The sequence below is a fragment of the Burkholderia sp. YIM B11467 genome (assembly GCF_052952715.1).
Map to the genome: position 1 here is coordinate 156,762 of NZ_JBQVSQ010000009.1, position 56,646 is coordinate 213,407.

A 56,646-nucleotide genomic window follows, 5' to 3' on the forward strand; every position below is an offset into this window, starting at 1 on the left:
GGCGACGTGCGCCGCCGCGACGCAACGTTCAGTCGTACAGCACCGCCGCGATCTTCGGATCGTCGATATTGGTCTTGTCATACCAGTAGAAACCGGTATCGATGACCTTCGGCAGCTTCTCGCCCTTGATGGCCTTCACGGCCGCCTCGACCGTCTTGTAGCCGATCCCGATCGGGTTCTGCGTGATCGCGCCGGCCATCAGCCCGCTGCGGATCGCATCCTTCTGCTGCTTGCCCGAATCGTAGCCGACGATCACGACCTTGCGCTTCATTTCGCGCACGCCGTTGACCACGCCGATCGCCGAGCCTTCGTTGGTGCCGAACAGCCCCTTGAGCTTCGGATACGCCTGCAGGATCGACTTCGTCACCTCGGTCGACTTCAGCTGGTCGCCTTCGCCGTACTGCACGGTCACGACCTGCACCTTCGGGTGCGCCGACTTCATCCGTTCGAGAAAACCGTCGCGGCGGTCGATGCCCGTGCGGCTCGTCTGGTCGTGCGCGACCACGGCCACCTCGCCTTCGTCGCCGATCAGCGCGGCGAGCTTGTCGGCGGCGAGCGATGCGGCGGCCTTGTTGTTGGTCGCGGCGGTCGTCACCGGGATGTCGCTGTCGACACCCGAGTCGAATGCGATCACCGGGATCTTCTCGGCCTGCGCCTTCTTCAGCAGCGGCAGCGCGGCCTTGCTGTCAAGCGCCGCGAAGCCGAGCGCGGCCGGTTTCTTCGCGATCGCGGCCGACAGCATGTCGATCTGCTTGTCGACCATCGCCTCGGTTTCGGGCCCCTCGAACGTCACCTTCACCTTGTAGTCCTTCGCGGCCTGCAGCGCGCCCGATTTCACGGCCTGCCAGAACTGATGCTGGAAGCCCTTCGAGATCAGCGGGATATAGGCTTCCTGCGCGTGCGCGCCGGCCGTGACACCCACGGCGAACGTCAGCCCGACGATCGCGTTCAACACCTTGCTCCTGATCACTTCGCGTCTCCTTTTTTCGTATCGAATGGAACGCCGGCCGAAACCGGCGGTGAAGCGCATTCCTGCATCGGTCGCGTCGTTCAGCGGCGGCGCCGGCGCAGGATGTCGACGTAGACGGCGAGAATGATGATCACGCCCGTCACGACCGTCTGCCATTCCTGCGCGACCGACATGATGCGCAGGCCGTTGGTCAGCACGCTCATGATGAACGCGCCGATGATGGTGCCGACGATGCTGCCCGCGCCGCCCGACAGCGACGTGCCGCCGATCACGACGGCCGCGATCGCATCGAGCTCGTAGCCCTGCCCGAGCGCGGGCTGCGCGGAATTCAGCCGCGACGCGATCAACAGCCCGGCGATCCCGCACACCGCGCCGCTGAACGTGTAGACCGCGATCTTCCATGCGTCGACGTTCACACCCGACAACCGCAGCGCTTCCTCGTTGCTGCCGAGCGCGAACGTGTAGCGGCCGAAGATCGTCCGGTTCAGCACGATCGACGCGCCGATCGCGACGAGGAACAGGATCAGCACCGCGTTCGGAATCGGCAGCGCGGGAATCAGGTTGCCGATCAGCGAATCCTGCGCGATCGACGTGAAGCCCGGCGTATCGTTGAAGTAGATCGGCCGCGTGCCCGAGATCACGAGCGACAGCCCCTTGAGCAGCATCATCATGCCGAGCGTCGCGATGAACGGCGGCACCTTCATCTTCGCGATCACGAAGCCCGACACGCTGCCCGACAGCGCGCCGAACAACAGCGCGGCCAGGATCCCGAGCGGCAGCGGCATCCCCCATTTCGTGAGAACGACGCCGGCCATCACCGCGCAGAACGTCATCAGCGTGCCGACCGACAGGTCGATGCCCGACGTGATGATCACGTAGGTACAGGCGACGGCCAGCACGCCGTTCACGGCGGTGGCCTGCAGGATCGTGACGAGGTTGTCGACTTCGAGGAAGTTCGGCGATGCGATGCTGAAGAACACGATCAGCAGCACGAGGCTCGCGAACGCGAGCAGCTTCTGGCGCGCGGCCGGGTTGAAGAAACGGGCGCGGAAGCCGGGGGTGCCGGCCTGCGAATCGCCGGAAGCCAGGGGCGGAACGGGATGCGTATCGTTGGGCATGATCGGGTAAGCGTCTGAATCAGGACAATACGGTCGACTCGCGCTGCGTCGCGAGCTGCATGATCTTTTCCTGCGTGGCGTCGGCCGCGCGCAATTCACCGGTGACGCGGCCTTCGCACATCACGAGAATCCGGTGGCTCATGCGCAGCACCTCGGGCAATTCCGACGAGATCATCACGATCGCCTTGCCGTCGGCGGCAAGCGCGTCGAGCAGCTTGTAGATCTCGCTTTTCGCGCCGACGTCGATGCCGCGCGTCGGCTCGTCGAAGAACAGGATGTCGCAGTCGCGCAGCAGCCACTTCGCGATCACGATCTTCTGCTGGTTGCCGCCCGACAGCAGCCGCGTGGGCTGCGCGACCGACGGCGTGCGGATCGCGAGCTGCCGCACGTAGGCCTGCGCGGTGTCGCGCATCTCGCGCGCGTCGAGGAACACGCCGCGGCGCACGAAGCGGTGCATGCTCGACAGCGCGATGTTGTTCTGCACGTCCATCCCGACCGCGAGCCCGAAGTGCTTGCGATCCTCGGACAGGTAGCCGATCCCGTGCGCGACCGCGTCGGCCGGCGTGCGGATCGTCACGGTCTTGCCGTGCACGCGGATCTCGCCCGCGTCGACCGGATCCGCACCGAACACCGCGCGCGCGACCTCGGTGCGGCCCGCGCCCATCAGCCCGGCGAAGCCGAGGATCTCGCCGCGCCGCAGCGTGAAGCCGACATCGCGGATCGCACGGCCGCGCGACAGCCCGCGCACTTCGAGCGCGACGTCGTTGGCGGACGTGTCGGGCGGCGTGCGGTATTCGGTATCGAGCTGGCGGCCGACCATCATCGCGATGATCGCGTCCATCGACGTGCCGGCCATCGGCACGGTCGCGACGTACTTGCCGTCGCGCATCACGGTCACGCGATCGGCGATCTGACGCAGCTCGTCCATCTTGTGCGAGATGTAGACGATGCCGACGCCGTGCGCGCGCAGGTCGCCGATGATGCGGAACAGCTCGGCGATTTCCGCGTTGTTGAGCGCGGCGGTCGGCTCGTCCATGATCAGCACGCGCGAGTCGAACGACAGCGCCTTCGCGATCTCGACCATCTGCTGCTTCGCGACCGTCAGCCGGCCGACCGGCGTGCGCGGGTCGAGATCGAGCCGCATCCGCGCAAAGATCGCGGCCGCGTCGCGGTTCAGTTTGTCCTCGTCGACGAACACGCCGAAACGGCCGCGCGGCTCGCGACCGATGAAGATGTTCTGCGCGACGCTCAGGTGGTTCATCAGGTTCAGTTCCTGATGGATGATGCCGATCCCGAGCGCCTGCGCGGCGCGCGGGTCGGTAATCTCCACCGCGCGGCCGTCCATCCGGATTTCGCCGTCGTCGCGCTGGTACACGCCCGCGAGGATCTTCATCAGCGTCGACTTGCCGGCGCCGTTCTCGCCCATCAGCGCATGCACTTCGCCGGCATGCAGGTCGAAACGGCAGTCGTCGAGCGCCTGCACGCCCGGAAAGCGCTTGCCGATGCCGCTCAACGCAATCAGCGGCGGCGCGGCGTTTTGGTTCGGGTCGGGTTGCATGGGGTCGGGGCTCCGCTGCATTCAGCCGATCGCGCGATCGAGATGCGTATAACCGCCATCGACGAACAGCCACTGGCCCGTCGTGTGCGATGCGCGTTCCGACAGCAGGAACACGGCCGTGTCGGCGATTTCCTCGGCCGTCGTGAAGCGCTTGCCGAGCGGCACTTTGTCGGCGATTCCCGCGAGCTTCGCATCGGGATCGTCGAAACCGGCGAGCCAGTTCCTGTAAAGCGGCGTCATCACCTCGGCCGGGATCACCGCGTTCACGCGCACGCCGTCGTCGCGCAATGCGACGGCCCATTCGCGCGTCAACGCGAGTTGCGCGCCCTTCGCTGCGCAATAGCCGCTCGTGTTGCCCTGCCCGGTGACGGCCGTCTTCGACGAGATGTTGACGATCGCGCCGCGCGTTGCCTTCAGGTGCGGCACGCAGTAGTGCGCCATCACGTAGTAGTGGATCAGGTTGCGTTCGAGCGACGCGACGAATGCGTCGCGCCCGGCGTCGAGCCCGATGCCGTCGTTGATGCCCGCGTTGTTGACGAGGCCGTCGATGCGGCCGAACTGCGCGATGGTTTGCGCAACCGCGTCGCGGCACTGCGCGTCGTCCTGCAGCTCGACGGACACGCACGCGGCACGCGGCTGCTTCTGCGCAAGCTCGCGCCAGAACGCGTCGTCGGGCGCGTGGCGCGCGAACACCACCGGAATCGCGCCTTCACCGGCGAGCCGCATCGAGATGGCGGCGCCGATGCCCGACGCGCCGCCGGTCACGATCACGACCTTGTCTTGCAGATTCAAATCCACTTCGCGTCTCCGTCGTTCATGTTGTCGCCGCGCACGTCGTGCGGTGTGCCGCGTGCATCGCCGTGCTTCAGCCGCGGAACCGGTATTGCTCCAGCGATTCGGGCTTCATCTCGATCGAGAAACCGGGCGCCGTCGGCGGCATGTAGGCCGCGTCGCGCACGACGCACGGTTCGACGAAATGCTCGTGCAGGTGATCGACGTATTCGGTCACGCGCCCTTCCTTCGTGCCGGAAATGCACACGTAGTCGATCATCGACAGGTGCTGCACGTATTCGCACAGCCCGACGCCACCCGCATGCGGGCACACCGGCAGCCCGTACTTCGCGGCCATCAGCATCACCGCGAGAATCTCGTTCACGCCGCCGAGCCGGCACGCGTCGATCTGCACGACGTCGATCGCGCCGCGCGCGATGAACTGCTTGAACAGCACGCGGTTCTGGCACATCTCGCCGGTCGCGACCTGCACCGGCGCGATCGCCTTGCGGATCTTGCGATGCCCTTCGACGTCGTCGGGGCTCGTCGGCTCCTCGATGAACCACGGCCGCGCGAACGCCAGCTCGCGCACCCAGTCGATCGCCTCGTCGACTTCCCACACCTGGTTCGCATCGATCATCAGCTTGCGGTCCGGGCCGATCACCTCGCGCGCGATCGTCACGCGGCGGATGTCGTCCTCGAGGTTCGCACCGACCTTCAGTTTCACGTAGTCGAAACCGGCGTCCACCGCCTCGCGGCACAGCCGGCGCAGCTTGTCGTCGCTGTAACCGAGCCAGCCCGCCGACGTCGTGTAGCACGGGTAGCCGTCGCGTTCGAGAATCGCGATCCGTTCGGCCTTGCCGGGCGCCTGCCGGTGCAGCAGGTCGAGCGCTTCGTCCGGCGTCAGGCAGTCGGTCAGGTAGCGGAAATCGATCGCACGCACCAGTTCCTCCGGGCTCATGTCGGCGACCAGCCGCCACAGCGGCTTGCCCACCGCCTTCGCCCATAGATCCCACACGGCATTGACCACCGCGCCGGTCGCCAGGTGGATCGCGCCCTTGTCGGGGCCGATCCAGCGCAACTGGCTGTCCGACGTGACGTGCCGCCAGAAGCGGCCCATGTCCTCGCGGATCCAGTCGAGGTCGAGGCCGACGACGAGGTGACGCATCGCGTCGATCGCCGCGCAGCAGATTTCGTTGCCGCGCCCGATGGTGAACGTGAGCCCGTGACCTTCGAGCCCGTCGCGGTCGGTTTCGAGCACGACGTAGGCGGCCGAATAATCGGGGTCCGGATTCATCGCATCGGAGCCGTCGAGCTGGCGCGAGGTCGGGAAGCGCACGTCGAGGACGCGCATCGATCGAATGATAGGCATGGCGAACCGTCCGGGAAAAGGGAATCAGGCCTGCACGGTGCGCTGGCGTTGCTCGCCGAGCCCGTCGATGCCGAGCGTGATCACCTGCCCGGCGCGCAGATACACGGGCGGCTTCTGCCCGAGGCCGACGCCCGGCGGCGTGCCGGTCGAGATCACGTCGCCCGGCTGCAGGCTCATGAAGCGGCTCAGGTAGCTGATCAGGTGCGGCACGCGAAACACCATCGTCGCGGTCGTGCCGTTCTGGTAGCGGTGGCCGTCGACGTCGAGCCACAGCCGCAGCGCGTGCGGATCGGGCACTTCGTCGGCCGTCACGAGCCACGGGCCGAGCGGCCCGAACGTGTCGTTGCCCTTGCCCTTGTCCCACGTGCCGCCGCGTTCGAGCTGGTATTCGCGCTCCGACACGTCGTTCACCACGCAGTAGCCCGCGACGTGCGACAGCGCGTCGGCTTCCGCGATATAACGGCCACCCTGGCCGATCACCACGCCGAGTTCGACTTCCCAGTCGGTCTTCTCCGAGCCGCGCGGAATCTCGACGTCGTCGTTCGGCCCCGAGATCGCGCTCGTCCACTTGCCGAACACGACGGGTTCCTTCGGCACCTCCATCCCCGATTCGGCCGCGTGGTCCGAATAGTTGAGCCCGATGCAGATGAACTTGCCGACGCGGCCGACGCACGGGCCGAGCCGCGGCGTGCCTTCGACCAACGGCAGCGACGACGGCGGAATATCGCGCAGCCGCGCGAGCGACGCCGGTGACAGCGCGTCGCCCGCGATGTCGTCGACCACGCCGGACAAGTCGCGGAGGTGGCCCTGCGCATCGAGCAGGCCCGGTTTTTCATGGTGTTTGTCGCCAAATCTCAGCAGTTTCATAGCGTCTGAACGGAATCGGAAAGTGAAGGGGAACGCGCGGTCAGTTCGTCGTGGTCAGTTGGACCAGCCGCCGTCGATCAGGTGAATCGCGCCGGTCGTGAACGACGCTTCGTCGGAGGCCAGGTACAGCGCCAGCGCGGCCACTTCGTCCGCACTGCCGATGCGCCCGATTGGCTGGCGCGCGACGAACGCCTGGCGCACCTCGTCGGTCGACACGTGGCGCGTGCGCGCCTGGTCGGCAATGCGCTGCTCCAGCGACGGCGACTCGATCGTGCCCGGGCAGATCGCGTTGCAGCGGATGTTCTGCGCGACGAAATCGGCGGCCACCGCCTTGGTCAGCCCGATCACGGCCGCCTTGGTCGTGCCGTACACGAAGCGGTTCGGCACACCCTTCACGCTCGACGCGGCCGATGCCATGTTGATGATCGACGCGCCGCCGGCTTCGAGCATCGCCGGCAGCAGCGCGCGGATCAGCCGGTACATCGACGTGACGTTCAGGTTCAGCGAGAACGCCCACGCGTCGTCGTCGCAATCGAGGATCGAGCCGTGGTGCACATAACCCGCGCAGTTGAACAGCACGTCGAACGCGCGTTCCTGCGCGGCGAGCGCCGCGACGTCGTGCGCGTCGGTGACGTCGAGCCGCCGCGTGGTCAGCCGGCCGCCCACGCGTTCGGCGTCGGCCTCGAGCCGCACGAGCGCGGCTTCATTGATGTCGGTCGCCAGCACGTCGGCGCCCTCGCTCGCGAACCGCAGCGCGGTCGCGCGGCCAATGCCCTGCCCGGCCGCCGTGACCAGCGCGCGCTTGCCCTGCAATCTCATGAGCACATCTCCCGAAAAAACAGGCCGTCAGCCGGCCGATTGGCACAAAGGACTAAAGGTCCAACCAATGATAGGAAGTGATCGCGCGTTTGTCACGAATTCGCGATTCAGTATTTACCCGGGCAGCTCAATCCGTCAGGCAGGCAATCGTCCGGCGCTCGGCAGGCCCCGGCAGGGCACCCGCGGATTCGCGCAAACCCAATGCCGGCGGGCCTCTCAGCGGGTTTTACGCACACGCCCGGCGCGGCTGCCGCGCCAAACTGACAAAAACGTCATGTGCGCGTCAGGGTCTCAACGGGTAGCGCGCGCCATCATGGCGTTGCCGGACCGCGCTTCCGGTGCATCGCCACCCCGCCCGCGTTCGATCCCTGCGGGCACCTCCGTCCCCCGGCGATGTACTTCCGTGACTGGGCGAGCAGACACGGCGCGCGGGCCGATTTCGCGCCCCGGGCTTTCGGTCCGGGGCGTTTTTGTCCGTGGATTCCAAGAAAGTAAGCATGGATTGTTTCTAAATCGGCAAAAGGTAATTTGAGCCAGACAGGATGTTTTTTCCGGTCACAGACGCTTACATTTAGCGCACCACTCATGGAAACCGCTACGGATTCGCCATCGGGTAGTGACATCCACTGCCAAGGACGATCCGCACGAGCTTTAGGAAACGGCAAATGAAGGCCTCCCAATCCCTGCCTGCGCTCGATCCCGCCGACGTCCACGTCGAAATTCTCGAACGTTCCGATACGCTGCTCGTCGTCCGCTGGGTCGAACCCGGCCGCTGTCACTACGGTGAACAGCGCTGGCGCCGCCGCTTCGCGCAACGCACCGGCACCTGCGCGCTGTCGCGCCAGGTCATCCATCGCGGCGACGAAGTCTTCCGCCCGGCCGAACGCCCGGCGCCCGCGAACGCGGCCGCGATGATCTCCGCCGCCGAAGTCCTCGCGCTGGCCGGAGGCAGGTAAATCCTGCCGGCCGCGCGCCGAGGCCCGTTGCGCCGCACGGCGCGCCAGCCCTAGAATCGCCGGTCTAATTCCCCCGCTTGTCTGCCGCGCCCGCTCGCACTATCGTTACACCACTCAATGTAACGATTACGTGTCGCGGCCGACCGGCCGCGCCGATGGAGACAGACATGCATGCATGGAGCGCGCGCCACGTCCCGGCGCAGGGCGGCAAGGTCGCGGTCGTGACCGGCGCCAACAGCGGTCTCGGCTGGCAGCTCGCGGAAACGCTGGCCGCGAAAGGCGCGACGGTCGTGATGGGCTGCCGCGACGCCGCGCGCGCCGCGCAGGCGGCCGATGCGATCCGCCGGCTCCATCCCGATGCACGCGTCGAAGTCGACCCGCTCGACCTCGCCGATCTCGCGTCGATCGAACGCTTCGCGGCCGACGTGGCCGAACGCCACGGCCGCGTCGACATCCTCTGCAACAACGCCGGCGTGATGTTCCTGCCGCTGCGGCATACGCACGACGGCTTCGAGATGCAGTTCGGCACCAACCACCTCGGCCATTTCGCGCTGACCGGCCATCTGCTGCCCGCGCTGCGCGCCGCGCGGCGGGCGCGCGTCGTGACGATGTCGAGCGGCTTCAACCGCGGCGGCCGGATTCGCGTCGACGACCTGCGTGCCGCGCACCGCTACAACCGTTATCTCGCCTATTGCGACAGCAAGCTCGCGAACCTCGTGTTCGCGATCGAACTGCAGCGCCGCTTCGAGCGCGCCGCGTTCGCCGGGATCAGCGTGGCCGCGCATCCCGGCTATGCGGCGACCAACCTGCAGTTCGCCGGCCCCGCGATGGACAGCTCGCCCGCGCGCGCGGCGCTGATGCGCGCCGCGAACCGTTATCTCGCGCAGCCGGCCGACCAGGGCGCGCTGCCCGCGATCCATGCGGCGACCTCGCCCGATCTCGCGGGCGGTGCGTACATCGGGCCGTCCGGCTGGTTCGAGTCGCGGGGGCTGCCAGCGCCCGCGAGCGTGCCGCGTTCGGCGCGCGACGTGGCCTCGGGGGCGCTGCTGTGGGAGGCGTCGGAAGCCGCGACCGGCGTGCGCTTCCTCAGCTCGGGCGCGCCGGCCGGGCGCTCGCCGGGCCGGCCGTTCGACACGGCAGCCCAGGCGCGCTGAACCGCGCGCCGCCAACCGCAACATTCCTCATACTTATTACATCAACCGAAAAGAAAGCCGGTTGAAAGACTGGATCGTCGCGCCACTGTTACCGAACAGGAAACAATTTATCGTCAAAATCAGCGTTTACCCTCAACCGTCCGATGACTAAGATTTGATCAATCGCTTAAGACATGGTGTCGAGAGCGAACTCAATAAAACACCGGAGGTCATCATGAAATCGCTCATTTCCGCAGTTGTTGCCGCTGCCGCCCTGTCCGCTTCGTTTGGCGCATTCGCGCAAAGCACCGTGACCCGCGCTCAAGTGAAGAACGAACTGGTCCAGCTCGAACAAGCCGGCTACAAGCCGGGCGTGTCGAGCCCGTACTACCCGAACGACATCCAGAGCGCCGAAGCACGCGTTCATGGCGCCGACACCAGCGGCTACGGCGCGCAACCGGCTCCGGCCGTCCACTCGGGCGCCCCGGCTGCCACGTCGTCGAACGCACGCGACTCGGTCTTCTTCGGCCAGTAAGCCGAGACGCCCCCGGCGGGCGCCGCGCATCGCGCGATGAAGACGTAACAGGACGAGCCCCCTTGCGGGGCTCGTCCTTTTTTATGAAACGCATACCTCCGCCGCCCGGCAGCGGGTGGCTTCGCCCGGGCGCTTTGCGTCCGGGCGCTTTTTCGTTTGCGAGGCAGGCTTGGGGGGATGGGGTCAGGCGCGCCGGTCAGCGCGCCGTGGCTGCAGCAGGTGCCGAACGCGACAACACCCGCCACCGCGACAGCAGTTCATCGCGATCGACATAGCAACCCTGCAGGTGCCGGCGGCCCGTCGACGGATCGAACTCGGTGCGCGCATGCAGCACGCGCCGGTTGTCGAACGCCCACATGTCGCCTGCTCGCAGTCGGCGTTGCACGCGGAAACGTGGCTCGCGCGCGAGCGCAAGGAACCGCCGGTACGCGCGATAGACGGCCGCGACCGATCCGGCCGGTGCATCGAGCGGCCCGCGCAGGAAGTTCGCGACGCGCACCTCGGTCACGTTGCCGCGCGCATCGAGCCCGATCACCGGCGCCGAGCAGCGGTAGTCGCTGTTCGCACTCTTGTTCCAGAACTCGAACGGCGTCGACGCAAGTTGCGCGAAATCGGCCGGATGCTCGCGCCGCAGCGCATCCGCGAGTGCGAAACCGTCGAGGAACACACTGTCGCCGCCCGTCGCATCGTTCGCGAGGCAATGCAGGAACTGCACACCCGGCTGCAGCTCACGCGTCGGCAAATCGGTGTGCGGCGGCAGGTTGAGCGACGTATACGCATTGCTGTCCGGGCGCGGCTTCGATTCGACGTCGAACAGCACGCCGAAATTGCTTTCGCGGATCAGGCCGACGCGGCGTGCAATCTCGTCGACGCGGCCGCGCTCGGCCGGCACGCCTTCGACGAGCGTCAAGCCGGTGCGTTGCAACGCGTCGAGCCACGCGAGCAATGCGCCGTCGTCCTCCATCACGTCGCGCCACGTGAACACGCCGATCGCCGTCGCATCGTCGCCGGCCCACACGTGCCGTCCGTGCGCGGCCAAACGCTCCGCGCGCGACGCGTCATCGTATGCATGCGCGCGCAACCAGCCCGGCGACCACGCGCTGCGGTGCCCGTCGTTCCACTCGACATGCAGCGCCCCATCGGCTTCGACGTGCACCGTGAGTGCCGACAGATCCTCGCGCGCATCGGCGATCTCGAACACCTGTTCGCGCGTGATCGCATGCACGCACGCGGAACATGCACAGTTGTCGCGCAGCCAGTCGAAATGGAACGGCGATCGTCGCGTGTCGCTCCACTCGACGTCCACCGCTTCTGCGCCGATCGTTGCCTCCACAATGGCGACGTCGGCGGAAAACGTCCGCCAGTCCTCGATACGGTGTTGCGCTGCCTGCATCGTTGCCTCCTGGATACGCCCGCTACGCGTGTGGTGCGAGCAGAAACCCGCCGACCATCCGGTGCAGCCGCGCCGCCTGCGGACTCGTCCTGAGCGCGCGCCAGCAGCCGTGCACCAGCCCCTCTCCCATCCAGTACTGCGCGACGCCGCCGGCCGCGCGAATCCGTTCGACATACACACGCGCATCGTCGCGCAACGGATCGTGTTCCGCGCCGATCGCGAGCACGGGCGGCAGGCCATCGAAACGCGACGCTGCGAGCGGTACCGACGCGCGTAACAGCGGGTCGCGGTCGAACCGGCCGTCAAACTGACCGTCCCAGTACAGCGCTCGATAACGATGAACGTCGTCGAGCGTCAGCATCGGCGCATGCGCTTCCGTTTCACGCGCGGGCGATTGCGGTTCAAACCCGAGCATCGGATAAACGAGCGCGACGCCGTCGAGGCCACCTTCGCCCGCATCGCGCAACGCGGTGGCGACGGCCGCCGCGAGCATGCCACCCGCACTGTCGCCCGCGAGCGTCAGCGGATGCACGCACGCCCCGAACGGCCAGCGTGCATCGCGCGCGGCGCGCGTGACGGCCAGGCAATCGTCGAGCGCAGCCGGCGCGCGGTGTTCGGGTGCAAGCCGGTAGTCGACGGCGATCACGTCGAGCCCCGTGTCGGCCGCCAGTTGCGCGGTGATCAGCGCATGGCTGTCGAGCGAGCCGACGACGAAACCACCCCCATGAAAAAACAGCACCGTGCCGCGCGACGCGCCGTGCGCGGCCGTGTAGCGCCGCAGCGCGATCGCGTGCCCGTCGGGCGCGTGCCATACGGCATCCTGCTGCACGATGCCGGCCGGCAGCGCGGCCGGCGTCCATGCGGCCGCGAAGCGATCGTAGAGACGGCGCTGCTCATCGGGCGAGCGCGCCGCCGCGTCGGCCGGATACCACGCGTCGACGGCGGCGACGAACGCCGCGATTTCCGGTTCGAGCATCGTGTGCGCTCCGTGGTTGAAGGTCGACGCTAACGGCGCGGCGGCAGGCCGATCACGCGGCCCGCATACGCAGGCGCCGTGCAATCGCGCTGCAACGCATGAAGCTCGGCCACGCGCGCGGCAACGTCGTCGTCGAACGGCGCCGATTTCGCGCCGTCGCGTGTATCGACATGCAGCAGCATCTGCTCGCTCGCCGATACCGCGTCGTCATGCCCATCCGCGAACAGTTCGAGATACAGGTGCAGCCGCTTCGCGTCGTGCGCGAGCACACGCGCATCGACACGCACGGGCGTGCCCTCCTTGATCTCGTGCAGATAGTTCACGTGCGCCTCGAGCGTGTAGACCGAGCGGCCCCGCTCGCGACGCGCGGCATCGTCGAGCCCGATGCGATCCAGCAACGCATCGGTCGCGAAGCTGAAGATCAGCAGATAAAACGCATCGCGCAGGTGGCCGTTGTAGTCGACCCACTCGGGCCGCACCACGTCGCGGTAAATCGTCAGCGGGGTATCGCCCGTCATCGCCTGTCCTTTAATCCTCGAATCGCATCCCGTGCCGCGCCTTCACCGCGGCGATCGACTTCAGCACCTCGGTGATGCACTCGTCGCGATAGCGTTCGAGTTCCTTGATGCTGCGCGTGCCCTGCTGTTCGGTCGTGCCGTCGACGACGCTGTCGATCAACGCATCGGTCAGCGTCGGCGCGACCAGCTTCGTCCACGGCAGTTCGAGCGCGGGGCCGAACTGCTGCATGAAGTGTCGCATGCCCGCGTCGCCGCCGGCCAGCGTGTAGGTCAGGAACGTGCCCATGAACGACCAGCGAATGCCCGCGCCGAAGCGGATCGCATCGTCGATCTCGCCGGTCGTCGCGACGCCTTCGTTGACCAGATGCAGCGCCTCGCGCCACAGCGCTTCGAGCAGCCGGTCCGCGATGAAACCCGGCACCTCCTTGCGCACGTGCAGCGGCCGCATGCCGAGCTTGCGATAGATCTCCATCGCGGCTTCGACCGCTTCCGGCGACGTATGCTCGCCGCCGAGCACCTCGACGAGCGGCAGCAGGTAGACCGGATTGAACGGATGGCCGACGACGCAGCGCTCCGGATGCGTCGCACGTGCATAGAAATCCGTCGGCAGCAGCCCCGACGTCGACGACGCGATGATCGCGTCGGGCTTCGCCGCGCGGCTGATCTGCTCGTGCAGTTCGAGCTTCAATGCCTCGCGCTCGGGCGCGCTTTCCTGGATGAAATCGGCATCGGCGACGCACGCTTCGATCGTCGATACGAAACGCAGCCGCGCGGGATCGGCGCCCGGCGCGAGGCCGACGCGCTCCAGCGCGGGCCACGCGTTCGCGACGTTTGCACGCAGCCGCTCTTCCGCGCCCGGCGCGGGGTCCCACACGACCACGTCGAGACCGTGCGCGAGCGCGCGGGAGATCCACCCGCTGCCGATCACGCCGGTGCCGATGGCGGCGAACGTCTTGATATCGGTCTTCACAGCCATGTCAACGCATCCTTCAAATCAGGGGAAATCGGTGGGCGGCCGCACCCGTGCGCGCCGCCTGTCGTATCAGTCAGCGAAAAAACTCACGCGAACTCGGCGATCGCGCGGCGTTCGAGCGCCCGCTCGCCACGCGCCGGCAAGCCGAGCTTGCGGCGGCCTTCGGCCGGCGTCAGCACGCGGGCGCCGAGCCGTTCGATGATCTCGCGAGCGCGCTCGACCAGCGTGCCGTTGGTCGCATGCACGCCGCGATCGAGCCAGATGTTGTCTTCGAGGCCGACGCGCACGTGGCCGCCGAGCAGCATCGCTTGCGCGACCATCGGCATCTGCATGCGGCCGATCCCGAAGCCGGCCCAGTGCGCGCCCGGCGGCAGGTTGTCGACCATCGCCTTCATCGTGCCCGTATCGGCCGGCGCGCCCCACGGAATGCCGAGGCAGAGCTGGAACAGCGGCGGATCGTCGAGCAGCCCTTCCTTCAGCAACTGCTTCGCGAACCACAGATGGCCGGTATCGAAGATCTCCAGTTCCGGCTTCACGCCGAGTTCCTGGATGCGCTTCGCGCCGGCGCGCAATTGCGCGGGCGTCGACACGTAGATGTAGTCGCCGTCGCCGAAATTCAGCGTGCCGCAGTCGAGCGTGCAGATCTCCGGCAGCAGTTCCTCGACGTGCGCGAGGCGCGTGAGGCCGCCGACGAGATCGGTGCCCTTGCCGAAGCGCATCGGGTCTTCGCCCGGGCCGATCTCGAGATCGCCGCCCATGCCGGCCGTCAGGTTGATGATCACGTCGACGTCAGCCGAGCGGATGCGGTCGACCACTTCGCGGTACAGGTTCGAGTCGCGGCTGCCGCGCCCCGTCTGCGGATCGCGCACGTGGCAATGCGCGACGGTCGCGCCGGCCTTCGCGGCCTCGATCGCGGCGGCCGCGATCTCCTTCGGCGTGACCGGAATCGCCGGATGCTTGCCGACCGTATCGCCCGCGCCGGTGACGGCGCAGGTAATGATGACTTCGTGATTCATGCTGTTTGCCTCGCTTGATTCTGGTTGTTTCGCATTGCTTATGTTTCGTCAGTGCGCGCGTCGTGCGGCGCGCAAGCCGTTACAGGCCGAGATACGCCTTCACGGCCGGCAGGCCATCCTTGCCGTCGAACGTCTTCACGCCCGCGAGCCACGGATCGAGCACCTGCGGGTTCTTCTTCAGGTAGGCCTTCGCGGCGTCGGCCGGCTTCGTCTTGTTCATCACCGACTGCATCAGTTGGTTCTCGAGCTGCGTCGAGAAGCGCAGGTTCGTGACGAGCTTGCCGGCATTCGGGCAGCGTGCGATGAAGTCCGGCGCGGTGAGCGTGTACACGCGCGCTTCGCCGTAGTTCGGCCCGAACGACGCGTCGCCGCCGGACAGGTAGTTCATGCTGAGCTGGATGTTCATCGGGTGCGGCTCCCAGCCGAGAAACACGACCCACTTCTTCTCGCGGACCGCGCGCTCGACCGTCACCAGCATCCCGGCTTCGCTCGATTCGACGAGCTTGAAGCCCCCGAGCCCGTACTGGTTCGTGTCGATCATCTTCTGGATCGTCGCGTTCGCGCTGCTGCCCGGCTCGATCCCGTAGATCTTGCCGTCGAGTTCCGCGCGGTGTTTCGCGATGTCGTCGAAGGTCTTCAGGCCGGCCTGGTATTCGTAGCTCGGCACCGCGAGCGTCGCCTTCGCGCCCGACAGGTTCGGCGTGTCGACGACGTTGATCGACTTGCTGTCGAGGAACGGCTGGAGTTGTTTCTGCTGCACGGGCCACCAGTAACCGAGCGACACGTCGAGCTGCTTGCTCTTCAGGCCGGCGAACGAGATCGGCACCGACGCGATCGTCGTCGTCGGCTTGTAGCCGAGCGCCTCGAACACGGTCGACGCGAGCGCCGTGGTCGACGTGATGTCGGTCCAGCCGATATCCGCGAAACGCACGGTGCGGCAGGTCGCGGCTTCCGTTTCGGCAAGCGCCGCATTCGTGAACGCGCCTGTCGCCAGCACGGCCGCGACAAGCGCGGCGATCTTCGTCGACTTCATGGTTCCTCCCGGTTGGACTGGTGCGCGGCCGTTGCACGGGGTGTGCGCCGGCCTGCATCGTGGGAGTAAAAGTAACGAGCCATATTCGCCGCGAGAAGACCCGTGGCGACCTGTTCTTGACTATTTGCGACTATGCGTGGAAACCACTAGGGTTTGGGAGAGGCTTGGCGGGTGGGGGTTTGGGACGGGTTTTGGCGAATGCACGATTGTCCCGGTGCGTCGTGGATCTTTCAGACGGTCGGGACGCGGGTGTCGGGGGCGCGCTTCAATCGACCTGCCGACATTCGACTCATGCGGCGCCGCCTGCAAACCTTTCGGCCAACCGCTCCCGCTCGAACGCTTCGACAACGAAGTCGACGAACACACGTGTTTTCGCCGGCAGAAGCGCTCGCGTCGCGTAATAGATCGAGATCGCCCCGGCGTCCACGTACCAGTGCGGAAGCAAGCGCACGAGTTCCCCCCGTTCGATCGACGACAGCACGTCCGACACGGACAGAAGCGCAACGCCCAGCCCGAGAATGGCTGCTTCACGCATGGCCGCCGGGTCGTTGACGACGATGGTCTCGCCGAGCAGCGCAGGCATTTCGCCGCCCGCCGCGTCGCGCATCGTCCGTTGACGCACGCGGCCGGTGCGGCTCGAGCGCATCACGATGCCGCCGAGTTCCGCAAGATCGCCCGGATCGGTCGGTGGCGTGCGGCCGGCCATGTAGGCCGGGGACGCAACTGCCACGAGATGCGCAGGCGCCAATGGACGAGACACGACGCCCGGTGCGAGATCGAATCCCCCACCCAGCGCCGCATCGTATCCCTCCGCAATCAGGTCGACCGGTCGGTTCTCGAAGTACCAGTCCGGGCGAACCATCGGATAGCGAGCGAGGAACGCCGGCAGCAGCGGCCTGACGAACGTCAAGCCGAACGTCGGTGCCATGCTGACTTTCAGCACGCCGGCCGGCTCGCTGCGATCGGTCGACACGGACGCGATCGCGGCCTGGAGCGCGTCCAGATTGCCGCCAATTTCCACCAGAAAGCGCGCGCCCGCCTCGGTCAGCGTGAGCTTGCGCGTCGAGCGCTGGAACAACCTCACGCCGAGATTGCGTTCCAGCAGCGCAACGTTGCGGCTGACCGCGGCGGGCGTCAGCGCAAGACGCCGCGCGGCCGCGGAGAAGCTGCCCGTTTCGGCGCTGCGCACGAACGATTCGAGGTTGGCGAGTGTTTCCATGCGTCAATCTTAAAGCATTGATTGAAAATAATTCAAATGATTACTCGCTAATCATCGAGCAATAAAGGCGGCAACATTCGCTCAACCAGCCTTGGGGAGCGAACTTCACCGGTTGCTCTCCTCGCCGACACCGGCATCGGCTGCCACTTGAATCCCTCTTCACCAGGAGCATCGTCATGAGCACCATCGGTATCATCGGAGCAGGCGCCATCGGGTCCGCGTTCGCGAAAGCGCTGGCGCGCAAAGGCGTCGAAGCCATCATCGCGAACAGCCGAGGCCCGGAATCGCTCGCGGATCTCGCACGCGAACTCGGTCCCTCAATTACGCCGGGCACGCGCGAACAAGCGGCCGCGCAGGACATCGTCCTCGTCGCCGTGAACTGGGCGAAGCTGCCGTCCGCCCTCGCCGGGTTGCCGGACTTCGGCGGACGCATCGTGATCGACGCGAACAACCCGATCGAGGCGCCGACGTTCGAACCCGCCGAATTGCATGGCCGGACGTCGAGCGAAGTATTCGCGGACCTCGTGCCGGGCGCACGCGTCGTGAAGGCGTTCAATCATCTCCCGGCGCACTTCCTTTCCGACGATCCTCAGGCCGAGGGCGGACACCGCGTGTTGTTCCTCGCGGGAGACGACGCGCAGGCGAAATCGGCTGTGAGCGGACTGATCGCGCGGCTCGGCTTCTTCGGCATCGACCTGGGTTTGCTCGTAGACGGCGGGCAACTGGTGCAAATCCCGGGCGGCCCGTTGCCGGTGCTCGATCTCGTCAAATTCGGCTAACCCGTTGGCCGACGCAATTGACGGTCTCGAATGTCGGCTCGCGGCTGATCCGAGTGGGCGCAACCTGCCCCGCAACCGACCATGCCGCGTCCGACCCTCGATTCGCCGTCAAGCGCGAATGCGATTCCCGGCCAACCGGGTTTGTTAGTTCGATGCGCGCGACTATACTTCGATCGTCTGATGAAATTGGGCCAGTCTTCAGGGCGGAGCTTGATCGAAAAACATGAGCAGCCCGCCATACGGGGTACTTCGGCGAGTCGACATTGACGTATTGAACCCACATCGCTTCACGCATGGAGCGAACGGAATCGTCAAACTGTCCTAAGCAATCGATTATTCGCGGCCTGCCCCGTCACCATCGCGTCTTCGACCGACCTCGCACCGCCGGTTGGTTCGGTACGCGTGTGATGAGCAGGATCGATGCGCCCCTATACATGTTCGGTGCACTTTTTGTTGGCGAGGCACCCGAGATCGGTTCGTTGCAGCGGCAGCCGTCAGCGGGATTGCGGGGGAGAATCTGGCATGCGTTTTCAATCCAGGCTTCACCACGGGCAAGGGGGCGCGCGGTCCTCGCCTCACGCCGGGTTCGACATGAAATCACACTGGCTGCCCGCAGGTGTACGCGCCGGCAAACATAGCGCGACGACACCTGCCAGGGCGAGATCGTTGCCCTGGCCCCACCACTGGCACAGTGAAGAGCCTCGCGTCAGCGCGCAGAGCGATCCGGTCAATCGTCGCGTCCTCGTGATCGACGACAAGGCTGCGACTCACCAGAATTTCCGCAAGATTCTCGCTCGCCCGCTGGACAGTGAAACTGCGCTGGCCGCAACCGAGGCATCCTTTTTCGACGAGGCTCCATCCGATCGCGCGGCGTTTCAAATCGATTCCGCCTATCAGGGCCGGGAAGCGCTGGAGCGGGTCGTGCAAGCGCTGGCGGAGAACCAGCCCTATGCGATGGCCTTTGTCGACACGCACCTGCTGCACGGCTGGAACTGTGTTCAGACCATCGAGCGACTCTGGCAAGCGGACCCGACGTTGCAGGTTGCCCTGTGCAGCCTGCCTTCCGATCCCCCTTGGGGCACCCTGGCCCGGCATCTGGGCGCAGACGACCGGCTGCTCGTTCTCAAGAAGCCACTGAACAACATCGAGGTCCGTCAGGCGGCCAGTGTGCTGACCGCGAAATGGCAGATGACGAAAGAGGCGGTCGTCAAGCCGAGCGACCTGGAAGCGCTCGTCGAGGAAAGAATCCATGCGCTGGCTGAAGCCAACATCATCGTCCGGAACAGTCCGGTCGTCCTTTACCGTCTGCGCGGCGTGCCGTCGTTTCCGCTCATCTACATCTCGCATGACATCGCCACGTTCGGCCACGACCGCGCTGCATTGCTCGCGTCGCCCGTCTGGGCCAACGAACTTGTCGCCCCGGAAGACCAGGCGAAAGTCGATGCAGCACTGGCGCGAATACTGGAACAGGACGCCGAAGGCGTATCGATCGAGTTCCGCTTGCGCACGGGCGACGGCGCTTACCGTTGGGTCGAGAATCGCTATGTGCCGGTCCGCGACAACGACGGACGGCTGATCGAAGTCGAAGGGATCATCATCGACATCACCGGGCGCAAGGCAGCGGAGGAAAAGGTCGCACGGCTCGCCGGCACGGATGCGCTCACGGGATTGGCGAATCGGGCCCGCTTCGTCGCGCAGGTGCGCCAGGCTTGCGCCGCAGCCCAACATGGCGCGATGCCGTTTGCGATCCTCTTTGTCGCGCTCGACGACTTCACGCTGATCAACGACAGACTGGGTCACCCGGTCGGCGACCTGTTGCTTCGGGAAGTGGCTGAACGTCTCAGGCATGCCGCTCACGAACGCGACCTGGTTGCACGGTTGAGCGGCGATACGTTTGCCGTGCTGCAGGGCGAGATGATCGAGCCGGCCGACGCCGCGGCGCTGGCTGCGAAGCTTCAGGCGGCGCTGGCGGCGCCCTGTCTGCTCGATGGCAACGACGTGCGTATCTCGGCGAGTATCGGCATTCGTGCGTACGTCCCGGGCGACCGTGGTGCAGACGTCATGCTGATGCAGACCGATTTGGCGCTGCGCCGTGCGAAGCACAAGGGCGGCAACCGGCATCACTTTCATTCCGACGAACTCGACCAGGCGGCGCGCGATCGGGTTGCACTCGCCGACGAACTGAGCGGCGCGATCGATCGCGGCGAGTTCGAACTCCGTTACCAACCCGAGGTCGAGTTGTCCTCCGGAAACATTCTGGGGATGGAAGCGCTGGCGCGCTGGCATCATCCGACTCGGGGCCTCATTGCCCCCGGGGTGTTTATTCCGATCGCCGAGCGGGACGGCACCATGGCAGCGCTCGGGCGCTGGGTGCTGGATCAGGCGTGCCGACAAATGAGAGCATGGCGCGACGAGGGGGTGGCCCCGTTGATGATCGCGATCAACCTGACTCAGTTCGAGCTCACGGGTGCGCAAACGTTCGTGCGCGATGTCGCCGAAGCGACCGCGAAGTGGCGTCTCGCCCCGTCGGATCTGGAATTCGACGTGACCGAGGCGACGCTTGCCCGGCTGTCGTGGGCACGAAGCGACATCCTCCCTCAGCTGCATGAGCTCGGCGCAAAGATTGCCATTGATGATTTTGGCAGCAGTTACGCGTCATTCGAGTACGTGAAGGCTTATCGCGTGAATCATCTCAAGATCGCGCGATCCCTCATCCACCGGTCTACCCGCGACCCGGAGAGTGCGGCGACGATACGTGCCATCGTCACCCTGGCGCACAGTCTCGGGATCGGGGTCATTGCCCAAGGCGTGGAGACCGAGCAACAGCGTGCGCTGCTGGCGGCGACGAACCGGGCTACGAGCGCGCAAGGTTTCCGTTTCAGCGAAGCGGTGGGGGCCGATCGAGCCAGCGAGCTTCTGCGCCAAGGCCACATCGCCCCCTCCGCGACGCCTGGTTCGGAAGGGTAGGCGTTCGATTGTCGCGGCTGCACGTTCCGCCGTTGAGGTCACGGCGGATCGAATCCGCAGTCGCGAACCGCCACTTCCGACGACGCACGGCCGAGATCGATGCGCGCATGACGTGCGATCGGTCAGTCCGATGCGCGATGCGGATTGCAGTTCGCCGCGTATTCCGCCTGTTCGCCGTTCACGCGCACGACCAGCGTCGCGTGGCAGGTGTCGCCCGGACCGACGCTCAGTTGCAGCGTTCCGAGCGGCTTGTCCTCACCGTCGGCGAGCTGCGATTGGCCGGAACGCGTCAGCGTGACCGAACCCGCGCCGCCGGCTTTCGTCACGTGCAGGCTATAGGACAGATCGAGCGACGCGGCCGCGCGCACATGCGGCACGATGTTCACGCCGCCGGCGCTGGCGGCAATGTCGAAATAGGCATTCAGAGCGTGAATTCCAACCATGATCGTTTCCTGTCGGACGAGACGGAACCGGCGCGAAACGCGATGCGCCGCTCGCGGATGAAACAAAAAAAAGCCGAACGGGCGACCGTCCGGCTTTCCGATCACAACGGCGATGCTCAGTGCTGCTTGACCGTTGCGGAGTTGCCGAAGCCGACCTGGCTGATGTTCGCGTAGTTGGCGTTGCCCTGCTGCTGCAGCGCGACGTTGTTGTTGTAGCCGATCTGCGTCACGTAGCCCTGGTTGCCCGTGCCGGACAGTTGCGCCGCGGTGATGACGTTGGAACCGCCCGACTGCGAGAGCGTCAGCGTATCGTCCGCGCCGAACTGCGTCGCGTTGGCCAGGTTGCCGACATCCCCCGACTGGTGCGCCGACACCGTCGAGTTCGACGCCGTCTGGGTCACGTTCGCCTGGTTGCTCGCCGAATCCTGCTCGATCGAAGCCTTCGAGTTCGACGAACCGCTCTGCCAGATCGTGGCGAGGTTGTTCGCGGCGGTTTGCGTGATGGTCGCGGTATTGCCATGGCCGAACTGTTGCGTGATCGTCGCCGTGTTCGACGCGGCCGACTGGTTGATCGTCGCGGTATCGGCGTAATCCAGCGCCTGGTTCACCGTTGCCTTGTTGTTGTCGGCGGTTTGCGTGATCGACGTCGTATCGTTGTTCGACAGGAACTGATTCACCGTCGCGTTGTTGCCGGCCACGCCACCCGACTGCGAGATCGTCGTCACGTTGCCGCCGCCAAACGACGACGTCACATTGGCCGTCTCGACGCCGTTCTGGTGCGTCGTCACGCTGTCGCCGTATTCCGCGAACTGCGTCACGCTCGCATGGGTCGAGCCACCCGTTTGCGTGATCGACGTCGTATTGCCGCCGCCCCAGTTCGTCTGGACGGATGCCGTGCCGCCCACGCCCGTCTGCGTAATGCCGACGTTGTTCGAGTAAGTATCGGCCTGCGTCACGGTCGCGTTGTTCAGCGCCGCGTACCGGCTCGGCGAACCCTGGTTGATCGTCACAGTGTTCCAGCCGCCACCCTGCTGCGAGATCGACGCGCTATTCGCCCAGTCGTACTGGTTGATGATGTTGGTATCGTATCGCGCGCCGCCCGTGAAGGCCGACACCGTCTCCAGCACCTTCGCCGAGAAGTTGCCGCCACCGACCTGCGTGATGGTGTTCCTTTCGTTCGACGTGCCCGTCTGATCCACCGTTGCGCTCGACGCCGGTTGCGCCCAGTTGGACCACTGCGAAATCACCGTCGTATCGCCCGACCCGCCCTGGGTCGTCACCTTGGCGCTGAACGGATACAGCGACGTCGAGGCCGCCGATTGCGTGATCGACACGTTGTCGCCGGTCGTCGCCGTCTGATCGACGCTCGCCGAATTGAAGCTGCCGAACTGGTTCACGTTCACCGTATTGCCCGACGAATCGGCATGGGCCGCGGCCGATGCGAGCGCGAGCACTGCCATTGCGATTGCAGACTTGGTCACCATCATTTTTTGCTCCTGATTCGAAAGAAAATTTGCCGGGAAAGACTGGCCTTTCCCGGCGCCCCCGCCAGTTGAGGTTGCCCCCACCTTGTAAAACGCTTCACACCTGCATCAATGCGTGAGCACCGTGGCGCGCGCCCCGTTGCCCGACTGAATCACCTGGATCCCGATGTTCGATCCGCCCTGCACCAGGTTCACCGCGTTGTTGCTGCCGTTCTGCGTGACGCGCGCCGACAGCGACGTGCCGTTCTGCGTCGCGTCGACCGAATTGCCCGCGCCGTTCTGTTGCACCCGCAACGTGTTGCCGCTACCGCGTTGCGCGGCATTCAGCGTGTTGCCGCTGCCGGACTGCGACGCGCCCACCCAGTTCTGTGCGCCGACCTGCCGGGACGTGATCGTGTTGCCGTCGCCGGTCTGCCAGACCGCTGCCCCGTTCCGGCCGGCCTGGTCAAGCGATGCGGCATTGCCGCTGCCGACTTGCTGGAGCGTCAGGATGTTGCCGCTGTAGTCGAACGCGGGCTCCGGCGGCCCCAGGTCGCTGAGCGGCACCGGCGCACCGGCCGCGGCGTGGGCCGCCGCCACGAGCGAGACGGCCGCCAGCGTCCGCCACGCGAAACCCGCGCGTGCGCGTCGATCGAGCTGTCGATTCATCATGTTTTCTCCGAGACCTGATGCCGGTTAATGACTGGATGCGCCCTGACGATCGACCTTCTGCGGGTCATACGCCGTATTGACGTCCTCCATGTCCTGCGCGTACTGCCGGTCCTCCTGCAGGTACCGCTGCATCGTCGGGTCGTACCAGTCCTGGTCGTTCTTCAGCGCCCACGTCTGGTTCTCGACGCCCTGAACGATCAGGTGGGTCAGCGCCGACTCGATCGCTTCGTTCACGCAGATCTGCGCGGGTTCGTTGCGGGTCATCCCGACTTCGGCCTGCAGCAGGTCCTTGAAACCGACGAAGCGATAGACGCCCGTATCGACCTGATACGAATAGACCGTCTTGGTCGTCGATACGCTGTTGAGCACCTGGCCGGTGCGGATATCGATCGCGCGCAGGTTGACCGTGACCTGATCGATCCGATACTGGGCGGATCCGCTGATCCCGAGATAGGCGACACCTGCCCCGCCGGTGCGCACGTTCGTGTCGTAGCCGACGATCCCGCCTTCGAGCACGATGTTCGCGGGCATGAGCGGCGCCATGCCGTCGTTCTGTGCCTTCTTCGCGTCCGCACCGTCGATCGCGCGCATGATCTTGCGTTCGGTCAGGAGATCCTGGAGGTTCTCGCGCTCGACCGGCGTGAACCAGCCGGAGTCGCGCATCGCCTTGACCAGGAACGACGCGCCGCCCTGCGTGACCTGCGACGAGAACGAGCTGTCGGGCGATGCCTTGTACTGGCCCGTCAGGTCGCGAAAGCCGTACACGGCGGCAACGATCCTGCCCTTCGGCGGCGGCAGGTGGGTCAGGTCGCGCGTGGTGCGTGTCGGCGGCGTCAGCGTCGCGTTGCTCGCGGCCGGCATCGGACGCGTGACGCATCCGACCATCGACAGCACCAGCGTCGCCCCCAATGCGGCGCGCGTCATCCCCGTCGCGCCGCGCGCGATGTCGATCATTTTTTTCATGGTCTGCTCGGTTGCTTTTCGATTTATTGGCCGTTGCTTACGATGAACGTCGAGGTCGCCCCGGTCGTCTTGTCCGTCGTCGTCACCTGAAGGTTGCCGTTGCCGGCCTGGCTGACGACGATCGTGAAGTTGCCGGTGCTGATGGTCCCCGGCTTGAGCTCGCCGTTGGTCCCGACGATCGAGTTCGTCACCGAGCCGGCGACGCGCGACAGGATCGCCTGCTGCAATTGCGCGTTGAACTGATCCAGCGACGACTGCGACGTCGACGGAGACGACGACAGCGACGGATCGGTGTGCTTGTTCTGCGCGTTGGCCTCGTTCAGCAGGTTCGGGCCATTGGCAGGATTGCCGCCGAAGTTCGGATTGTTCGGCGTATAGACGAGCGCTGAAGCCGACGCGAACGTCGACGCCGACATCATCGCCATCAGTACAACTAATTTCATGGTTTTCATATCAGTCCTCTCCTCGTTCCTTCACAACATTTTTTGGTTAAATCTCGTCCTTCGCGAGGTCGACGTCGGGGAACAGCAGATTCGACAGGTCGTCCTGAATGACGGTTTGAAAGGCCAGATTGGCGGCGCTCTCCGCCACCCCGCGGACATTGGAGCGCGCGATCGGCAGGAAGGTCTGAAACACGCGCTTTTGCTGATACTCGACCCAGATCAGGCTGCCGTACCGCCCCGACGGGCGTTCGTGAATGGCAACCACGTAGCGCTCGCTCAACGGAATCTCCGTCCATGCGCGCGAGAAGTAAGTAAAGAAGTCGCGGCCGGCGAGCGTCACGGCGTCGGTGGTGACCGTGCCTCCGAGTCGATCATCAGGAAGCGGCTTGCGGGGTGCGGGTGTAATGGCGCGCGATGTCGCGCCGGTGGCCGGCTTCGCCGCGACCACGCCCGGATTCGCGGCCGGCGGCGGCGGTTCCATGACGCGTTCGGCGTTCAGCAGCGTCGAAGGCGGAGCGATGGGGTGTCCGACGGGCGCTGCCGACGGCGACAGGTCGATCGTGTCCTGGGCGCCGGCCGTCGCGCAGAGCGACAGGCACAACAGCGCCCCTCCCGCAGTTCGCAGGCGTGAACTCGAAATCATTTTCCCCAACCCCCGGTTGACTTGTACTAACTATGACGCCGGTCTGTCTTTCGTTTTCACCGGACTGCGTCTAGCGTGATGCGGCACATGGGTCGTTGAAGGAGCAAGAGGCATGCCTGACGAGAATTTATTTACCGCGCGTTATTTTCTCGAAAGGCGATTATTCCGTATTACATATTTTCTTCACGTAAAACGTTTGCGATCCTGAATCCATTAAAAAGCACTCTTGTTTACCCGCCCCTTCCGGATCGTAATGTCATACGAATGTCCGCATTTTCCTGAACCCGATTATGCCGGGCCGCGAAACGTAACGTCCCACTACGAACACATCCGTAACGACACGCCGTAACGTCCTGTCACGGGATGATAATTGTCCGATGAAAGCCGATTTTTGTATGACGTGAGCCCGAACGGACAGTCGATTATCGTTTACCGATATGGGAAATGCGATGCAGGTCAAGCGACTTCGGTGTGCGCGGCAGCGGCGCGATTATTGTTTTTCTAATTAATACGCCATCGTTTTAAATCGCCGTGAAATCAGGTGCGTTTCGCTTTCGGTGTACTCGTAGATCACCGCGCGCCCGAGTTCACGCCCGAAGCCCGACCGCTTCATCAAGCCGAACGGCATCGCGTCGTCGAGCAGCGAATGGCAATTGACCCACGCCGTGCCGGCCGCGATACGTGGAATGAGTTGATGAATCGCGAACGGCAAGGTGCCGTTCGTCTCCATGTCCGCTCTTGATTCCTCGAATGGGTCGGTCAGTAGCGCTCCGTGACGCCGTCGATCCCGCGCGCCTGCAACGCGCGGACGAGGCCGGCGCGCACGGTCGCGACGTCGGAAAAAGCGGGACGGCGGTGCGCGGCGACTTCGGCGGCCGTATAGGGCTTGAAGTCGCGCGGCAACGCATCGCGGTTCATGGTCGTGAGCACCCAGTTGAGTACGTCCGCCAGATCCTGATCCGACAGCGCCGAGTTCGACGCGCCGGGCACGCGCATCACGTACTCGCGCCCCGCCGGCAGATGCGTGAAATAGCCGAGCGAATTTGCGAGCGGCGGCACCTTGCCCGGAATGCCGCCGCCCGTCGCCGTGTGGCAGCCCATGCAGTTGAGCACCCAGTGCTGCCGCGCAAGCGCCGCGTCTGTCACCCCGTCGGCATGCGCCGGCGTGGCGGCCATGCATGCTGCTGCGACGGCAAGCAGCAGCATCGACGACAGGCGACGCGACAGGCCGCCGATCCGCGCGGCCGCCTTCGACGTGCGCCGTGCGCCCCGCATCGGATCGCCAACGCGCGATGCACGGGCGCCGTTCACAGGCCCAGCCCCTTGATCACCACGTCGCGTTGCGCATGAACGGCTGTGCCGTCCATCTCCTTCGCACGCGCCGCTCGGATCTCGGCGGCCGTGAACGGCTTCGCGTCGCCGTGCTGCGGGTTGAGGTCGAACACGACGTAGTTGAGCACGTGCGCGATGTCGTCGTCGCTCGCGCTCGCAAACGACGGCATCTTGAAGTTGTAGCTCTTGTCGCGCACCTTGATCTCGCCGAACATCCCGTGCAGCAGTGTCGCGACCAGTTGCGCGCGTCCGGCGTCGGCCGCCGCGTATTTGCCCGGGTATTCAGTGAGCGGCGGCGCGAGGCCGTCCTGCCCCTTGCCGCCCGCCTGATGGCACACCGCGCACTGCGCGTCGAACAGGCTCTTGCCGGCCGGGTAATGCACGGCCTGCTGCGCGCCGGCGATGCCCGGCAACGCGATGGCCGCGACGGTCGCCACGCACGCGACCACGCCCTTTCCTGCTTGCTTCACTTTCATTGCTTCGCCGCTCCCAGCAGAACCGAAACCGAACAGTGGTAATTCGAATTACCGTTCGCCATGCACCAGTTGATGTCGTTGTTCAACGACAGCTTGTACAGCGGTTTCTCGCGCTCGTTGCGATTGCAGAAGCACTTGCCGCACGACGTCTTGCCGCAGCAATCGTTGTACGACACGATGTAATCCGACCCGTCGTGCGGATTGCGGCAGGTGCCGATCCACGTGATCGGCGAAGGCGTCGTGCCCGGCGGGCAACTGCTCGACGTGCCGCCGCAGCAGCTGCAGAGCCAGCCGTCGATTGCGCAGTATTTCCAGTAGTCGCAGCTCATCGGGTCGTCGCTTGCACCCGCTGCGGCCGCGCCCGACGCCGCATCGGCCGCATACGCGGTGCGATCGACGGGCAGCAGCGGCAGCATCGCCGATCCCACCAGCACCTTGCCGAGCTTCGCCATCGCGCTGCGCCGCGAACTGTGCTGCGCGACGCCGCGCGCCGACCGCTCGAACCATGAATCAAACAGGCCCATGTCGTTGTTCTCCCATGACGTTGAAAGGGGTTCGGCCGGTCAGGCGTGCTGCGCGTGGGCGTCGTGGCGGTGGTCGCCGTGCACGAACTGCTGCAGCGACGCGACGCCGCGCTCCTTCGCCTCGAACAGGCTCTCGAGATGCTCGCGCGTGTTGACGAGCCCCTTCGCGCGCACCGTGCCGGTTTCGTCGAGCAGCACGGCGTACGGCAGCTTGCCGATCTGGTAGGCGAGGCCAAGCTCCTGCGACAGCACGTACGGGAAGCGACCGAGGTCGTGCTTCCGCGCGAAGCGTGTGTGCTCGTCGAGATCGCCGTCGCTCGCGAGCACGATGTTCACCGGCGTCGATTCGCTCGCCTGCAGCGACGGCAACAGCGGCAGCAGCTTCTTGCAGACGGGGCACGTCGGCGACAGGAAGAACAGCAGCGTCGCCTTGCCCGATGCGTCGATGCCGCCGACCTTCACCTGCGCGCCGCGAATGTCGGTCAGCTCGAACGTCGGCGCGATCGTGCCGACTGCCGGCCCCTTGTCGATCATCAGCGCGCCGGCCGGCATGATGCGTTCGTACAGGATGCCGATCTGGCGCACGAGCGCGAGACAGATCGCGCCGAGCGCGAGGACGGCGACCCACAGCAAAGCGGTGGAAACGGTGAGAGCGGTTTGCATCATGAATTCCTCAGGTGGGAAAGGCGCGGTACGTTGGCGAGCAGCACGTCGACAGTGAGCAGCGCGCAGACGATCAGCAGCACGGAGAAGAACAGCGTCAGGTAGTCGAACCACACGACCGCGCGGGTGCCCGGCTCGACGAGCGCGGTCGCGGCCAGCGCGACGAGCAGCAGCACGCGGCCGACATGCAGCCAGCCGATGCCGCGCGGTACATCCGTGCGCGCAGCCGTGAAGCCGGAACAGCCGCAGTCGATGTCGGTGTGGCCGCGCAGCAGGTTGATCGCGATGCCGGTGGCGAACGCCAGGAGCAACGCGATCAGGCCGAGCGCGCCGGCCGTGCGCGTATCGGGAAACAGCAGCGCCGCGGCGCCGACAGTTTCCGCGAGCGGAATCGCGAACGCGACGGGCGCGGTCAGCGCATCGGGCAGCAGCCGGTAGCCGGCGAGCGCCTGGCGAAACGCCGCGGGCCGGCGCATCTTCGCGAAGGCGCCGAGCAGCACGACGACGGCCGCGCCGGCCTGCGCGCTGGTGGCAAGTACGGGATCGAGGGTCATCGCGGCCTCACGGGTTGACGAGCAGCGACGACGTATTGCCGATCTGCTTCTCGACGTTCTGCAGCCGGCCGGTGCGCGCATCCATCACGACGAGGTCGGACGTCGCCGTCAGCCCGTAGAACAGCGGCTTGTCGTCCTCGCTGACCTGGATCGACACGAGCGGATCGACCTTCTGCTGCGCGAGATCCCAGCGCGCGACACGCTGCTTCGACTTCAGGTCATACACCCACACCTGCGTGCCGGGATCCTTGTGCGAGCCGTCGACGCCCTTGTGCATCAGCACGTAGTAGCGATTTTGCTTCGCCTGCACGGCCGTCTGCTGCATGCCGCCCGGACGCCAGCCTTCGGCGCGCTCGGCGTCCGTCAGCAGCGGCCACGGCTTGCCGAACGCCGGCTTGTCGCCGCTGAAATCCGCGCTGCGCACGTTGCCGCCGTACGTCGTGAACAGATAGTCGCCGTGATACCGCGATGCGTTCACGAACGCCGGATCCTTGTCGACGTCGATGAACGCATCCGACATCACGCGCTTCGTTTCCTTGCCGTTTGCGTCGAGCGTGACGGTCAGCGCCTTGCCGCTTTCGCACAGCGCGGTGAAGCGGTCATTGCCGGACGGATACGCGAGCACGCAGGCGGCCGTGTCGATCTCGGACAGCACCTTCTTCGAGACCGCATCGATCACCGTCACCGATGCGGCCGGCGTGATGTTCGCGACGTACAGCCGCTTGCCGTCGGTACTGAACGCGGTGTTGTACGGCGACGGCACATGCTGCCCGTGCTTCGGCGGGATCACGATCTCGCCCGCGTGATCGAGCGTCGTGTTGTCCGTCATCTCGACGACGTCGGTGCGCATGCCGTGCGAGCCGCGTGAGAAATAGGTCGTTGCGACGAAGCTCGTCTTGTGGTCGGGTGAAATCGCGAAGCCCGGGCCGAAGCCGCCGTCGATCTGGCCGAGCAGCTTCTTCGCATCGGCGTCGTACACGTAGATGCGCCCGTCGGTCATCGACGGCATCGAGATGTCGACGATATAGACCTCGTGCGGATGCCACGGCGGCATCTTCTGCACGACCAGCTCCTCCGGCTTTTCCGTCGCTTGCGCATTGCCGATCCATGCCGCCGCGAACGCCAGCGTCGCCGCGAGCGCCGCGGTTCGTCGCCTTGTCCTCATGTCGCCTCCAGTTGGGGATTCACGTGATGTGGGGCGACTGTAGTTCGACAATAAATGCCGTCAGCACCCGGACCGGCAACGCGTGCGTGCCGATTCGGGATATTGGAAATGCACGTGAAAGGCGCGTGCGCGCGCGGCTTCCGACCCTCTGACCCATGCGCGCCGAATCGCACTCCTCCTTATTGCGCCGACCGCGCGGTCGGTTTAATCTTGCGCGGTCCTGCTCGACATCCCCGGAGGCGCTGTGTTCGTGTTCCACGAGAAGTTCGACGACGCGGACCGGCATGCCGAGGCGCTGCGCGGCTGGAACCAGCGCTACGACCAGATCGGTTCGGGCGCGTACCGCAGCGCGGTCAAGCACGCCGTGCTCGACGGCATGCAACTGTTTCAGGAAGCCGCGAACGTTCGCATCATCCAGCGCGGCCGGCTCCCACCCGGCCATACGGTATTCGGCATGCCGCTCACCGGCTCGGGCGCGTTCGCATTCGGTGGCGCGCGCATCGAACGCGGCACGATGGTGATGGCGCGCGGCGGCGCGCCGTTCGAACTGCATTCGCCCGACGACATGTCGCTGATCGGTGTTGTCGTCGATGCCGAACTGACGCAGCAGATCGAGGATGCGGCCGATGTGCGGCTCGACGAAGCCACGCTGCGCCGCGGCGTCGTCGACATGCCGACCGCCGTGCTGATGCGCGCGAGCCTGCAGGTCGCGACGCAGCTCGAACGCGTGCTCGCTGCGCCCGACGCGTTCGTCGACGCACGCGCGCAATGCGAACTGCGCGGCGACATCGGCAACGTGCTCGTCGATCTCCTCACGTACCGGATGCCCGAACCGCCGAACCGGCTCACGCACGCGTGCCGCGCCGACATCGTGCGCCGCGTGCACGACCACGTGATCGAACACCCCGAGGCGCCGGTCGACATCCTGAGCCTGTGCGCGCAGCTGCGCGTGAGCCGACGCACGATGCAGAACAGCTTCCAGTCGGTCGTGCAGACCAGCCCGCTGAGCTACGTGCGCTCGCTGCGCCTGTCGCAGGTGCGGCGCATGCTGCTCGACACGCGGCAGGCCGACCTGCCGATCAGCGACGTGGCCGCGCGCTGGGGCTTCATCCATCTCGGGCATTTCGCGAACGCATACAAGGCCCAGTTCGGCGAGCTGCCGTCGACCACCGCGCGCCGGTCCGTGCGCGCTGCAAAAACACGCTGAACCCCGCAAAACCCGCGATAATCTCCCGCTGACCGTTCGGCGACTGCGAACCGGCCGCGGCGTGTGCCGGGCCGATCGCCGCCCCCGCACTGCGTGACGACCACCGGATTCCATCCCCTGCCCCGATGCCCGAGGATTTCCACTTCCTGTTGCTGCCCGGCTTCTCCGCGCTCGGCTTCATGTCCGCGGTCGAACCGCTGCGCGTCGCGAACCGTTTCCGCACCGAGCTGTATCGCTGGCACGTGATCAGCGCCGACGGCGCGCCCGTCGCCGCGAGCAACGGCATTCCGGTCGCCGCCGAAGCCGCGTGCGCGGACGTCGCGCAGGTCGATACCGTGTTCGTCGTCGCGGGTTTCGATCCGCTCGTGTGCTACACGCGCACGCTCGGCGACTGGCTGCGCCGCCAGCACCGGCGCGGCGCGACGCTCGGCGGGATCGACACGGGCAGCTTCGTGCTCGCGGAAGCCGGGCTGTTCGACGCATCGCAGCCGCTCACGCTGCATTGGGAAGCGCTTGCCGCGTTCCGTGAGCGCTATCCCGGTCTGAACGCGACGCAGGAGCTGTTCGAGATCGACGAACGGCGCATCACGTGTGCAGGCGGCACCGCATCGATCGACATGATGCTCGACCTGATCGGGCGCCGGCACGGCGCCGATCTCGCGGCGGCGATCTCCGAGCAGTTCGTCGTCAGCCGCATCCGGCAGCGCTCGGACAGCCAGCGGCTCGAGATTGCCGCGCGCTACGGCGTGCACAACCGCAAGCTGATCCAGGTGATCGGCACGATGCAGCGACACATGGAAAATCCGCTCGGCTCCGATGCACTCGCGCAGGACGTATCGATCACGCGGCGCCAGCTCGAACGGCTGTTCAGCGCGACGCTGAACGACACGCCGACGCGCTTCTACCTGAACCTGCGCCTCGATCGTGCCCGCGAGCTGCTGCAGCAGACCGACATGAGCATCACGTCGGTGTGCGTCGCGTGCGGGTTCGAATCGCCGTCGCATTTCTCGCGCACGTATCGCGCGCGCTTCGGTATGAGCCCGCGCAGCGACCGACGCGCCACGCGCTGATCGTCGCGGGTTTTAATCACAATCCGGCGCGGTATTACGCGTTCCGGCAGCGTTTCCCGACGCTCGCTGAACAATGCCGGCGATTGATCGACGGACCGAAGCGATCATCGAAAATAATTTGCAATGTCGCTGAAAATATTCTGTAACATATCCTGAAATTAGATAGGCAGCCTAACGAGACGCGCTCGGGTTCGATGCACATCGAGCCGCGCGGGCTGCCCACCGATATCGATTCCGATCCGAGGGGTATGACATGACGATGCTCGATTCGCCGTCGCCGCACCTGCCTGCCGTTCGCTTCTCCGTCACGTTTCCCGCCTGTTTCTTTTCGACCTGACATTTAGGTTTCCTAAGTCAGTCGACACCCCAACACCGCTTCGTCGCGCCGGTTCCATCGAACCGGCGCGCGGGCCGTGTCGTGCCTGCGCGCCACGAGCGCGCGGGCGTGTCCAACCGTTGAGATGAGGATCACGTATGCAGACATCACGCAAAGCATTGCCGCTCGCCCTGGGTCTCGCGCTCGGTTTCGGCATCGTCGGCGGTACCTCGGCCGATACAAAAGTCTCGAACCCGCAAGCAACGAGCCTGCGCGAAAGCCTGACGCGCGGCGTCGCGCCGCCGGCCACGAAAGCCGATACGGCCGGCGGGCAGTTCCGTGCGGACGGCGTCGCCGTCACGCTGTACAACCCCGCGTATCGCGTGAAGAAGGCCGCCACGACGCCCGCCGCCACCGCGCGCGACTTCGTCGCGTCGCAGGCCGCGCAGCTCGGGCTCGACCCGGCCGCGCTCGCGAGCCTCGTCGTCACGTCGGAGCGCAACGACGCCGACTTCACCGTCGTGCGCCTGCAGCAGCAGGCAGCCGGACTGCCCGTGTACGGCAGCGACATCGCGGTGACGGTCGCGAAGGACGGTCGCATCCTGTATGTGGCGAGCAACACGATCAACGGCGTGGTCGCGACGTCGCGCAAGTCGCAGGCCGTCGACCAGCAGCAAGCGCTCGACCGCGCCCGCGCGTATCTCGGCGTGAGCGGCTTCACGAATCTGGATGCGCAACTCGTCGCGTTCGTCGACAAGACCGGCACGCACACCGCGTGGAAGGTGCGCGGCCGTCCGCAGGACGGGCCGAAGGGCGACTGGGAACTGCTGATCGACTCGGGCAGCGGCGAAGTGCTGCGCGCCGAGGACAAGGCGTTCTACGCCACCGACGGCACCGGCTTCGTGTTCCGGCCCGACCCGCTGTCGTCGACGAAGAGCAGCTACGGCAGCGCGGGCTACAAGGACAACAATGACGCCGATTCGTCGCAGCTCACCGCCGCGCGCGTGCGCGTGACGCTGAAGGATCTCGCGCAGTCGGGCTCGCGCTATTCGCTGTCGGGCCCGTACGCGGTGTGCGTCGATTTCGATGCGCCGCTCGACAAAGCGTGCCCCGTGCAGTCGACGCCCGCGTTCGAGTTCACGCGCGGCAACCTGTATTTCGAGGCCGTGAACGCGTACTACCACATCGACACGTTCCTGCGCTACGTGAACCAGACGCTCGGCATCAAGGCGCTGCCGTACCAGTACACGGGCGGCGTGCAGTACGACCCGCACGGCGAATCGGGCGACGACAACTCGTCGTACTCGTCGAGCAGCGGCCGGCTGACGTTCGGGCAAGGCGGCGTCGACGATGCGGAAGATGCGGACGTCGTGATCCACGAACTCGGCCACGGCATCCACGACTGGGTGACGAACGGCGGCCTGTCGCAACAGGAAGGGTTGTCCGAAGGCACGGGCGACTATCTCGCCGCCGCGTACAGCCGCGACTTCAACCAGTGGAGCCCGTCGGATGCGCAGTACAACTGGGTCTACAACTGGGACGGCCACAACGAGTTCTGGGGCGGCCGCGTGACCAACTGGAACGTCGGGCGCACCTATGCGCAGGCGCGCGGCGCGGAGATCCACACGGCCGGCCAGTACTGGGCCTCGTGCAACCTCGTCGCGCGCGACGCGATCGGCGCGCAGGCGATGGACAAGGCGTTCCTGAAGGGGCTGTCGATGACGAACAGCTCGACCAACCAGAAGGCCGCCGCGCAGGCCGTGCTGACGGCCGCTTCCGCGCTCGGCTACAGCAACGCGCAGCTCACCGCGATCGGCAATGCGTACAACAAGAGCTGCACGTACGGCGTGACCGTGCCGCAGAAATCGTAATCCCGCAGCAGGCGGGGGCGCATCGCACGACCTGCGGCACGCCCTCTTCCTCGACATCGCTACCCTCACGAGATCGAACATGCCTACTCTGAAATTGACCCGCCTGAGCGCCGCGCTGGGCGGCATGCTGCTGACCGCCGCCGCGCACGCGACGCCCGTGTGGATCACGCTCGGCGACGCGTCGTTCCGCCAGCTTCAACGCATCGATGCGAGCGCAACCGCGCAATACAGCACGACCGTCGACGCCGGCAAGACGGCCGACGGCACCGTGCGCCGCGAAACCGTTCACGTCGTCGAGATCGACGATGCGCGGCTCGGCGAACTGGCCCATGCAGTCCACCATACGCGCGGCCACGGGCCCGGCTACGTCGTGCACGATTCGTTCGACGAAGCACGCCAGGCGCTGCAGCCGTTGCCCGCCACGCTCGCGAAGCAGGCGGCCGCACCCGTGTTCAAGGTATCGAATGCACCGCAGATCAGCACCTGGATCCAGCAACTGCAGGCCAGCAACATCGTCGGCACGATCACGTCGCTGTCGAGCTTCACGAACCGCTACTACACGACATCGCACGGCGTCGCCGCATCGGACTGGCTCGCGCTGCAGTGGAAGCAACTCGCGGGTTCGCGTGCCGACATCACCGTCGAGCAATTCGCGCACACGGGCTTTCCGCAGAAATCCGTGATCCTGACGATCCGCGGCAGCGATCCCGCCGCGGGCACCGTCGTGCTGGGCGGCCACCTCGATTCGACCGTCGGCCGCACGACGGAAAACACGCGCTCGCCCGGCGCGGACGACGATGCGTCGGGTATCGCGAGCCTCACCGAAGCGCTGCGCGTGCTGCTCGCGAACAACTACCGGCCGAAGCGGACGATCAAGGTCATCGGGTATGCGGCCGAGGAAGCCGGGCTGCTCGGCTCGAAGGCGATCGCGAAACAGTTCCGCGCGCAGAATGCGAACGTGGTCGGCGTGCTGCAGCTCGACATGACGAACTACAAGGGCGATCCGAAGGACATTTACCTGATCACCGACTACACGAACGCGGCGCAGAACACCTACCTGACGAATCTGGCGAAGACCTACCTGCCGGAACTCGCGATCGGCACGTCGCAGTGCGGGTATGCGTGCTCGGATCACGCGTCGTGGAATGCGCAGGGTTATCCGGCGTCGTTCCCGTTCGAGGCCGACCAGAACGACAGCCCGTATATCCATACCGTGAACGACACGCTGGAGAACTCGGATCGCCAGGCGAACCATGCGCTGAAGTTCGGCAAGCTGGCGCTGGCCTATGCGGTCGATCTCGGCGGGGATGGCGGTACGGCTGTGAAGCCCTGACGGCGCGCTGACGGATCGTTTGTCGGTCCATCCGTCCGTCCGGAAATGAAGGAAGCGTGTGCGCGTTGGTCGCACACGCTTCCTTCCTGACGGTTCCCGTCAGCGTTCCGTAGAGACGCATGCACTAACAACCTTCGTGGAAGCCTTCACGGCGCGCCATCTGCCGCGCGATCAACTCGATCGAACCGGACGCGCACGCGCATCCGGATAGAATCGTCACTCGACCACTCCGCTACACGCCCCCCGCCATGACCGACACCTACCGCTCCATCGACGACCTGTCGCCCGCTCGCGTCACGACCGCGTTCGACCTGCCCGGCCATACGACCGTCCGCTCGCTCGGCGTCGCACAAGGCATCATCGTGCGCTCGCGCTCGATCGTCGGCTCGTTCGGCGCATCGCTGCAGACGATCTTCGGCGGCAACATCACGCTCTATACGTCGCTGTGCGAGAAGGCTCGCCAGCACGCATTCGACAAGATGCTCGACGATGCGCGCAAACTCGGCGCGAACGCGATCGTCGCGATGCGCTACGACTCGACCGAGATCGGCGCGGGCGTGACGGAAGTCATCTGCTACGGCACGGCCGTGCGCGTGACACAGGACGCGTAATACGTAATGCGCGTCAGGCGTCGCGCTCGAGCGATTTCATGTTCGTGAGCTGCGGAAACAGCCGCATCCATGCGAGTGCGATCGCGATCGTCGCGGCGCCGCCGACGACGATCGCCGTCGGCGCGCCCCACCATGCGGCCGTCACGCCCGATTCGAATTCGCCGAGCTGATTCGACGTGCCGATGAACAGCGAATTGACCGCGCTCACGCGGCCGAGCATGTCGTCGGGCGTGCGAAGCTGCACGAGCGACAGGCGCACGACGACACTGACCACATCCGATGCGCCAAGCGCGGCCAGCGCCACGAGCGACACCGCGAAGTGCCGCGACACCCCGAACACGATCGTCGCGATACCGAACGCGATCACGCCGCCGAACATCGCGCGGCCCGGCCGACCCTTCAGCGGAAAACGCGTGAGCCACAAAGTGCCCGCGAGCGCGCCGACCGCAGGTGCCGCGCGCAGCGCGCCGAGCCCCCACGGGCCGACCTGCAGGATATCGCGCGCGTAGATCGGCAGCAGCGCGGTCGCGCCGCCGAACAGCACCGCGAACAGGTCGAGCGACAGCGCGCCGAGGATCGCCGGTTCGCGTCGGATGAACGCGATCCCGGAAAACACCGAGCGCAACGTGACCGGCTCGCGTGCGGGTGGCGCGCTGCGCAGCGGAATCGTGCCGCTCAGCATCGCCGCGATCGCGAACGCCACGACGCTCGTGCCGAACGCGGCGGGCGCACCGACACCGTAAAGCAAGCCGCCGAACGCGGGCCCGAGGATCTGCGCGGCCTGGTTGGCCGACGTCGACAGCGCGGTTGCGCGCGGCAGGTCGGTGCGCGGCACCACGGCCGGCAGCAGCGACGAAACCGACGGTGACTCGAACGCGCGGGCCGTGCCGACGATCGCCGCGAGCGCGTACACGGCCGGCGCGGCCAGCCATCCCTGCACGGCACCGAGCAGGAACACGCCGGCAGCCAGCGCCTCGACGCCCTGACAGATCGTCGCGATGCGCCGGCGGTCGTAGCGGTCGGCTACCTGCCCGACGACGAGCGTCAGCGCGAACATCGGCACGAACTGCGCGAGGCCGACGAGACCGAGCGCGAATGCGCTGTGCGTGAGCGCATAGACGTACCAGCCGATCGCGACCGACAGGATCTGAAATGCCAGGGACGACATCACGCGCGTGCCCCAGAAGCGCTGGAACGGTGCGTGACGGAACAGGTTCGCGGGTAACGGGGATAAAGGACTGGGGTCGGGCACGGAGTCGGTCATCGAGGTCTCGGCGGTTGGCCCAAGGCTGTCGCTGCCAGGCCAGGCGTCGATGATAAGCCAAACGCGGCCGCGAGCGCGTCATGCACGCGCGACCCCGTCCCTCAGTCGAATCGACTCGCTGCCGCCGCCGCTTGGGTCAGCAGGACCGTTACCGAGAACGGCGCCGCGACTGCACACGCCCGCATCGGGCACCCACCTGCGGGCGCGACGCAGATCGCATCAGTACCGCGCCCGCATGTCATCCGGCGACGAGCGCGGACAATGCCTGCACCAGACACCCGTCCGGACGCGCCAGTTCGTCGAGCACCGAAAAATGCGTGCACCCCGCAACGTGGATCAGATCGACGGTCTCGCCGACCGCCCGGCAGGCGGCGGCATAGTCGTCCGAATGGCGCACGAGCTCCGGGAGCTCCGCGCCACCGACCGCGACGACGGTCGGCACCCCGCTGCCGACATGCCGCAACGGGCTGAACGCGTCGATCTCATGCTTCGACAGCTTCAGCTTGTCGTCGAGCCAGGACAGGCTGATCGGCTCCAGGTCGACGAGCGCGCTGATCGGCAGCGCGGCCGTGACGGCCCGGTGCGAGCGATGCTGCAAGGTCAGGTGACCGCCTGCCGAGTGACCGCTCAGCACGAGCGGCTTGCCGGCGATCCGAAGCCGGTCGCGATCGCCGGCGAGATGGTCGAGCAGGCGGCCGATTTCGCCGACGATCTGCGTCATCGACGCATCGGGCGCCAGCGTATATTCGGCCAGCACAACGTTGAACCCCGCAGCAAGCGGCCCGTTCGCGACGTACGCGAAATCCTCTTTCGTACAGTGCTGCCAGTAGCCGCCGTGAATGAACACGAACGTCGGCGCATTCGGCCGCTCGCAGGCGAACCAGTCGTAACGCTCGCGCGGTCGATCGCCGTAGCGAAGGTCGCGCCAGCACGACGCCGTGTCGTAAAGCTTCGCGCTGCGCGCCTGGCAATCCGCCAGCACGGCCGGGAAATCCGGTACGGCCTGGGTGTTGTCGTACGCGGCGTCGAGCGCGATGCGATCCATGCCGCGATAAAGGTAGGTCATGCTCATGCTCCGATGAAGGGTGTCCGTCGAGACAGGGGGTCGCCGTGTGGCGCGCGGGCGGACGGCCGTTGCATCGACGCAGGCCGCGCGCCCGCGGATTCACGCATGGCCGTCGACGAACAGGACCGGCTTCAGCGTCAAGCCGGCTTCGCTGTCCGCCGCCGCCCGGTTGATGTCGGCGAACGGATAGAACGTCACGAGCCGGTCGAACGCGAAGCGGCCCTGCATGTGCAGTTCGACCAGCTCCGGAATGAATTTGCGGGGCACGCTGTCGCCTTCGCAGATGCCCTGGATGCGCTTGCCCGCGATCATCAGGTCGTTGAGGTCGAAGGCGGCTTGCGTGCCCTGCGGCGACGCGCCCACGACACCGAGTACGCCCCGCGGCCCCAGCGCCGCCACGCCTTGCGCGAGAATCGCCGGGCGCCCGGTCGATTCGAGCGCGAAATCGGCGCCGCCGCCGGTGATGTCCCTGACGGCCTCGACCCAACCAGGCTCCCGGCTATCGATCGCGTGCGTCGCACCGAGCTCACACGCGAGCGCCAGCCGGGTGGGCACGACGTCCACCGCGACGATGGTGGCCGCGCCCGCCAGCCGGGCCGCGAGCACGGCGGATATGCCAACCGCGCCGGCGCCCAGCACCAGAAAGCGGCTGCCCGGCGTCACCTTCAACGAATGAATGACCGCGCCCGCGCCGGTCTGGATTCCGCAGCCGAGCGGCCCCAGCAGGCTCAGCGGAGCTGCCTTCGGCACCTTGATCGCACTGCTTTCGCGGCTCAGCGCGTAGGTCGCGAACGACGACTGCGCGAAGAAGTGATCGTGGAGCAGCGCACCGTCCGGCGTCGTGATCGCAACCTGCCCGTCTTCCCCGCTGCCGCCGAAGTTGCGCCTGAAGAAATCCGTGCAGTAGGACGTGTGGCCGGCGCAGCAGGACAGGCAATGCCCGCAATGCCCGTACGTCAGCACCACGTGATCGCCCGGCGACAGCGACCTGACCTCGGGACCGACCGCTTCCACGACGCCGGCGCCTTCGTGCCCGAGCACGGCCGGCAATGGCATCGGGTAATACTGATCGCGAATGATCAGGTCGGTATGGCACATGCCGGCGGCCACGATGCGCACCCGTACTTCGTCGTTCACCGGCGCGCGCAGGCGCGCCGGCTCCAGCGTAAACGGTGCGCCCTTGCTGCGGGTGACGGCTGCGACGATGTCGCGAAACGCGGGCTTGCTCATCGGGAGATCCTCCTGCCGGTTGCCGCCGCACGCGGCGGCGCCTGAACGAATCGCACCCACGTCACGCGGCGGACGACGGTGCAGCCACGCGGTTCCGGATCGTCACGGACTTCACGTGCGAATAGAGATTGAGCGTTTCGCGGCAATGCTCGACTCCGATGCCGCTTTCCTTGATGCCGCCGAACGGCACGCCGCCGGCGAGATTGAAATACTGGTTGATCCACACCGATCCGGCCTCGAGCGCATCGGCCGTGCGCATCGCGTTGTCGAGATCGGACGTGTAGATGCCGGCGGCGAGCCCGTACGGGACGTCGTTCGCTTCCGCCAGCATCCGGTCGACGTCGCTCCAGCGCAGCACGCACAGCACCGGCCCGAAGATTTCCTCCTGCGCGACACGCATGCTGTTGCGCGCCTCCAGCAGCGTCGGCTGGATGAAGTAGCCGGCCTCGCAGCCCGGCACCTTCTCGCGCGCGCCGCCGAACAGCACCTTCGCCCCCTCCTCCTTGCCGATGCCGATGTAATCCAGCACGCGCTCGCCCTGCTTCGCGGAAACGAGACAGCTCAGGTCCACGTCCTTGTCGAGCGGATCGCCGATCCTCATGCGCGCGGCGGCCGCGACCAGCTTGTCGACGAACGGCGCGTAGATGTCGTCGTGCACGAACAGGCGCGTGCCGGCCAGACACGACTGGCCGTTGCAGTACATCGCGGCGAACAGCGCGTCGTCGACGACCGCATCGATGCGCTCCACGTCCGGGAACACGATGTTGGGACTCTTGCCACCCAGTTCGAGCGACACGGGCACCAGGCGATCCGCGCCCGCGCGGCCGATGAGGCGGCCGACCTCCGGGCTCCCGGTGAAAGCCAGCTTCGCCACGTGCGGATGCGCGGTCAGCGCGGCGCCGACCTCGTCGCCAAAACCCGGTACGACGTTGATGACGCCCGGCGGGAAGATGCCGCCCGCGATCTCCGCGAACGCAAGCGTGGACAACGACGCGTTCTCGTCCGGCTTCAGCACGACGGTGTTGCCCGCCGCGACGGCCGGCGCCACTTTCAACGCGACCATCAGCGCCGGCACGTTCCACGGGATGATCTGGCCAATCACGCCGATCGGCTCGCGCTTCACGACCAGGTAGCCGCCGGGAATCGGCTTCCCGTACCCCTCGTGGGTCAGGATCGCGCCCGCGAAATAGCGGTACTGCGCGATCGCCTTCTCGTGATCGATGCGCGTCTCGGCGATACGCCGCCCGATGTCCCGCGCGTCGAGCTCGGCGAGGCGCGGCAGCGCCTGCTCCAGCGCATCGGCAAGCCGGTTCAGCAGCGCGGCCCGGGTCTCGTACGACGTTGCCTTCCAGGCCGGCAGCGCGCGCCGTGCGGCCTCGACCGCCGCGGCGACGTCGGCCGCGCCGCATCGCGCGATCTCCGCAAGATGTTCGCCGGTGGCCGGGTTGACGGCGGCGAAGGTCGCGCCGCCGCGCGGGCGGACGAACCCGCCGTCGATGTACGCCGTATAATTTCCGCTCATTGAATGCTCCATGGTTCCGTTGCGATCCGCTTAACATCCACACGGCCCCATGATTCCCGGCGCGGGCGCGGGCGACTATCGCTTCGGCGCCACCGGCATCGGAAACGCGCCACTATTCGATGCGGTGCCCCCGCTCCCGCAGGAAGGGACCCCATGAACGATCGCCTTCCCCGGCCCGGCCCGTCGCTGCCGGCTTTCCCTCCGCCGCTGTCCGACGGCGACATCCCGCGCGGCGCGATGCTGTTCGAATCCGACGATCTGGAAATTGCCCGACGCGAAATCGGCAAGGTCTATCGTCCGTACGCGTTCAGCGCGGCCCGGCACCGCGCGATGCCCGCCACCATGTTCAAGCTCGACGGCGACAATGTCGCACTGTCGTGGTTCGCCTACGGGACGGAAATCGCAATTCGGCCAGAAGTCTTCGGCGATTTCGTCCTGGTGCTCACGACGCTGGCCGGACATGCGGACATTCGCAGCGGCCGGCTCGCGCACACCGGCGGACGCGCGTCGACCGTGCTCGTCGCATCGGACGAGCGCGCGCAATTCCGTTACAGCGAGGACAACGTCCAGATGGGCGTGCGCATCGACGCGCAGCGCATCGCCGAACTCTGGCGCCGCATATCGGGACGCGCGCCGCCGTCCGCACTGCCATCGTGCGCGATGCTCGACGCGCTGCACCGCAACCGCTGGCTAGCGTCGGTGCAGACGTTGCGGCAATTGCTGGACCCCGGCACGCCGCACGCGCTGAAAGCGATGCAACTGCCACTGGTGGAAGAGTTGCTGATCATGAGCCTCGTCGGCGAGCAGCTGGCGCGCGCGGCGCCGGCCCGCGACGACGTGGCGCCGGCGTGTGTGAAGCGCGCCGTCGCGTACATCGACGAGCATGCCGGCGAACCGCTGACGCTGTGCGACATCGCGGCCGCCGCGCATTGCAGCGTGCGCACGCTGCAGCGCGCGTTCAGGCAATGGCGCGACACCGGCACGATGCGCTACCTGAAGGAAATCCGCCTGCAGCGCGTGAGGTCGGCACTGCAAGCAGCCGACGAAGCGGCTTCGATCACCGAGATCGCCACACGCTGGGGGTTCGGCCATCTCGGCGAATTCGCCGCGGATTACCGGCAGATGTTCGGCGAACGCCCGTCCGATACGCGCACGAAGCGCTGAGTCGTCGCTTCGTCGTAGTCCGTAGCAAGCTGATCCGTCAGGTAAACAAAAAAAAGCGCGAACCGCAGTTCGCGCCAAAGAGAGACCTCGCTGAAGACGTCGCTGCTCCAAACCACCCTGCTCAGAACGAATGCCGCATCCCGATCCGCACGTCGGCCTGCGTCTGCGTCGTCGACGGCGTGAAGCTGTAGCCGATCACCGCATCGACGCCCTGCGACGCACGCAGGTAATCGCCGGAGATGTACACGTCCGTACGCTTCGACAGCATGTAGTGCAGGCCCGCCGTGCCCTGGTTCCAGTGATGGCCTTCGAAGCGCGTGTGCTGGTAACCCGCGATCAGGCTCAGCGCCGGCGTGAACTGGTACGAGCCGCCGCCTTCATACACCTGCATGTGCGACGACTGGCCAAAGCCCTTGATCGTCGTGTACGAGAAGTTGGCGTCGAGCGTCAGCTTGTCGATCGTGTAGCTCGTGCCGATGCCGAACGTGCCCTGGCTGTCGACGTCCATCGGCGTGTTCGCGAACAGGTCGGTGCGTGCGCCGGTCGCCGGATCGACGGTGACGGTCTGCTGGCCGAGGAACGTGTGCGTACCGATCATCGCGTACGGGTCGAACGCGTAGATGCCGTTCGGGTTGTTCAGGCGCGTATACGCGGCGCCGATCGAGAAGTCGCCCTTCGTGAAGCTCGCGCCCGCGCTCCATGCGCTGTTGCGGTGGAAGTTGCCCGCGACGTTGCCGAACGAGTACATCGCGCCGAACTTGAAGCCGCTGAGATCGTTCGACAGGAACTTCACCGAATTCGGCAGGCGGTCGCCGTTGAAGCGGTCGAAGTCGCCCTGGTGGATCGCATAACCGCTGCCCCACGCCGAGATGTTGTAGATCGACACGAGTTCGTTCGTGATGTCGAGCTGGTTGCCGAACGACAGCGTGCCCCAGTCGTTCTGCAGGCCGACATACGCCTGCCGGCCGAACTCCGAGCCACCGAAGCCGAGTTGCCCGGTGCCGAGGCGGAAGCCGCTTTCGAGGGTGAACACCGCTTTCAGGCCACCGCCCAGGTCTTCCGTGCCCTTCAGGCCGAAGCGGTTCCCGTATGCGACGCCGTCGTCGAACTTGACCACGTGCGAGCCGCCGGTGTTGTTCACATACGTGATGCCCGCGTCGAGAATCCCGTACAGCGTCACGCTGCTCTGGGCATGCCCGATGGCGGGAATGCTGGCCGCGCATGCAAGCGCGGCGGCTACGGCGACTTTCGTGTGCTTCATTATCGACCACCCTCCCTGAACCATTCGATGGAAAGAACCTCGTCCCGGCGCGTACCGCGATGCGCCGGTGGATTCGAATTCAGTACGCCCGCTGGCTCCGGCATTTCGTTTTTCGCAATAACGCAGCCATTGGCGAAAAATACAAACCCATATTTCGGGTCACCCGTCTGAAGGCGACACCAAATGGTCACGATGCGACCGGTCGGGAAAACACGTAGACAGGCGGCGCGGCAAAAAGCCGGCCGCCAGAGGGGAGGTCAATGGCTGTCGAGGGCCGCGCGCACGGCCGGCAGGCCCGGTGCGCCGGCGGCGGTCGTCACGCCGTCCAGCCAGCCGGCGACCAGCGCCGGGTCGGCCTTCAGCGCATGCTGCGCCGCGACTGCGGGCGAGGTTTTGTGGTCGAGCATGTCGGCGATCATCCGGTTCTCGACGTCGACGGAGAACGTCATCTGCCGGAACAGCCGCGCCAGGTTCGCGCACTGGCCGGCAAACCCGGCGCGCGTGACCGTGTTGACCGTCGCGCCGCCGTAGTTCGGGCCGAAATACGTATCGCCGCCGGACAGGTAGGTCAGGTGGAACTTCGTGTTCATCAGGTGCGGCTCCCACGCGAGGAACACGATCCAGCGCTTGTCGCGCACCGCGCGCTCGACCTGCGTGAGCATGCCCGTCTCGCTCGATTCGACGAGCGACCAGTTCGCCGGGCCGAGCGCATGGTCGGACAGCATCCGCTTGATGTTCTGGTTCGCGGGCGCGCCGGGCTCGATCCCGTAGATCTTGCCGCCGAAGCGATCGGCGTAGCGCGCGAGGTCGGCGAATGTATGCACGCCCGCGGCCGCCACGTAGTCGGGCACGGCGAGCGTGAACTTCGCGCCGCTCAGGTTCGCGTGCAGCACGTCGATCGACTTCTCGTCGACGAACGGCTTCACGAGCGGCGCCTGCGCAGGCATCCAGTTGCCGAGGAACACGTCGACCTGCCCTTTCTTGAGCCCCTGGTACGTGATCGGCACCGACAGGTTCGCCACGTCCTGCCGGTAGCCGAGCGCCTTCAGCACGACGCCCGCCATCGCGTTCGTCGCGTCGATGTCGGTCCAGCCGGGCGCCGCCATCTTCACGTCGCCGCAGGTCTGCGGGTCGGCCGCGTGCGCGCCCTGCGTCGTCATCAGGCAGGCGGCCGCTGCAAGCGCCGCGCCGATCCGGATTGCTGTGTTGCATTGCCGTTCCATCGTCCGCTTCCTCCGTCGTTCGTTCAGGTTCGCGATGCGGGACACTCAGTGCCCGACACGCGGAAAACGCGCCATCGCCTCGAGCGTGTCGAGTTCGATGTGATTGCGCATGTAACGCTGGCTCGCGTCGGTGAACGGCTGCCAGTCCCACGCCTGGATGCGGCCCTGCGTCGTCGCCGCGTAATGGAAGCGCCGGCGCCGCTGGCTCGCGCGCACCTGCCGGTCGAGTTCGGGCAGGTTCCAGCGTTGCGCGGCTTCCGCGCGGAACGCCGCGAGCACGTCGGCGGCTTCCGGCGCGCCGGCCAGGTTCGTCAGCTCGCGCGGGTCGTCCGCGAGGTGGTAAAGCTGGTCGGGATCGGCCGGGCAATGCACGTACTTCCAGTCGCCGCGGCGAATCATCACGACCGGCGCGACCGCGCCCTCCGCAAGGTATTCGCCGAGCGCGACATCGTGCGCGGGCGTGCCGTGCAGGTGCGGCACGAGACTCGCACCGTCGACGGGGTCGGGCCAGCCGCCAGCGGGCGCTGCGCCGGCCAGGTCGACGAGGGTCGGCAGCAGGTCGACGTGCGACACCGGTCCACGCACGCGCGCGGCGCCGAAACGGCCCGGCGCATGGACGATCAGCGGCACGCGGCAGCCGCCTTCGAAGAACGTCATCTTGTACCAGAGCCCGCGCTCGCCGAGCATGTCGCCGTGGTCCGACGTGACGATCACGATCGTGTCGTCGGCGAACCCGCACTGCTCGAGCGCGGCCAGCACGCTGCCGAACTGCGTGTCGACGTAGGACGTCGCGCCGTAGTACGCACGGCGCGCGGCGCGGATCTGCGCGTCGGTCGGCGGCGTGCGGTCGTTCTCGCAGACGAACCGCAGCCGCTGCGAATGCGGGTCGCTGTCCGCCGCGCCGAGCCGCACGGCCGGCATGTCGATCTCGTCGTCGCGGTACCGATCCCAGTATTCGCGCGTGATCGCATACGGGTCGTGCGGATGGGTCAGCGACACGACCATGCAGAACGGCCGTGCATCGTGGCCGGCCGCGCGTTCGCGCGCGACGTCGTACAGCTTCTGCTTCGCGGCGAACGTGACCTCGTCGTCGAAATCGAGCTGGTTGGTCCGCACGCACGGGCCGGCCTCCAGCACCGAACTCATGTTGTGATACCAGCTCGGCCGCTCGGCCGGGCTGTCCCAGTCGGGCACCCAGCCGAAATCGGCCGGATAGATGTCGGTCGTGAGCCGCTCCTCGAAGCCGTGCAACTGGTCGGGCCCGCAAAAATGCATCTTGCCGGACAGCATCGTCCGGTAGCCGCCCGCGCGCAGGTAGTGCGCGAACGTCAGCGTTTGCGCCGGCAATTCGGCGGCGTTATCGTAGGCGCCGATCCCCGACGGCAGCTTGCCGGTCAGCAGCGAGAAACGCGACGGCGCGCACAGCGGGCTCGCGCAGTACGCGGCGTCGAACACCACGCCTTGCGCGGCGAGCCGGTCGAGCGTCGGCGTGCGCGCGACGCGGTTGCCGTACGCCGGCAGCGCGAACGGCGTGAGCTGGTCGGCCATCAGGATCAGGATGTTGGGTGTCGGGTTCGTCATCGGCGGTCGTGGGGAAAGCGGTGTTCGAATGGAACGGCGCGCCGCTCGGGCAGCGAGACGTCCGGCATGACGGAAGCGGCCCGCAGAAAGTGCCGCGCGTGCCCGTCGCGACTGGCTAGAATCGCGGAAGGCCGGGTGCGGCGGCCATGAAGCGCGCGTGCCGTGCCGTCCGATGCACTATCCCCCGCCCGAATTCGGGCGGGTAGGCGTCCTGCCCTTATGGGGCCATTAGAGGGGCTTATGTCGAAATCCGAACCGTTACCGTCGATGCAGGCGCTGCGCGCGTTCGAGTCGGCTGCCCGGCTCGCGAGCTTCACGGCCGCCGCGCGCGAGCTCGGCTCGACGCAGCCGGCGGTGAGCCAGCAGGTGTTCCAGCTCGAGGCCGAGCTCGGCGTGCCGCTGTTCGAGCGCAGCCCGCGCGGCGTCACGCTGACGGCCGACGGCGAGTGCCTGTACGAAGCCGTGCGGCTGAGCCTCGACACGCTGCGCGGCGCCACCGCGACGCTGCGCGCGCGCCGCGAGCATGGCGCGCTCACGATCGTCACCGACTTCGGCTTCGCGACCTACTGGCTGATGCCGCGCCTGGCGGGCCTGAAGCGCGTGATGCCGGATGTCGACGTGCGCGTGGTCACGTCACAGGATTACGACGCGCAGCGCGACCACGGCGACATCGCGATCCTGTTCGGCGACGGCCACTGGCCGTCGTGCACGGCCGCGCGGCTCTTCCCCGAATCCGTCACGCCCGTGTGCTCGCCCGCGTTCCGCAATGCGCACCCGCACGTCGCGCGGGCCGACCAGCTGCTCGCGCTGCCGCTGCTGCACGTGCAGCCGACGCGCCCCGAGCGCTGGCTGTCGTGGTCCGGCTGGTTCGACGCGCACGGCCTCGACACGGCGGCCGCCGCGCGCGGCGTGACCTTCAACAGCTACGCGCTCGTGATCCACGCGGCGCTGCTCGGCGAAGGCGTCGCGCTCGGCTGGTCGCCGCTCGTCGACGAACTCGTCGCGTCCGGGCAGCTCGTGAAGCTTGTCGACGCGCCTGTCGTCACGTCGCGCGGCTACTTCCTCGTGCGGCCGCCGCAACGGCCCGAGCCGGACGCGACCCACGTGTTCCGGCGCTGGCTGCTCGACGCGTGCGCGAGCGCCTGACGCGCCGAGCCTGCCCCCTCCGCGCGCTGGCGCGCCGATACCAGCCACACGGCGCGTTGGTTCTATCCTCCCCAAAATCGTCCTGATTTACTTGAGCCTCCCGCCAACCGCGCGGCGCGGCGCTTTCGTGCGCCGCCGCACGGCCGTGCGCCCCATGCAAACCGAGGAGTCTCATGACCGCCGAGCACCGCCCCGATCAATTCGTCCTGACACTGTCGTGCCCGAGCGCGGCCGGCCAGGTCGCCGCCGTCGTCGGCTTTCTCGATCGCCATCGCTGTTACGTCGACGCGCTGAACGTGTTCGACGACGACCTCAGCAACCGTTTCTTCGTGCGCTGCGTGTTTCATCCGACGGATGAAACGCTGCAGATCGACGCGCTGCGCCAGGAATTCGCGCCGATCGCAGCCGCGCTCGGCGGCCACGACGGCGACATGCAATGGGCGATCCACGACGTGAACGCACGGCCGAAGGTGCTAATCATGGTGTCGAAGCTCGAGCACTGCCTCGCGGACCTGCTGTTCCGCTGGCGGATGGGCGAACTGAAGATGGATATCGTCGGCATCGTGTCGAACCATCCCGACTTCGAGCCGCTCGCCGAACAGCACGGGCTGCCGTTCCGGCATTTCCCGATCACGGCCGACACGAAGACGCAGCAGGAAGCGCAGTGGCTCGACTTCTTCGAGTCGAGCGGCGCCGAGCTCGTGATCCTCGCGCGCTACATGCAGGTGCTGTCGCAGGAAACGAGCGCGAAACTCGCGAACCGCGCGATCAACATCCATCATTCGTTCCTGCCCGGCTTCAAGGGCGCGAAGCCGTATCACCAGGCGCATGCGCGCGGCGTGAAGCTGATCGGCGCGACCGCGCACTTCGTCACCGACGATCTCGACGAAGGCCCGATCATCGAGCAGGTCGTCGAGCGCGTCGATCACGCGCTGCGGCCGGAGCAGCTGCTCGCGGTCGGACGCGACGTCGAATCGATCACGCTCGCGCGTGCAGTGAAGGCGTTCATCGAGCGGCGCGTGTTCCTGAACGGCGATCGGACGGTGGTGTTTTCGTAAGCGGACAGCACGTTCGTTCGAACCCCGAGAAAACAAAAAAGGCCCGACGGCTGTACCGTCAGGCCTTTTTTTCGATCGCGTTGCATTTGACGCTTCACGCGATGGCCCCGTGTGCGGTTTCCGGGGACCATCGCGCGCAGCGACGCACGCATTACCTCGTCACTTCACCCACGCAAAGTAATACGACAACCAGATCGTCAGCCCCGCGCCGATCAGCGCTGCATAAGGCATCAGATTCAGCCACTTCGCGCGCTTCGGCACTTCGAGCTCCATGTCGCGCTGCATCTGCGCGGGGAACCGACCACGATCCTGCCAGTAGTGACGATAGAGAAACACCGGCACGATCAGCAACATCGCGATCAGCCCGTTGCGCAGCGTGCCGTCACCCTGCAGGTTCGCGCCCGCACCGACATAGACGAGGTTCGCATAACCGCAGATCGCGCCGCCGACGAGCAGCCAGGTCGGGCAGCGGAACGGCCGATCCCAGTTGCCGCGATCCATCCGGTGGATCCAGCCCGACTGGAGATTCAGGAATACGAACAACATGTAGCAGACGTTCGAGATCGACAGCACCGTCATGTAGTCCGACATCATCAGCAACACGAGGTTGAAGCCGAGATCGGTCCACATCGCGCGCGTGGGCGAGCCGTGCTCGTTCACGTGCGACAGGTACTTCGGCAGCCAGCCGTCGACCGATGCCTGATACAGCGTGCGCGACGAGCCCATCATCGACGTCATCACGATCAGCAGGATCGACAGCATCAGCATCACGACGACCGCATTCGCGACCCATGCGCCGCCGCCGACGATCTTCGCCATCGCGGCCGCCACACCGGTGCCGTCGCCGATCGCCGGATCGAGCATCGCCTGCGTGCCGAGCGCACCCTGGAACGCCAGCGGCACGAGCGTCATCACGACGAGGCACAATGCGCCCGACCAGAAGATCGCCTTCGCGGTATCGCGGCGCGGATCGCGGAATTCGCGCGTGTAGCACACGGCCGTTTCGAAGCCGTACGACGCCCAGCCGGCCATGAACATCGCGCCGAGCGCCATCGTGACGCCTTGCCCGTTCCACGAGCCGAACGTCGCGGCCGTGAGGTTGCCGTGCGCGTCGTGACCGAGCGGCAGCAGCGGGAGCAGGTTCGACATCGGCACGTCGCCGGTGACGAACGGCACGATGCCGACGATCAACAGCGGCGTGAGCGACGCGATGCCGAGAATGCGCTGCGTGCGCGCAGCCTTCGATGCACCGCTGTGTTGAAGCTTGAACGTGATGAGAAGCAGGATCGTCGCGATGATGAACGTCGCGTTGATCCGCAGGGACAGACCCGGCTTGATGAACCCGAGATCCGCAACCTTGAGCTGCCAGTGCAGCACCGCCGCGTTGGCGGGAAAGAGACTCGTGAGCGCATAACTCGCCGCGAGGCCGCAGCCGAGCGCGAGCATCGGCGACCACGCGAGCCAGTTGCACCACACGGACACCGGGGCAATCAGCTTGCTGTAACGGACCCAGCCGATCGCGCCATACACCGACGCGCCGCCCGATTTATGGGGAAATAGCCCCGATATTTCCGCATAAGTCGCGCTTTGGATCAGCCCCATCGTGATCGCGGCGATCCAGATCGCCCACGCGGGCTGGCCGATCGTCGCGCATACGCCGCCGATCGTGAACAGCACGCCAGCCGGCACGCCGCTCGTTACCCAGAATGCGTCTTTCCAAGTCAGGCCACGATGCAGCGTGTGGCCCGTCGAATCATGTGAGATGGTTGCCTCAACATCACTGGTGCGGTTCGCACGCAGTCCTGCCTGACTCATCCAATTCCTCCTGTGATGACTCCGCACAAGGGCCGTAGTGTAACAACTTACGCACTTTTTTGCAGAATCGGAAAAACAATTCCGGGATATGGCCGCATTGCATCACGATTATTTCGGATTCCTGCGTGCCATTCCCGGCGTGTCTCTTTGATGGTTCGTATGACGTATCGTCTGGTACTTACTGCGCGCCGTCCGTCCACGCATTCACGCGGTCTGCATGCGCCGCGATCCACGCATCGGCGGCCGCTTCCGGCTTCGAGCCGTTCTGGATCGCCAGCATCACGCTGTCGATTTCACCCGGCTTCCACTGGAATTTTTTCAGGAACGCGGCGACCGGCTTGGCCTTCGTTTCAAGCGACGGATTCGCGACGCTGTCGACGTGCTCGGCGCCGCCGAACACCTTCTTCGGATCCTCGAGGAAGCGCAGCTTCCACTTCGCGAACATCCAGTGCGGTGCCCAGCCGGTCACGATGACGGGTTTGTTCGCATTGACCGAACGCGACAGCTCGGCCGTCATCGCGCTGCCCGAACTCGGCATCAGCGTGTAGTTCAGCCCGTAGCTCTTGATCGCTTCGTCGGTCTTGCGCATCACGCCGGCACCCGCGTCGATACCGACGATCCGGCCGCCGAAATTGGCCTTCTCCGCGTTCAGGTCGTCGATGCTCTTCGCCTTCACATACGCAGGCACGATCAGGCCGATCTTCGCATCCGGGAAATTCGCGCCGAGGTCGACGACCTTGGCCTTGTACTCATCCCAGTACGAGCCGTGCGTCACCGGCAACCACGCGGACAGCGTCGCATCGAGATCGCCGCGCGCGACACCCTGCCACATGATCCCGGCCGCGACCGGCACGAGCTGGACCTGGTAACCGAGCTTCTTCTCGATCACGCGGGCCGCGACGTTCGACGTCGCGACGCTGTCGTCCCAGCCTTCGACGTAGCCGATCTTCAGCGTCGGTTTCGTATCGGCGAGCGCCGACGCGCTCAGTGCCACCATTGCCGACAGCGCGCCGGTCCACAACAATTTTCCGAACAGCTTCATGGTCGATCTCCTTGATGTGCGCCTGCGCGCGTTGTCTCTCTAGGTTCTTCAACCACAAATCCGCGGTATCGTTGTTTTCCGACGGATGCTTGTCCGGACACGACGCGTCCGGACAGCCGATGGCGTGTTGCGACTACTTGTCGATCACGAGATCGGACAGCGGCTTGCTGCAGCACAGCAGCACCATGCCCTGATCGATCTCGCGCTGGCGGATGCCGCCGTTGTGCTTCATCTCCACCTGCCCCGACACGAGCTTCACCTTGCAGGTGCCGCACATGCCCTGCGTGCACGATGCCGGCAGCCGCACGCCCGACTGGCGTGCCGCGTCGAGCACGTGCTGCGCCGAGCCGCACACGATCTCGCGGTTGCTCTTCGCGAAGCTGACTGTGAACTGCTTGGTCGTGGCGTCGCCGTCTTCGGCCGGCGGTGCGAGATCGGCGAGCAATTCGTCGCTCGCGGTCTGCGCGAGCGTCTCGAACGAGAAGCTCTCCTCGTGATACTGCTTGCGGTCGAACCCGGCTTCGTCGAGCAGGTCGCGCACGGCCTTCATGTACGGCGCGGGGCCGCACGTGAAGATCTCGCGTTCCATGAAATCCGGCGCGATCAGCTTCAGCAGCGGCAGCGTCAGGAAGCCCGTGACGCCCGGCCAGTTCGTGCGCGCACCCACGCGCTCGACGACGAACGACGTGCGGAAATTCGTGTGATTCGACGCGATCAGGTCGAGCTCGCGCGCGAAGATGATGTCGTCCGGTGTACGCGCGCTGTGCACGAACAGGATGTCGCGATCCTCGGCGAGATCATGGTGTGCGCGGCTCATCGACATCAGCGGCGTCACGCCCGAGCCGGCCGACAGGAACAGGTACTTGCGCGCCGGATGCCGCGCACACGTGAATTCGCCGGCCGGGCCGAGCACGCGCACCGATGCGCCCGGCTGCAGGTTGTCGTGCAGCCAGTTCGACACCTTGCCGCCCGGCACGCGCTTGACCGTGATCGACACCGTGTGCGGCCGCGCGGGCGACGACGAGATCGTGTAGCAGCGGTTGATCGTCTCGCCATCGATGTCGAGCTCGAGCGTGAGGAACTGCCCGGGCTCGAACGAGAACGAGCGGCCTTGCGGCGAACGGAAGAAGAAGCTCTTCACGTCGTGCGTTTCCTGCCGCACCTGGCAGCACACCAGCGTTTCCTCGACGTCGCTCGTCCAGCGCTCGGGAAGCGCGTTCCAGAACGCCGGGCGCGTCACCCGGCTGTCCGTCGGCTCGAAATTGGCCGCATCTCGCATCATGTCTTGCTCCGCTAATTCGCTGCTATGACCTATTCGCCGGTTTTTTCGGCGAGCCGGCCGATGTACCAGGCCGAGAATTTTTCGACGAGACCTTCCGTGAACGGCGAATACGGACCCGGCTCGTACGCGCTGCTGGTCGCGCCGCGCTGCGAGAATTCGACGAGCGCACGATCCTGGTCGTTGGTCGCATTCCACACGGCCGTGAGGTTCTTCACGTCGTAGTCGATGCCTTCCTTCGCGTCCTTGTGCACGAGCCACTTCGTGCGCACGAGCGTCTTGCCTGCCGACAGCGGGATCACCGAGAACGTCACGATGTGATCGCTCATGAAGTGGTGCCACGAGTTCGGCTGCGTCCAGAACGACAGCCCGCCGAGGTCGGCCTTGTCGAACCCGCCGAGCAGCTTCTTCGACGCAACCTTCGCATCGAGCGTCTGCGATTCGCCGTGGCGATCGAGCGGCAGGCGCTGCGTGCGGAAACCCGTCACGTCGAGCAGCTTTTCGATCTCGGCGGACGGCAGGCCCATCTCGGCCCACTCCTTGCCGCGCCGCACGCACGTCTCGGCGAACGCGTCCATGCCTTCGGCGTTGGCGTCGGAACGCTGGTAGCCGAAGCCGTATTCGTACAGCGAAATCGTCAGCTCCGGATGGTTCGCGACGCAGTGATAGCACTCGCGGTTGTTCTCCATCGTGAGCTTCCAGTTGCCTTCCTCGATGATGTCGATCTGCGCGGCGATCTTCGTGCTCGGCAGGTCGTGCGGCAACAGGTACGGCTCCATCTCGGCGCGCATCTTCGCGAAGTCGACCGGCGGCTCGTCGGCGAGGCAGATGAAGATCAGGCCCGCGAGGTTCTCGACGTGCACCGACTTCAGGCTGTGCTTGCAGCGGTCGAACTTCTCGCCCATGTGCTCGGCGAACATCAGCTGGCCCGTCAGGTTGTAGGTCCAGCTGTGGTACGGGCACACGATGTTGCCGACCGAACCTTTATCCTCGTTGCACAGGCGCGCGCCGCGGTGACGGCACACGTTGTGGAACGCGCGGATCGCCATGTCGTCGTCACGCACGATCAGGATCGAATCGCTCCCCAGTTCCACGGTCACGTAGTCGCCCGGCTCGGGAATGTCCGGCTCGACCGCCACCTGGATCCAGTGCTGGCGGAAAATCGCCTCCATGTCGAGCGCGAAGATGTCCTCGCTCGTGTAGAACGGCGCATCGAGGCTGTGCCCTTCCTTGCGCCGCTCGATCAATGCACGAATGTCTGCCGATACTTTCATCGTTTGCTCCGGATTCCTTGCATCCCTGGGTTCTTGCCGACAGGCATCAAAATCAGTAGTCGATGAGCTGATGCTCGCGCAAATACGCGAGTATCACTTGTGCTTTTTCGACCGAACTCCCTTCATTTACGACGTTGCCGCCACGGCTTTCGGTCGTCGTCGCGGACAGCATCCGGGCATGCCCGGAGCGCTTCTCGGCGGCGACCAGTTTTACGGGTTTACGCTCGACCGGACCGACCTGCCACGCGGCCGCGTCGGCGTCCGCGCCGGGCGCCGCGAGCGCCGGCCGGATCGCGCCGGCGCGCAGCCTTGCATACGCGTAGCGCGGCTCGGCATTGGCCAGCGGATGGACGGCGACGACGGCCGGCAGCGCCGCATCGACGCGCCGCCGCAAGCCTTTCGGCAAAAATTGCCGGACCGCCGCGCGGCCGCCTTCGACCGTCACGTCGACCGCCGAGCCGACGAGCGGATAACCGAGCGCGGCGGCGATGCGATACGGCAGCATCCCGGTGTCGTACGCGCCCTCGGCGCGCGTGCCGGTCAGCACGAGGTCGTAGCCTTCGACGCGTGCGGCAAGCGCGTGCACGGCATCGTCGTCGTCGCGGCAGGCCAGCACTTCGACGTCCCGCGCACCGAGCGCGAGATATTCGGCAAGCGCCGCATTCGCGGGGTCGCCCGCATGGATCACGTCGAGCCGCGCGCGATGCCGTTCGGCGAGCTGGCGGCCGGTTTCGAGCGCGGCCGCATCGTTGCGGCTGTAGCGCGCGACGCCGCTGACCGGATGCCGGCCGACGGACACGAGCACCGCGATGCGTTGCAACTGGCGGGGGGCGTTCATGCGGCAACTCCTTCCGGTTCACGGGTGCCGACCGCGGCCGGCGATTCGCCGCGCGCGGCACGCGCGGCCTGCACCTGTTCGATCAGCGCGGTGATGGTCGCCTGCGCGTCGCCGACCACGGTCAGGTTCGCGCGCTTCGCGATCGGCGCGCTGCCGTCGAGGTTCACCGCGATCACATGACGGCAGTCCTTGATCCCCTGCAGGTGCTGCACCGCGCCCGAGATGCCGAACGCGATATACACGCTCGCCTCGACCGTCTTGCCGGTGGCACCGACCTGCTTGTCGCGCGTGAAGTGGCCGTTGTCGACCGCGACGCGGCTCGCGCCGATCGCCGCGCCGAATGCGCCGGCCAGCCGCTCGAACGCGCCGATGTCGGATACGCCGTTGCCGGCCGACACGATGAAGTCGGCTTCCTCGAGCGCGACCTGGGCCGCATCGATTTCGTCGAGGCCGAGATCGCGATACGGCTGCGCGGCATCGCCCGCCGGGCGGATGAAGTCGGCGGCCAGGCGTTCGCCCGCGCCGACGAACGGCAGCTTCGCGTCGACCGCGTTCTGCGCGAGCAGGATCACGTCGGGCAGCCCGCGCGTTGCGAACGCACGGCCGGCGTGTGCATACGCGCCGACATGCTTCGCGTCGATCTCGACGACGTTCGTCGCGACACTCGCACCGGCGGCCGCCGCGTAGCGCCGGCCGAGATCGCCGTCGCCCGTCGCGTTGTCGGGCACGAACACATGCTTCGGCGCGAGTGCCGCCACACACGCCTGCAATGCTTGCAACTCGCTTTCGGGATCGAATGCGCGGCGATCGAAGCCGCCGAGTTCAACCAGCTTGTCGACGCCGAGTTCGGCCACGTCGTCCTTCAGTTCACCGAATGCGAGCAGCGCGACTTCGGTGTGCGCGTCGGCAAGCAGCGCGGCGGCGGCGATCGCCTGCCGCGAATGGTCGTCGAGCGCGCCGCGTTCGCCGTGCGCGACCACCAGCATCACGTGTTTCGGGTCCTGCACCGCGCGGCGCGGCTTCGCGGCCACGGCGCCATGACCGTGCGCGGACCAATGCGCGGCGTTCGCGTCGGCGCTGCCTTCCTCGCCGAGCGTGATGCGCTTCAGGCCCGCGGCCGTGATGACGAACGGCCGGCGCGGATCGATTCGTTTGATCGTG

General features: G+C 66.3%; 52 protein-coding genes and 1 pseudogene (1 of these 53 cut by a window edge). 13 read left to right on the top strand and 40 right to left on the bottom strand.

All coding sequences use genetic code 11. From position 1 onward, the window contains the following. Positions 1-28 precede the first annotated feature (28 nt). The 7 genes from ACTRWB_RS27940 to ACTRWB_RS27970 form a co-directional block, all read right to left on the bottom strand. Positions 29-970 carry a substrate-binding domain-containing protein gene (locus ACTRWB_RS27940; RefSeq protein WP_446903744.1) on the bottom strand — a complete coding sequence of 314 codons (942 nt, stop codon included), beginning with the start codon at positions 968-970 and terminating at the stop codon, positions 29-31. A gap of 80 nt (positions 971-1,050) precedes the next feature. Next, on the bottom strand, positions 1,051-2,088 hold the full coding sequence (locus ACTRWB_RS27945; RefSeq protein ID WP_129515594.1) for an ABC transporter permease: 1,038 nt from the start codon (positions 2,086-2,088) through the stop codon (positions 1,051-1,053). A 19-nt stretch (positions 2,089-2,107) separates the two neighbouring features. Next, positions 2,108-3,646, bottom strand: coding sequence for a sugar ABC transporter ATP-binding protein (locus ACTRWB_RS27950; protein ID WP_446903745.1), 1,539 nt, complete (start codon positions 3,644-3,646; stop codon positions 2,108-2,110). Positions 3,647-3,667: 21 nt separating this feature from the next. After that, entirely contained in the window at positions 3,668-4,444 is a 777-nt protein-coding gene (locus ACTRWB_RS27955) for an SDR family oxidoreductase (RefSeq protein WP_412023896.1), read from the bottom strand. Between the two features lie 67 nt (positions 4,445-4,511). Continuing rightward, the gene (locus tag ACTRWB_RS27960; RefSeq protein ID WP_412023895.1) at positions 4,512-5,789 is read right to left on the bottom strand and encodes an L-fuconate dehydratase; all 1,278 of its coding nucleotides are present in this window, start codon (positions 5,787-5,789) and stop codon (positions 4,512-4,514) included. A 24-nt stretch (positions 5,790-5,813) separates the two neighbouring features. After that, entirely contained in the window at positions 5,814-6,656 is an 843-nt protein-coding gene (locus ACTRWB_RS27965; protein ID WP_193099927.1) for an ureidoglycolate lyase, read from the bottom strand. Positions 6,657-6,710: 54 nt separating this feature from the next. Continuing rightward, positions 6,711-7,475 (bottom strand): SDR family oxidoreductase, encoded by a 765-nt coding sequence (locus tag ACTRWB_RS27970; RefSeq protein ID WP_412023894.1) that lies wholly within the window; start codon positions 7,473-7,475, stop codon positions 6,711-6,713. A gap of 665 nt (positions 7,476-8,140) precedes the next feature. Here ACTRWB_RS27970 and ACTRWB_RS27975 point away from each other — a divergent pair. From ACTRWB_RS27975 to ACTRWB_RS27985, 3 genes are all read left to right on the top strand, one after another. Continuing rightward, positions 8,141-8,431, top strand: coding sequence for a DUF3331 domain-containing protein (locus ACTRWB_RS27975; protein WP_048243381.1), 291 nt, complete (start codon positions 8,141-8,143; stop codon positions 8,429-8,431). A gap of 167 nt (positions 8,432-8,598) precedes the next feature. Continuing rightward, on the top strand, positions 8,599-9,585 hold the full coding sequence (locus ACTRWB_RS27980; protein WP_446903746.1) for an oxidoreductase: 987 nt from the start codon (positions 8,599-8,601) through the stop codon (positions 9,583-9,585). Between the two features lie 214 nt (positions 9,586-9,799). Next, positions 9,800-10,099, top strand: a complete 300-nt coding sequence (locus ACTRWB_RS27985; protein ID WP_048243377.1) for a DUF4148 domain-containing protein — start codon at positions 9,800-9,802, stop codon at positions 10,097-10,099. A gap of 196 nt (positions 10,100-10,295) precedes the next feature. On the opposite strand, the gene ACTRWB_RS27990 is transcribed toward ACTRWB_RS27985, so the two are convergent. From ACTRWB_RS27990 to ACTRWB_RS28020, 7 genes are all read right to left on the bottom strand, one after another. Further along, a complete protein-coding gene (locus ACTRWB_RS27990) occupies positions 10,296-11,492 on the bottom strand; it encodes a TauD/TfdA family dioxygenase (protein WP_446903747.1) in 1,197 nt (398 codons plus the stop codon). Between the two features lie 22 nt (positions 11,493-11,514). Continuing rightward, complete coding sequence (locus tag ACTRWB_RS27995; protein ID WP_446903748.1) at positions 11,515-12,468, bottom strand: alpha/beta hydrolase; 954 nt, start codon at positions 12,466-12,468, stop codon at positions 11,515-11,517. A gap of 29 nt (positions 12,469-12,497) precedes the next feature. Beyond that, entirely contained in the window at positions 12,498-12,986 is a 489-nt protein-coding gene (locus ACTRWB_RS28000; protein ID WP_446903749.1) for a thioesterase family protein, read from the bottom strand. Positions 12,987-12,996: 10 nt separating this feature from the next. Further along, a complete protein-coding gene (locus ACTRWB_RS28005; protein WP_446903750.1) occupies positions 12,997-13,962 on the bottom strand; it encodes an L-carnitine dehydrogenase in 966 nt (321 codons plus the stop codon). An 83-nt stretch (positions 13,963-14,045) separates the two neighbouring features. Next, positions 14,046-14,975: a 3-keto-5-aminohexanoate cleavage protein gene (locus tag ACTRWB_RS28010; RefSeq protein ID WP_446903751.1), complete on the bottom strand. Its 930-nt coding sequence runs from the start codon at positions 14,973-14,975 to the stop codon at positions 14,046-14,048. 79 nt (positions 14,976-15,054) lie between these two features. Further along, a complete protein-coding gene (locus tag ACTRWB_RS28015) occupies positions 15,055-16,008 on the bottom strand; it encodes a choline ABC transporter substrate-binding protein (RefSeq protein ID WP_129515606.1) in 954 nt (317 codons plus the stop codon). Positions 16,009-16,297: 289 nt separating this feature from the next. Then, entirely contained in the window at positions 16,298-17,227 is a 930-nt protein-coding gene (locus ACTRWB_RS28020) for a LysR substrate-binding domain-containing protein (RefSeq protein WP_446903752.1), read from the bottom strand. Between the two features lie 176 nt (positions 17,228-17,403). Here ACTRWB_RS28020 and ACTRWB_RS28025 point away from each other — a divergent pair, with 176 nt between their 5' ends. Together ACTRWB_RS28025 and ACTRWB_RS28030 are read left to right on the top strand one after the other, a co-directional pair. After that, complete coding sequence (locus ACTRWB_RS28025; protein ID WP_446903753.1) at positions 17,404-18,006, top strand: NADPH-dependent F420 reductase; 603 nt, start codon at positions 17,404-17,406, stop codon at positions 18,004-18,006. Positions 18,007-18,597: 591 nt separating this feature from the next. Then, entirely contained in the window at positions 18,598-20,973 is a 2,376-nt protein-coding gene (locus tag ACTRWB_RS28030) for a putative bifunctional diguanylate cyclase/phosphodiesterase (protein ID WP_446903754.1), read from the top strand. 122 nt (positions 20,974-21,095) lie between these two features. Here the strand turns inward: ACTRWB_RS28030 and csgH are convergent, their stop codons facing one another. From csgH to ACTRWB_RS28095, 13 genes and pseudogenes are all read right to left on the bottom strand, one after another. Further along, positions 21,096-21,416: a curli-like amyloid fiber formation chaperone CsgH gene (gene csgH, locus ACTRWB_RS28035; RefSeq protein WP_343493473.1), complete on the bottom strand. Its 321-nt coding sequence runs from the start codon at positions 21,414-21,416 to the stop codon at positions 21,096-21,098. Positions 21,417-21,532: 116 nt separating this feature from the next. Continuing rightward, positions 21,533-22,903 (bottom strand): beta strand repeat-containing protein, encoded by a 1,371-nt coding sequence (locus tag ACTRWB_RS28040; protein WP_446903755.1) that lies wholly within the window; start codon positions 22,901-22,903, stop codon positions 21,533-21,535. Between the two features lie 105 nt (positions 22,904-23,008). After that, on the bottom strand, positions 23,009-23,551 hold the full coding sequence (locus ACTRWB_RS28045; RefSeq protein ID WP_446903756.1) for a hypothetical protein: 543 nt from the start codon (positions 23,549-23,551) through the stop codon (positions 23,009-23,011). Positions 23,552-23,575: 24 nt separating this feature from the next. Continuing rightward, the gene (locus ACTRWB_RS28050; RefSeq protein ID WP_226800320.1) at positions 23,576-24,514 is read right to left on the bottom strand and encodes a CsgG/HfaB family protein; all 939 of its coding nucleotides are present in this window, start codon (positions 24,512-24,514) and stop codon (positions 23,576-23,578) included. Between the two features lie 23 nt (positions 24,515-24,537). After that, a complete protein-coding gene (locus tag ACTRWB_RS28055; protein ID WP_129515614.1) occupies positions 24,538-24,966 on the bottom strand; it encodes a curli assembly protein CsgF in 429 nt (142 codons plus the stop codon). A gap of 37 nt (positions 24,967-25,003) precedes the next feature. Then, positions 25,004-25,558, bottom strand: a complete 555-nt coding sequence (locus ACTRWB_RS28060) for a CsgE family curli-type amyloid fiber assembly protein (RefSeq protein WP_446903757.1) — start codon at positions 25,556-25,558, stop codon at positions 25,004-25,006. Between the two features lie 547 nt (positions 25,559-26,105). Then, positions 26,106-26,303: pseudogene (locus ACTRWB_RS28065) on the bottom strand (aldehyde dehydrogenase family protein); the annotation flags it as partial. Between the two features lie 56 nt (positions 26,304-26,359). Continuing rightward, on the bottom strand, positions 26,360-26,875 hold the full coding sequence (locus ACTRWB_RS28070) for a c-type cytochrome (RefSeq protein WP_446903758.1): 516 nt from the start codon (positions 26,873-26,875) through the stop codon (positions 26,360-26,362). Between the two features lie 32 nt (positions 26,876-26,907). After that, positions 26,908-27,408, bottom strand: a complete 501-nt coding sequence (locus ACTRWB_RS28075; protein WP_446903759.1) for a c-type cytochrome — start codon at positions 27,406-27,408, stop codon at positions 26,908-26,910. Further along, complete coding sequence (locus ACTRWB_RS28080; protein ID WP_193099910.1) at positions 27,405-27,932, bottom strand: methylamine dehydrogenase light chain; 528 nt, start codon at positions 27,930-27,932, stop codon at positions 27,405-27,407. The genes ACTRWB_RS28075 and ACTRWB_RS28080 overlap by 4 nt, the downstream gene beginning before the upstream one ends. 39 nt (positions 27,933-27,971) lie before the next feature. Continuing rightward, a complete protein-coding gene (gene mauD, locus ACTRWB_RS28085; protein ID WP_446903760.1) occupies positions 27,972-28,598 on the bottom strand; it encodes a methylamine dehydrogenase accessory protein MauD in 627 nt (208 codons plus the stop codon). Next, positions 28,595-29,149 (bottom strand): MauE/DoxX family redox-associated membrane protein, encoded by a 555-nt coding sequence (locus tag ACTRWB_RS28090; protein WP_446903761.1) that lies wholly within the window; start codon positions 29,147-29,149, stop codon positions 28,595-28,597. The genes mauD and ACTRWB_RS28090 overlap by 4 nt, the downstream gene beginning before the upstream one ends. A 7-nt stretch (positions 29,150-29,156) precedes the next feature. Continuing rightward, entirely contained in the window at positions 29,157-30,314 is a 1,158-nt protein-coding gene (locus tag ACTRWB_RS28095; RefSeq protein WP_446903762.1) for an amine dehydrogenase large subunit, read from the bottom strand. A gap of 244 nt (positions 30,315-30,558) precedes the next feature. Between ACTRWB_RS28095 and ACTRWB_RS28100 the strand changes: the two genes are divergently transcribed. From ACTRWB_RS28100 to ACTRWB_RS28120, 5 genes are all read left to right on the top strand, one after another. Next, the gene (locus ACTRWB_RS28100; protein WP_446903763.1) at positions 30,559-31,521 is read left to right on the top strand and encodes a helix-turn-helix domain-containing protein; all 963 of its coding nucleotides are present in this window, start codon (positions 30,559-30,561) and stop codon (positions 31,519-31,521) included. Positions 31,522-31,646: 125 nt separating this feature from the next. Next, on the top strand, positions 31,647-32,591 hold the full coding sequence (locus ACTRWB_RS28105; protein ID WP_446903764.1) for a GlxA family transcriptional regulator: 945 nt from the start codon (positions 31,647-31,649) through the stop codon (positions 32,589-32,591). A gap of 474 nt (positions 32,592-33,065) precedes the next feature. Then, entirely contained in the window at positions 33,066-34,778 is a 1,713-nt protein-coding gene (locus tag ACTRWB_RS28110) for a M36 family metallopeptidase (RefSeq protein ID WP_446903765.1), read from the top strand. Between the two features lie 79 nt (positions 34,779-34,857). Beyond that, a complete protein-coding gene (locus ACTRWB_RS28115; protein WP_446903766.1) occupies positions 34,858-36,111 on the top strand; it encodes a M20/M25/M40 family metallo-hydrolase in 1,254 nt (417 codons plus the stop codon). 248 nt (positions 36,112-36,359) lie between these two features. After that, on the top strand, positions 36,360-36,722 hold the full coding sequence (locus ACTRWB_RS28120) for a YbjQ family protein (protein ID WP_412023875.1): 363 nt from the start codon (positions 36,360-36,362) through the stop codon (positions 36,720-36,722). 13 nt (positions 36,723-36,735) lie between these two features. Here the strand turns inward: ACTRWB_RS28120 and ACTRWB_RS28125 are convergent, their stop codons facing one another. The 4 genes from ACTRWB_RS28125 to ACTRWB_RS28140 all read right to left on the bottom strand — a co-directional run bounded on the left by ACTRWB_RS28125 (position 36,736) and on the right by ACTRWB_RS28140 (position 41,804). Then, positions 36,736-37,986, bottom strand: coding sequence for an MFS transporter (locus ACTRWB_RS28125; protein ID WP_446903767.1), 1,251 nt, complete (start codon positions 37,984-37,986; stop codon positions 36,736-36,738). 238 nt (positions 37,987-38,224) lie between these two features. After that, positions 38,225-39,058 carry an alpha/beta hydrolase gene (locus ACTRWB_RS28130; protein WP_446903768.1) on the bottom strand — a complete coding sequence of 278 codons (834 nt, stop codon included), beginning with the start codon at positions 39,056-39,058 and terminating at the stop codon, positions 38,225-38,227. Between the two features lie 93 nt (positions 39,059-39,151). After that, positions 39,152-40,282 carry an NAD(P)-dependent alcohol dehydrogenase gene (locus tag ACTRWB_RS28135; RefSeq protein WP_446903769.1) on the bottom strand — a complete coding sequence of 377 codons (1,131 nt, stop codon included), beginning with the start codon at positions 40,280-40,282 and terminating at the stop codon, positions 39,152-39,154. Positions 40,283-40,343: 61 nt separating this feature from the next. After that, positions 40,344-41,804 (bottom strand): aldehyde dehydrogenase family protein, encoded by a 1,461-nt coding sequence (locus ACTRWB_RS28140; protein WP_446903770.1) that lies wholly within the window; start codon positions 41,802-41,804, stop codon positions 40,344-40,346. A 3-nt stretch (positions 41,805-41,807) separates the two neighbouring features. Between ACTRWB_RS28140 and ACTRWB_RS28145 the strand changes: the two genes are divergently transcribed. Further along, positions 41,808-42,968: an AraC family transcriptional regulator gene (locus tag ACTRWB_RS28145; protein ID WP_446903771.1), complete on the top strand. Its 1,161-nt coding sequence runs from the start codon at positions 41,808-41,810 to the stop codon at positions 42,966-42,968. A gap of 121 nt (positions 42,969-43,089) precedes the next feature. On the opposite strand, the gene ACTRWB_RS28150 is transcribed toward ACTRWB_RS28145, so the two are convergent. The 3 genes from ACTRWB_RS28150 to betC form a co-directional block, all read right to left on the bottom strand. Next, complete coding sequence (locus ACTRWB_RS28150; protein ID WP_129515630.1) at positions 43,090-44,229, bottom strand: porin; 1,140 nt, start codon at positions 44,227-44,229, stop codon at positions 43,090-43,092. Positions 44,230-44,486: 257 nt separating this feature from the next. Next, positions 44,487-45,452, bottom strand: a complete 966-nt coding sequence (gene choX, locus ACTRWB_RS28155; protein WP_446903772.1) for a choline ABC transporter substrate-binding protein — start codon at positions 45,450-45,452, stop codon at positions 44,487-44,489. A 45-nt stretch (positions 45,453-45,497) separates the two neighbouring features. Further along, a complete protein-coding gene (gene betC / locus ACTRWB_RS28160) occupies positions 45,498-47,033 on the bottom strand; it encodes a choline-sulfatase (RefSeq protein ID WP_446903773.1) in 1,536 nt (511 codons plus the stop codon). Between the two features lie 240 nt (positions 47,034-47,273). Here betC and ACTRWB_RS28165 point away from each other — a divergent pair, with 240 nt between their 5' ends. After that, positions 47,274-48,179, top strand: a complete 906-nt coding sequence (locus tag ACTRWB_RS28165) for a choline sulfate utilization transcriptional regulator (protein ID WP_048243314.1) — start codon at positions 47,274-47,276, stop codon at positions 48,177-48,179. Between the two features lie 173 nt (positions 48,180-48,352). Next, positions 48,353-49,237 carry a formyltetrahydrofolate deformylase gene (gene purU / locus ACTRWB_RS28170; RefSeq protein ID WP_446903774.1) on the top strand — a complete coding sequence of 295 codons (885 nt, stop codon included), beginning with the start codon at positions 48,353-48,355 and terminating at the stop codon, positions 49,235-49,237. 159 nt (positions 49,238-49,396) lie between these two features. Here purU and ACTRWB_RS28175 read toward each other — a convergent pair whose 3' ends face one another. The 6 genes from ACTRWB_RS28175 to ACTRWB_RS28200 all read right to left on the bottom strand — a co-directional run. Beyond that, positions 49,397-51,052: an APC family permease gene (locus ACTRWB_RS28175; protein ID WP_446903775.1), complete on the bottom strand. Its 1,656-nt coding sequence runs from the start codon at positions 51,050-51,052 to the stop codon at positions 49,397-49,399. Positions 51,053-51,230: 178 nt separating this feature from the next. Then, complete coding sequence (locus ACTRWB_RS28180; RefSeq protein WP_446903776.1) at positions 51,231-52,094, bottom strand: glycine betaine ABC transporter substrate-binding protein; 864 nt, start codon at positions 52,092-52,094, stop codon at positions 51,231-51,233. Between the two features lie 133 nt (positions 52,095-52,227). Further along, complete coding sequence (locus ACTRWB_RS28185) at positions 52,228-53,376, bottom strand: FAD-binding oxidoreductase (RefSeq protein ID WP_446903777.1); 1,149 nt, start codon at positions 53,374-53,376, stop codon at positions 52,228-52,230. A gap of 29 nt (positions 53,377-53,405) precedes the next feature. Continuing rightward, positions 53,406-54,647 (bottom strand): aromatic ring-hydroxylating oxygenase subunit alpha, encoded by a 1,242-nt coding sequence (locus ACTRWB_RS28190; protein WP_129515638.1) that lies wholly within the window; start codon positions 54,645-54,647, stop codon positions 53,406-53,408. Between the two features lie 52 nt (positions 54,648-54,699). After that, complete coding sequence (locus tag ACTRWB_RS28195; protein WP_129515639.1) at positions 54,700-55,485, bottom strand: electron transfer flavoprotein subunit beta/FixA family protein; 786 nt, start codon at positions 55,483-55,485, stop codon at positions 54,700-54,702. Continuing rightward, a protein-coding gene (locus tag ACTRWB_RS28200; protein ID WP_446903778.1) for an electron transfer flavoprotein subunit alpha/FixB family protein crosses the window boundary here: on the bottom strand, positions 55,482-56,646 show its 3' portion. Its footprint extends 5 nt past the window's final position; only the last 1,165 of its 1,170 coding nucleotides appear in the window; its start codon lies off the right edge, out of view; it ends in the stop codon at positions 55,482-55,484. The genes ACTRWB_RS28195 and ACTRWB_RS28200 overlap by 4 nt, the downstream gene beginning before the upstream one ends.

Coding starts and splice junctions, on each gene's coding strand:
- ACTRWB_RS27965 (WP_193099927.1), bottom strand. CDS start 6,656: ATGAAACTGCTGAGATTTGGCGACAAACACCATGAAAAACCGGGCCTG.
- ACTRWB_RS28180 (WP_446903776.1), bottom strand. CDS start 52,094: ATGAAGCTGTTCGGAAAATTGTTGTGGACCGGCGCGCTGTCGGCAATG.
- csgH (WP_343493473.1), bottom strand. CDS start 21,416: ATGGTTGGAATTCACGCTCTGAATGCCTATTTCGACATTGCCGCCAGC.
- ACTRWB_RS28185 (WP_446903777.1), bottom strand. CDS start 53,376: ATGATGCGAGATGCGGCCAATTTCGAGCCGACGGACAGCCGGGTGACG.
- ACTRWB_RS27980 (WP_446903746.1), top strand. CDS start 8,599: ATGCATGCATGGAGCGCGCGCCACGTCCCGGCGCAGGGCGGCAAGGTC.
- ACTRWB_RS28000 (WP_446903749.1), bottom strand. CDS start 12,986: ATGACGGGCGATACCCCGCTGACGATTTACCGCGACGTGGTGCGGCCC.
- ACTRWB_RS27990 (WP_446903747.1), bottom strand. CDS start 11,492: ATGCAGGCAGCGCAACACCGTATCGAGGACTGGCGGACGTTTTCCGCC.
- ACTRWB_RS28055 (WP_129515614.1), bottom strand. CDS start 24,966: ATGAAAACCATGAAATTAGTTGTACTGATGGCGATGATGTCGGCGTCG.
- ACTRWB_RS28110 (WP_446903765.1), top strand. CDS start 33,066: ATGCAGACATCACGCAAAGCATTGCCGCTCGCCCTGGGTCTCGCGCTC.
- betC (WP_446903773.1), bottom strand. CDS start 47,033: ATGACGAACCCGACACCCAACATCCTGATCCTGATGGCCGACCAGCTC.
- ACTRWB_RS28175 (WP_446903775.1), bottom strand. CDS start 51,052: ATGAGTCAGGCAGGACTGCGTGCGAACCGCACCAGTGATGTTGAGGCA.
- ACTRWB_RS28190 (WP_129515638.1), bottom strand. CDS start 54,647: ATGAAAGTATCGGCAGACATTCGTGCATTGATCGAGCGGCGCAAGGAA.
- ACTRWB_RS27960 (WP_412023895.1), bottom strand. CDS start 5,789: ATGCCTATCATTCGATCGATGCGCGTCCTCGACGTGCGCTTCCCGACC.
- ACTRWB_RS28165 (WP_048243314.1), top strand. CDS start 47,274: ATGTCGAAATCCGAACCGTTACCGTCGATGCAGGCGCTGCGCGCGTTC.
- ACTRWB_RS28020 (WP_446903752.1), bottom strand. CDS start 17,227: ATGGAAACACTCGCCAACCTCGAATCGTTCGTGCGCAGCGCCGAAACG.
- ACTRWB_RS28070 (WP_446903758.1), bottom strand. CDS start 26,875: ATGCGGGGCGCACGGCGCACGTCGAAGGCGGCCGCGCGGATCGGCGGC.
- choX (WP_446903772.1), bottom strand. CDS start 45,452: ATGGAACGGCAATGCAACACAGCAATCCGGATCGGCGCGGCGCTTGCA.
- ACTRWB_RS28010 (WP_446903751.1), bottom strand. CDS start 14,975: ATGAATCACGAAGTCATCATTACCTGCGCCGTCACCGGCGCGGGCGAT.
- ACTRWB_RS27945 (WP_129515594.1), bottom strand. CDS start 2,088: ATGCCCAACGATACGCATCCCGTTCCGCCCCTGGCTTCCGGCGATTCG.
- ACTRWB_RS28025 (WP_446903753.1), top strand. CDS start 17,404: ATGAGCACCATCGGTATCATCGGAGCAGGCGCCATCGGGTCCGCGTTC.
- ACTRWB_RS28040 (WP_446903755.1), bottom strand. CDS start 22,903: ATGATGGTGACCAAGTCTGCAATCGCAATGGCAGTGCTCGCGCTCGCA.
- ACTRWB_RS28125 (WP_446903767.1), bottom strand. CDS start 37,986: ATGACCGACTCCGTGCCCGACCCCAGTCCTTTATCCCCGTTACCCGCG.
- ACTRWB_RS28195 (WP_129515639.1), bottom strand. CDS start 55,485: ATGAACGCCCCCCGCCAGTTGCAACGCATCGCGGTGCTCGTGTCCGTC.
- ACTRWB_RS28030 (WP_446903754.1), top strand. CDS start 18,598: ATGAAATCACACTGGCTGCCCGCAGGTGTACGCGCCGGCAAACATAGC.
- ACTRWB_RS27950 (WP_446903745.1), bottom strand. CDS start 3,646: ATGCAACCCGACCCGAACCAAAACGCCGCGCCGCCGCTGATTGCGTTG.
- ACTRWB_RS27995 (WP_446903748.1), bottom strand. CDS start 12,468: ATGCTCGAACCGGAAATCGCGGCGTTCGTCGCCGCCGTCGACGCGTGG.
- ACTRWB_RS27970 (WP_412023894.1), bottom strand. CDS start 7,475: ATGAGATTGCAGGGCAAGCGCGCGCTGGTCACGGCGGCCGGGCAGGGC.
- ACTRWB_RS28045 (WP_446903756.1), bottom strand. CDS start 23,551: ATGATGAATCGACAGCTCGATCGACGCGCACGCGCGGGTTTCGCGTGG.
- ACTRWB_RS28095 (WP_446903762.1), bottom strand. CDS start 30,314: ATGAGGACAAGGCGACGAACCGCGGCGCTCGCGGCGACGCTGGCGTTC.
- ACTRWB_RS28015 (WP_129515606.1), bottom strand. CDS start 16,008: ATGAAGTCGACGAAGATCGCCGCGCTTGTCGCGGCCGTGCTGGCGACA.
- ACTRWB_RS28050 (WP_226800320.1), bottom strand. CDS start 24,514: ATGAAAAAAATGATCGACATCGCGCGCGGCGCGACGGGGATGACGCGC.
- ACTRWB_RS28090 (WP_446903761.1), bottom strand. CDS start 29,149: ATGACCCTCGATCCCGTACTTGCCACCAGCGCGCAGGCCGGCGCGGCC.
- ACTRWB_RS28080 (WP_193099910.1), bottom strand. CDS start 27,932: ATGGGCCTGTTTGATTCATGGTTCGAGCGGTCGGCGCGCGGCGTCGCG.
- ACTRWB_RS28130 (WP_446903768.1), bottom strand. CDS start 39,058: ATGAGCATGACCTACCTTTATCGCGGCATGGATCGCATCGCGCTCGAC.
- ACTRWB_RS28140 (WP_446903770.1), bottom strand. CDS start 41,804: ATGAGCGGAAATTATACGGCGTACATCGACGGCGGGTTCGTCCGCCCG.
- ACTRWB_RS28115 (WP_446903766.1), top strand. CDS start 34,858: ATGCCTACTCTGAAATTGACCCGCCTGAGCGCCGCGCTGGGCGGCATG.
- purU (WP_446903774.1), top strand. CDS start 48,353: ATGACCGCCGAGCACCGCCCCGATCAATTCGTCCTGACACTGTCGTGC.
- ACTRWB_RS28135 (WP_446903769.1), bottom strand. CDS start 40,282: ATGAGCAAGCCCGCGTTTCGCGACATCGTCGCAGCCGTCACCCGCAGC.
- ACTRWB_RS28145 (WP_446903771.1), top strand. CDS start 41,808: ATGCTCCATGGTTCCGTTGCGATCCGCTTAACATCCACACGGCCCCAT.
- ACTRWB_RS27985 (WP_048243377.1), top strand. CDS start 9,800: ATGAAATCGCTCATTTCCGCAGTTGTTGCCGCTGCCGCCCTGTCCGCT.
- ACTRWB_RS27975 (WP_048243381.1), top strand. CDS start 8,141: ATGAAGGCCTCCCAATCCCTGCCTGCGCTCGATCCCGCCGACGTCCAC.
- ACTRWB_RS28005 (WP_446903750.1), bottom strand. CDS start 13,962: ATGGCTGTGAAGACCGATATCAAGACGTTCGCCGCCATCGGCACCGGC.
- ACTRWB_RS28075 (WP_446903759.1), bottom strand. CDS start 27,408: ATGAAAGTGAAGCAAGCAGGAAAGGGCGTGGTCGCGTGCGTGGCGACC.
- ACTRWB_RS28150 (WP_129515630.1), bottom strand. CDS start 44,229: ATGAAGCACACGAAAGTCGCCGTAGCCGCCGCGCTTGCATGCGCGGCC.
- ACTRWB_RS28120 (WP_412023875.1), top strand. CDS start 36,360: ATGACCGACACCTACCGCTCCATCGACGACCTGTCGCCCGCTCGCGTC.
- ACTRWB_RS28105 (WP_446903764.1), top strand. CDS start 31,647: ATGCCCGAGGATTTCCACTTCCTGTTGCTGCCCGGCTTCTCCGCGCTC.
- mauD (WP_446903760.1), bottom strand. CDS start 28,598: ATGATGCAAACCGCTCTCACCGTTTCCACCGCTTTGCTGTGGGTCGCC.